Annotated in this window: 48 protein-coding genes, 1 tRNA gene, 1 other RNA gene and 1 pseudogene (1 of these 51 cut by a window edge); 29 read left to right on the top strand and 22 right to left on the bottom strand. The window is 63.4% G+C overall.

The genetic code is table 11. The features are described 5' to 3' along the window. Nucleotides 1–612, bottom strand: partial view of a transporter gene (locus ACZ0BA_RS14120; protein WP_463451878.1) — the 5' portion only. 180 nt of this gene lie to the left of the window's left edge; 612 of the gene's 792 nt are visible here — the first part of the coding sequence; its start codon is at nt 610–612; the stop codon falls past the left edge of the window. A gap of 230 nt (nt 613–842) precedes the next feature. On the opposite strand from ACZ0BA_RS14120, the gene ribBA reads away from it, so the two are divergent. The 4 genes from ribBA to ACZ0BA_RS14100 all read left to right on the top strand — a co-directional run bounded on the left by ribBA (nt 843) and on the right by ACZ0BA_RS14100 (nt 3,838). After that, on the top strand, nt 843–1,952 hold the full coding sequence (ribBA, locus tag ACZ0BA_RS14115; RefSeq protein ID WP_463451877.1) for a bifunctional 3,4-dihydroxy-2-butanone-4-phosphate synthase/GTP cyclohydrolase II: 1,110 nt from the start codon (nt 843–845) through the stop codon (nt 1,950–1,952). A gap of 25 nt (nt 1,953–1,977) precedes the next feature. Further along, nucleotides 1,978–2,466, top strand: coding sequence for a 6,7-dimethyl-8-ribityllumazine synthase (gene ribH, locus ACZ0BA_RS14110; protein ID WP_363505278.1), 489 nt, complete (start codon nt 1,978–1,980; stop codon nt 2,464–2,466). A 105-nt stretch (nt 2,467–2,571) separates the two neighbouring features. Continuing rightward, the gene (gene nusB, locus ACZ0BA_RS14105; RefSeq protein WP_090327247.1) at nt 2,572–3,042 is read left to right on the top strand and encodes a transcription antitermination factor NusB; all 471 of its coding nucleotides are present in this window, start codon (nt 2,572–2,574) and stop codon (nt 3,040–3,042) included. A 289-nt stretch (nt 3,043–3,331) separates the two neighbouring features. Next, entirely contained in the window at nt 3,332–3,838 is a 507-nt protein-coding gene (locus ACZ0BA_RS14100; RefSeq protein WP_463451876.1) for a hypothetical protein, read from the top strand. Nucleotides 3,839–3,909: 71 nt separating this feature from the next. On the opposite strand, the gene ACZ0BA_RS14095 is transcribed toward ACZ0BA_RS14100, so the two are convergent. Further along, entirely contained in the window at nt 3,910–4,842 is a 933-nt protein-coding gene (locus ACZ0BA_RS14095; protein WP_463451875.1) for a transglycosylase SLT domain-containing protein, read from the bottom strand. A gap of 483 nt (nt 4,843–5,325) precedes the next feature. Between ACZ0BA_RS14095 and ubiD the strand changes: the two genes are divergently transcribed. Both ubiD and ffs read left to right on the top strand, forming a co-directional pair. Further along, the gene (gene ubiD / locus ACZ0BA_RS14090; RefSeq protein ID WP_463451874.1) at nt 5,326–6,810 is read left to right on the top strand and encodes a 4-hydroxy-3-polyprenylbenzoate decarboxylase; all 1,485 of its coding nucleotides are present in this window, start codon (nt 5,326–5,328) and stop codon (nt 6,808–6,810) included. Between the two features lie 15 nt (nt 6,811–6,825). Then, nucleotides 6,826–6,924: signal recognition particle sRNA small type (ffs, locus tag ACZ0BA_RS14085), an RNA gene on the top strand. A 74-nt stretch (nt 6,925–6,998) separates the two neighbouring features. Here ffs and ACZ0BA_RS14080 read toward each other — a convergent pair. Further along, nucleotides 6,999–7,655, bottom strand: a complete 657-nt coding sequence (locus ACZ0BA_RS14080) for a hypothetical protein (protein WP_463451873.1) — start codon at nt 7,653–7,655, stop codon at nt 6,999–7,001. Between the two features lie 137 nt (nt 7,656–7,792). Between ACZ0BA_RS14080 and dnaX the strand changes: the two genes are divergently transcribed. From dnaX to ACZ0BA_RS14060, 4 genes are all read left to right on the top strand, one after another. Further along, a complete protein-coding gene (dnaX, locus tag ACZ0BA_RS14075) occupies nt 7,793–10,348 on the top strand; it encodes a DNA polymerase III subunit gamma/tau (protein WP_463451872.1) in 2,556 nt (851 codons plus the stop codon). 49 nt (nt 10,349–10,397) lie between these two features. Further along, nucleotides 10,398–10,724: a YbaB/EbfC family nucleoid-associated protein gene (locus ACZ0BA_RS14070; protein ID WP_209719930.1), complete on the top strand. Its 327-nt coding sequence runs from the start codon at nt 10,398–10,400 to the stop codon at nt 10,722–10,724. 21 nt (nt 10,725–10,745) lie between these two features. Next, complete coding sequence (gene recR, locus ACZ0BA_RS14065; protein WP_463451871.1) at nt 10,746–11,336, top strand: recombination mediator RecR; 591 nt, start codon at nt 10,746–10,748, stop codon at nt 11,334–11,336. A gap of 83 nt (nt 11,337–11,419) precedes the next feature. Beyond that, a complete protein-coding gene (locus ACZ0BA_RS14060; protein WP_463451870.1) occupies nt 11,420–12,637 on the top strand; it encodes a CaiB/BaiF CoA transferase family protein in 1,218 nt (405 codons plus the stop codon). 50 nt (nt 12,638–12,687) lie between these two features. Here the strand turns inward: ACZ0BA_RS14060 and ACZ0BA_RS14055 are convergent, their stop codons facing one another. Together ACZ0BA_RS14055 and ACZ0BA_RS14050 are read right to left on the bottom strand one after the other, a co-directional pair. Then, nucleotides 12,688–14,844, bottom strand: a complete 2,157-nt coding sequence (locus tag ACZ0BA_RS14055; RefSeq protein WP_463451869.1) for a putative bifunctional diguanylate cyclase/phosphodiesterase — start codon at nt 14,842–14,844, stop codon at nt 12,688–12,690. A 1-nt stretch (nt 14,845) separates the two neighbouring features. After that, the gene (locus ACZ0BA_RS14050) at nt 14,846–17,767 is read right to left on the bottom strand and encodes a response regulator (RefSeq protein WP_463454754.1); all 2,922 of its coding nucleotides are present in this window, start codon (nt 17,765–17,767) and stop codon (nt 14,846–14,848) included. Nucleotides 17,768–17,953: 186 nt separating this feature from the next. Between ACZ0BA_RS14050 and ACZ0BA_RS14045 the strand changes: the two genes are divergently transcribed. Beyond that, a complete protein-coding gene (locus tag ACZ0BA_RS14045; RefSeq protein WP_463451868.1) occupies nt 17,954–19,168 on the top strand; it encodes a glycosyltransferase in 1,215 nt (404 codons plus the stop codon). 75 nt (nt 19,169–19,243) lie between these two features. Here ACZ0BA_RS14045 and ACZ0BA_RS14040 read toward each other — a convergent pair whose 3' ends face one another. From ACZ0BA_RS14040 to ACZ0BA_RS14015, 6 genes are all read right to left on the bottom strand, one after another. Continuing rightward, on the bottom strand, nt 19,244–20,197 hold the full coding sequence (locus ACZ0BA_RS14040) for a PEP-CTERM sorting domain-containing protein (protein WP_463451867.1): 954 nt from the start codon (nt 20,195–20,197) through the stop codon (nt 19,244–19,246). Nucleotides 20,198–20,425: 228 nt separating this feature from the next. Beyond that, the gene (locus ACZ0BA_RS14035) at nt 20,426–21,367 is read right to left on the bottom strand and encodes a PEP-CTERM sorting domain-containing protein (protein ID WP_463451866.1); all 942 of its coding nucleotides are present in this window, start codon (nt 21,365–21,367) and stop codon (nt 20,426–20,428) included. 160 nt (nt 21,368–21,527) lie between these two features. Next, nucleotides 21,528–22,217, bottom strand: a complete 690-nt coding sequence (locus ACZ0BA_RS14030) for an acyltransferase (protein WP_463451865.1) — start codon at nt 22,215–22,217, stop codon at nt 21,528–21,530. Next, complete coding sequence (locus ACZ0BA_RS14025) at nt 22,217–23,320, bottom strand: nitroreductase family protein (RefSeq protein WP_463451864.1); 1,104 nt, start codon at nt 23,318–23,320, stop codon at nt 22,217–22,219. The genes ACZ0BA_RS14030 and ACZ0BA_RS14025 overlap by 1 nt, the downstream gene beginning before the upstream one ends. A gap of 211 nt (nt 23,321–23,531) precedes the next feature. Further along, a complete protein-coding gene (locus ACZ0BA_RS14020) occupies nt 23,532–23,732 on the bottom strand; it encodes a YbdD/YjiX family protein (RefSeq protein WP_209720512.1) in 201 nt (66 codons plus the stop codon). Then, entirely contained in the window at nt 23,732–25,816 is a 2,085-nt protein-coding gene (locus ACZ0BA_RS14015; protein ID WP_463451863.1) for a carbon starvation CstA family protein, read from the bottom strand. The genes ACZ0BA_RS14020 and ACZ0BA_RS14015 overlap by 1 nt, the downstream gene beginning before the upstream one ends. Nucleotides 25,817–26,036: 220 nt before the next feature. Here ACZ0BA_RS14015 and ACZ0BA_RS14010 point away from each other — a divergent pair, with 220 nt between their 5' ends. The 5 genes from ACZ0BA_RS14010 to ACZ0BA_RS13990 all read left to right on the top strand — a co-directional run bounded on the left by ACZ0BA_RS14010 (nt 26,037) and on the right by ACZ0BA_RS13990 (nt 31,830). After that, nucleotides 26,037–27,398: a cache domain-containing protein gene (locus ACZ0BA_RS14010; protein WP_463451862.1), complete on the top strand. Its 1,362-nt coding sequence runs from the start codon at nt 26,037–26,039 to the stop codon at nt 27,396–27,398. A 67-nt stretch (nt 27,399–27,465) separates the two neighbouring features. Continuing rightward, entirely contained in the window at nt 27,466–28,083 is a 618-nt protein-coding gene (locus ACZ0BA_RS14005) for a response regulator (protein WP_463451861.1), read from the top strand. Nucleotides 28,084–28,358: 275 nt separating this feature from the next. Next, the gene (locus ACZ0BA_RS14000; RefSeq protein ID WP_463451860.1) at nt 28,359–29,525 is read left to right on the top strand and encodes an EAL and HDOD domain-containing protein; all 1,167 of its coding nucleotides are present in this window, start codon (nt 28,359–28,361) and stop codon (nt 29,523–29,525) included. Between the two features lie 3 nt (nt 29,526–29,528). Further along, nucleotides 29,529–31,613, top strand: a complete 2,085-nt coding sequence (locus tag ACZ0BA_RS13995) for a putative bifunctional diguanylate cyclase/phosphodiesterase (protein ID WP_463451859.1) — start codon at nt 29,529–29,531, stop codon at nt 31,611–31,613. 127 nt (nt 31,614–31,740) lie between these two features. Continuing rightward, a tRNA-Ser gene (locus ACZ0BA_RS13990) sits at nt 31,741–31,830 on the top strand. Between the two features lie 407 nt (nt 31,831–32,237). On the opposite strand, the gene ACZ0BA_RS13985 is transcribed toward ACZ0BA_RS13990, so the two are convergent. After that, nucleotides 32,238–32,543, bottom strand: coding sequence for a hypothetical protein (locus tag ACZ0BA_RS13985; protein WP_463451858.1), 306 nt, complete (start codon nt 32,541–32,543; stop codon nt 32,238–32,240). A gap of 123 nt (nt 32,544–32,666) precedes the next feature. Between ACZ0BA_RS13985 and ACZ0BA_RS13980 the strand changes: the two genes are divergently transcribed. Continuing rightward, entirely contained in the window at nt 32,667–33,089 is a 423-nt protein-coding gene (locus ACZ0BA_RS13980; RefSeq protein ID WP_463451857.1) for a CCDC90 family protein, read from the top strand. A gap of 161 nt (nt 33,090–33,250) precedes the next feature. Further along, nucleotides 33,251–33,721, top strand: a complete 471-nt coding sequence (locus ACZ0BA_RS13975; RefSeq protein ID WP_463451856.1) for a DUF4844 domain-containing protein — start codon at nt 33,251–33,253, stop codon at nt 33,719–33,721. Nucleotides 33,722–33,951: 230 nt separating this feature from the next. Here the strand turns inward: ACZ0BA_RS13975 and ACZ0BA_RS13970 are convergent. Both ACZ0BA_RS13970 and ACZ0BA_RS13965 read right to left on the bottom strand, forming a co-directional pair. Continuing rightward, a pseudogene (locus ACZ0BA_RS13970) lies at nt 33,952–34,050 on the bottom strand (DUF1272 domain-containing protein); the annotation flags it as partial. A gap of 80 nt (nt 34,051–34,130) precedes the next feature. Further along, complete coding sequence (locus ACZ0BA_RS13965; protein WP_463451855.1) at nt 34,131–34,532, bottom strand: GFA family protein; 402 nt, start codon at nt 34,530–34,532, stop codon at nt 34,131–34,133. 171 nt (nt 34,533–34,703) lie between these two features. Here ACZ0BA_RS13965 and ACZ0BA_RS13960 point away from each other — a divergent pair, with 171 nt between their 5' ends. Then, nucleotides 34,704–34,919: a hypothetical protein gene (locus ACZ0BA_RS13960; protein ID WP_463451854.1), complete on the top strand. Its 216-nt coding sequence runs from the start codon at nt 34,704–34,706 to the stop codon at nt 34,917–34,919. Nucleotides 34,920–34,942: 23 nt separating this feature from the next. Here the strand turns inward: ACZ0BA_RS13960 and ACZ0BA_RS13955 are convergent, their stop codons facing one another. Next, nucleotides 34,943–36,094 carry a pyridoxal phosphate-dependent aminotransferase gene (locus tag ACZ0BA_RS13955; protein ID WP_463451853.1) on the bottom strand — a complete coding sequence of 384 codons (1,152 nt, stop codon included), beginning with the start codon at nt 36,092–36,094 and terminating at the stop codon, nt 34,943–34,945. A gap of 235 nt (nt 36,095–36,329) precedes the next feature. On the opposite strand from ACZ0BA_RS13955, the gene ACZ0BA_RS13950 reads away from it, so the two are divergent. The 4 genes from ACZ0BA_RS13950 to ACZ0BA_RS13935 all read left to right on the top strand — a co-directional run bounded on the left by ACZ0BA_RS13950 (nt 36,330) and on the right by ACZ0BA_RS13935 (nt 42,586). After that, nucleotides 36,330–39,782 carry a DUF748 domain-containing protein gene (locus ACZ0BA_RS13950; RefSeq protein WP_463451852.1) on the top strand — a complete coding sequence of 1,151 codons (3,453 nt, stop codon included), beginning with the start codon at nt 36,330–36,332 and terminating at the stop codon, nt 39,780–39,782. Then, nucleotides 39,783–40,637: an EamA family transporter gene (locus tag ACZ0BA_RS13945; RefSeq protein ID WP_463451851.1), complete on the top strand. Its 855-nt coding sequence runs from the start codon at nt 39,783–39,785 to the stop codon at nt 40,635–40,637. It abuts the gene before it with no gap. A 128-nt stretch (nt 40,638–40,765) separates the two neighbouring features. Further along, nucleotides 40,766–41,965: an alanine transaminase gene (gene alaC, locus ACZ0BA_RS13940; RefSeq protein WP_463451850.1), complete on the top strand. Its 1,200-nt coding sequence runs from the start codon at nt 40,766–40,768 to the stop codon at nt 41,963–41,965. A gap of 84 nt (nt 41,966–42,049) precedes the next feature. Further along, a complete protein-coding gene (locus ACZ0BA_RS13935; protein WP_463451849.1) occupies nt 42,050–42,586 on the top strand; it encodes a hypothetical protein in 537 nt (178 codons plus the stop codon). On the opposite strand, the gene ACZ0BA_RS13930 is transcribed toward ACZ0BA_RS13935, so the two are convergent. Continuing rightward, nucleotides 42,583–43,596: a zinc-binding alcohol dehydrogenase family protein gene (locus ACZ0BA_RS13930; protein WP_463451848.1), complete on the bottom strand. Its 1,014-nt coding sequence runs from the start codon at nt 43,594–43,596 to the stop codon at nt 42,583–42,585. The two genes, ACZ0BA_RS13935 and ACZ0BA_RS13930, sit on opposite strands and share 4 nt — an antisense overlap. Before the next feature lie 119 nt (nt 43,597–43,715). Here ACZ0BA_RS13930 and ACZ0BA_RS13925 point away from each other — a divergent pair, with 119 nt between their 5' ends. Next, on the top strand, nt 43,716–44,615 hold the full coding sequence (locus tag ACZ0BA_RS13925; protein ID WP_463451847.1) for a LysR family transcriptional regulator: 900 nt from the start codon (nt 43,716–43,718) through the stop codon (nt 44,613–44,615). A gap of 373 nt (nt 44,616–44,988) precedes the next feature. Here the strand turns inward: ACZ0BA_RS13925 and ACZ0BA_RS13920 are convergent, their stop codons facing one another. Next, nucleotides 44,989–45,213 carry a hypothetical protein gene (locus ACZ0BA_RS13920; protein ID WP_209719781.1) on the bottom strand — a complete coding sequence of 75 codons (225 nt, stop codon included), beginning with the start codon at nt 45,211–45,213 and terminating at the stop codon, nt 44,989–44,991. Between the two features lie 165 nt (nt 45,214–45,378). Between ACZ0BA_RS13920 and ACZ0BA_RS13915 the strand changes: the two genes are divergently transcribed. The 3 genes from ACZ0BA_RS13915 to ACZ0BA_RS13905 are packed head-to-tail and all read left to right on the top strand — an operon-like array spanning nt 45,379 to nt 47,813. Continuing rightward, complete coding sequence (locus ACZ0BA_RS13915) at nt 45,379–46,089, top strand: phosphatase PAP2 family protein (RefSeq protein WP_463451846.1); 711 nt, start codon at nt 45,379–45,381, stop codon at nt 46,087–46,089. Beyond that, nucleotides 45,999–46,985, top strand: coding sequence for a diacylglycerol/lipid kinase family protein (locus tag ACZ0BA_RS13910; protein WP_463451845.1), 987 nt, complete (start codon nt 45,999–46,001; stop codon nt 46,983–46,985). The genes ACZ0BA_RS13915 and ACZ0BA_RS13910 overlap by 91 nt, the downstream gene beginning before the upstream one ends. Nucleotides 46,986–46,994: 9 nt before the next feature. Continuing rightward, nucleotides 46,995–47,813 carry a metallophosphoesterase family protein gene (locus ACZ0BA_RS13905; protein WP_463451844.1) on the top strand — a complete coding sequence of 273 codons (819 nt, stop codon included), beginning with the start codon at nt 46,995–46,997 and terminating at the stop codon, nt 47,811–47,813. 106 nt (nt 47,814–47,919) lie between these two features. Here ACZ0BA_RS13905 and cls read toward each other — a convergent pair whose 3' ends face one another. The 3 genes from cls to ACZ0BA_RS13890 form a co-directional block, all read right to left on the bottom strand. After that, nucleotides 47,920–49,314 (bottom strand): cardiolipin synthase, encoded by a 1,395-nt coding sequence (gene cls, locus ACZ0BA_RS13900; RefSeq protein WP_463451843.1) that lies wholly within the window; start codon nt 49,312–49,314, stop codon nt 47,920–47,922. Further along, nucleotides 49,311–51,461, bottom strand: a complete 2,151-nt coding sequence (locus tag ACZ0BA_RS13895) for a site-specific recombinase (protein WP_463451842.1) — start codon at nt 51,459–51,461, stop codon at nt 49,311–49,313. The genes cls and ACZ0BA_RS13895 overlap by 4 nt, the downstream gene beginning before the upstream one ends. Nucleotides 51,462–51,572: 111 nt before the next feature. After that, nucleotides 51,573–52,862 (bottom strand): acetyl-CoA hydrolase/transferase family protein, encoded by a 1,290-nt coding sequence (locus ACZ0BA_RS13890; RefSeq protein ID WP_463451841.1) that lies wholly within the window; start codon nt 52,860–52,862, stop codon nt 51,573–51,575. A gap of 140 nt (nt 52,863–53,002) precedes the next feature. Here ACZ0BA_RS13890 and ACZ0BA_RS13885 point away from each other — a divergent pair, with 140 nt between their 5' ends. Both ACZ0BA_RS13885 and ACZ0BA_RS13880 read left to right on the top strand, forming a co-directional pair. Beyond that, the gene (locus tag ACZ0BA_RS13885) at nt 53,003–54,088 is read left to right on the top strand and encodes a porin (RefSeq protein WP_463451840.1); all 1,086 of its coding nucleotides are present in this window, start codon (nt 53,003–53,005) and stop codon (nt 54,086–54,088) included. Between the two features lie 78 nt (nt 54,089–54,166). Continuing rightward, on the top strand, nt 54,167–55,003 hold the full coding sequence (locus ACZ0BA_RS13880; RefSeq protein ID WP_463451839.1) for a branched-chain amino acid aminotransferase: 837 nt from the start codon (nt 54,167–54,169) through the stop codon (nt 55,001–55,003). A gap of 27 nt (nt 55,004–55,030) precedes the next feature. Here ACZ0BA_RS13880 and ACZ0BA_RS13875 read toward each other — a convergent pair whose 3' ends face one another. Both ACZ0BA_RS13875 and ACZ0BA_RS13870 read right to left on the bottom strand, forming a co-directional pair. Beyond that, entirely contained in the window at nt 55,031–55,570 is a 540-nt protein-coding gene (locus ACZ0BA_RS13875) for a DUF3617 domain-containing protein (protein WP_463451838.1), read from the bottom strand. Nucleotides 55,571–55,662: 92 nt separating this feature from the next. Beyond that, the gene (locus tag ACZ0BA_RS13870) at nt 55,663–55,809 is read right to left on the bottom strand and encodes a lmo0937 family membrane protein (protein ID WP_019921959.1); all 147 of its coding nucleotides are present in this window, start codon (nt 55,807–55,809) and stop codon (nt 55,663–55,665) included. Nucleotides 55,810–55,950 lie beyond the last annotated feature (141 nt).

The raw sequence follows: 55,950 nt of genomic DNA, 5'->3' as shown, positions 1-55,950 counted from the left end.
CGTCGTTGCGCCCCATTTTTCCGAGACTGGCGCGGAGAATGAGGCCGACCAGCCTTTCTGAATCCGTCCGCTGCCTGGCTCGTAAGCTCCCAGGCGCGTCGCGTTCAGATTGGCATCCATGTGGACGCTGCCCAGGTCCTGGCTGTAGATGCCGTTGAGGATGTAATCGCTGCGGCCGCTGCCGATGCTGTCTTTGGCGGTCGGCAATTTCACGCCCAGTTCCAGGCCGAAGGCGGTGCTGTCGTCGACCAGGAAAGCCCGCTTGAGTTCCAGGGTCGTATCGCCAATGCCGCGCTGGCGCGGGTCGCCGTCGCTGCGTGAGGAGACGTAGGCTTCGCCGCCGAGCACCACGCCCCATTGTTCGTTGAATCCCAGCTTTAAGGTGTACGGCAAACTCCCGCGCCGCTCGTCGTCCGATTTTGTGCTCAGGCCGCCAAGTTCGAATTCCAGCTGGCCCGGCGCAGGCAATTGCGCGGGACTCGATACCGATGGCCGATACGGCGTGATGGGCGGACCGTCTTGCGCATGGAGCGGGACGGCGAGGGCGCCCAAGCCGCCCAGGGCAAGCCCAAATAGCAGTTTCAGCGCCCGCGCCGGATTTCGTTGCATCATTTGGCCCATCCCAAGTCTCCAGATTGTCGTTTTGGTTCGACTGCGATTGTACCCGCCAGGTTCCCCGCCAAGCGGGCCGCGTGCCTTACCAGTAGGTAATGTTTGCAATATGCAAAGCTCCAGGAGCGCAAACGCCGTCTTTTGCCGGATAAAAGCGGCTGTTTACGGTGGGGAAGTCGTAAATCCTTTAAAATAGCGGCCTGTTCTCGCATAGTTCCCAAGGATTAAAAATGTCAATTTCCAGCACCGAAGAAATCGTCGCCGAATTGCGCGCTGGCCGCATGGTGATCCTGGTCGATGAAGAAGACCGGGAAAACGAAGGTGACCTGGTGCTCGCGGCGGATTTCGTCACGCCGGAAGCCATCAATTTCATGGTCAAGCACGCGCGCGGCCTGGTCTGCCTGACGCTGACCGAGGAGCGCTGCGACCAGTTGCACCTGTCGATGATGTCGACCCGTAACGGCACCGCCTTCGGCACCAATTTCACCGTCTCGATCGAAGCGGCCGAAGGCGTGACCACCGGTATCTCGGCCGCCGACCGCGCCAAGACCATCCAGGTGGCCGTTGCCAAGGATACGCAGCCGACCGACATCGTCCAGCCGGGCCACATCTTCCCGCTGAAGGCGCAAAAGGGCGGCGTCCTGATGCGCGCCGGCCATACCGAAGCCGGCTGCGACCTGACCGCGATGGCGGGCCTGACGCCTGCCTCGGTGATCTGCGAGATCATGAAGGACGACGGCACCATGGCGCGCCTGCCGGACCTGCTGGAATTTGCCAAGGAACACAATCTGAAGATCGGCACCATTGCCGACCTGATCCACTATCGCAGCCGCAACGAGTCGCTGGTTGAGGAGATCGGCGAGCGCCAGCTGAAGACGGCGCAGGGCGAGTTCCGCATGATCGCCTACCGCGACAAGCCGAGCGGCTCGGCCCACCTGGCGCTGATCCACGGCCAGATTGAAAAGAACAAGGAAACCCTGGTGCGCGTGCACCAGCCGGTATCGATCCTCGACATCCTCGAATCCGAGGCGACCACCCACTCGTGGAACCTGTCGTCGTCGCTGGCGGCGGTCAAGGCCGCCGACAGCGGCGTGATCGTGCTGCTCAACTGCGAGGAGACGGCCGAACAGTTCTTCTCGCAATTCCAGGCGCTCGACAAGCCGGAGACGAAACCGAAGGGCCGCGCGGCCAGCATGGACCTGCGCAGCTACGGTATTGGCGCGCAAATCTTGAAGGAAGTCGGCGTCTGCAAGATGCAGCTGCTGGCCAGCCCGCGCAAGATGCCGTCGATGACAGGCTTCGATCTGGAAGTGACCGGCTACCTGGCCAAACCGAACTAACAACACACATATAAAGAGGTCCATCATGACGGTAGGAAGCTACGAAACCAATTTGTCCGGCGACGGTTTGCGCGTCGGCATCGTTCAGGCGCGTTTTAACGAGGACGTCTGCCACGGCTTGCTGTCGGCGTGTCTGGCTGAACTGAAACACCTGGGCGTTGCCGACGAGGACGTGCTGCACGTGGCCGTTCCCGGCGCGCTGGAAGTGCCGCTGGTACTGCAGAAGATGGCCGAATCGCAGCAGTTCGACGCGCTGATCGCGCTGGGCGCTGTCATTCGCGGCGAGACGTACCACTTCGAGCTGGTGTCGAACGAATCGGGCGCGGGCATCACCCGTATCGGCCTCGACTATGGTATTCCGATCGCCAACGCGATTCTGACCACCGAAAACGACGAGCAAGCGGAAGCGCGCATGGCCGTCAAAGGCGCCGACGCCGCCCGCGTGGCGGTCGAGATGGCCAACCTGACCATCGCGCTTGAAGAGCTGAGCCAGGACCAGGGCGACGACGAGTAATATCGGTAAGACGGCCCGATGTGCCGGTATGCGCCGGCACATCAGGCCGGGTTTTCAGCAGTGTAGTGAGTAATTAAAAGTACGTAATTAGAAACGGGTACAACCATGACAGATAAAATTTTGCACGCCAACCCCAGCAAGAGTCGCACGCCGCGTCACCGCGCACGCGAGTTCGCGTTGCAGGGTTTATATCAGTGGCTGCTGAACAATGAAGACGCCGCCACCGTGGTGAACAACATCCGTGGCGCGCACGGCTTCGACAAGGCCGACGGCGACCATTTCACCGTGCTGCTGTACGGCGCGATCAAGGATTCGGTGGCGTTGCGGGAGACGTTCGCGCCGCTGGTCGACCGTGGCATCTCCGAATTGTCCCCGATCGAGCACGCGGTCCTGCTGATCGGCGCGTTCGAATTGAAGAACAACCTGGAAATCCCTTACCGCGTCGTTATCAATGAAGCGGTGGAATTGACCAAGTCGTTTGGCGGTATCGACGGCCACAAATATGTCAATGGCGTGCTGGACAAGCTGGCCGCGCGCCTGCGTCCGGACGAAGTAGCTGCCGACAAGAAGCGCTAAGCCGTTTCCGGTATCGCCAAAAGCCACCCAAGGTATCTTGCGGTGGCTTTTTTTATATCGTTGTTGACCTGGCTCAACCTCCAACGCAGAATTGGTTGGTATTTGGCTAATTCTGAGGCGCATTATCGAACTCTATTCCGCACAAGGCCCCCAGGCGTGGCGACGACGCGGCTGGCTGGCGCTGATCGGCGCTGCACACCTGCTGGGCTTTGTCGCATGGCAGACGCCTGAGCGGCCTCTGGCGGCGTCCATAACGCCCCCATCCGCTATCACATACATCCTCGCGCCGATGAAACGGCTTCAGCCGGTTGCGCCGACACCGCCCAAGGCGGCCGCACGTCCGCTATCCAGGCCTTCCGCCATCAGGCTGGACACGCCGGCGCCGGTTGTGGCGGCGCCAGTTGCTCCTGCGCAGCCGCAAGCGATCACCCAGCCCGCGCCAGCGCCGGACCCGTTTGCCGAGCAGCCCGCCAAGCCAACCGAGGACTTGCGGCAGCGCTTGCTGAAAAGCGCCGCCCTGGCCGACAAACAGTTGCGCAAGGAAGCATGGAATCCGCGCGACAAGAAGATCGCCAATGATACGACTGTGTTGGCTGCAAAGATAGGCGGCGCCTACGTGGGTAACGACAGTGGCACGACCATGGAGGAGGTGAGCACGCCGGACGGCAGGTTGATGACCAAGGTGCGCACGCCCGGCGGCGGCACTTACTGCGCGTACAAGGAATCCAATGCACTCACCGGCGGCAGGGATCCCTTCCGCGACGGCATCAAGACCAAGGTCACCAGCTGTCCGTGAGCGATCGACAATGCAAAAGGCCGTTCAGTCTGCACTGAACGGCCTTTTTTTCGACGCCCTCTCTATATATATTAGAGGCCGGCGATTTGCGTTTCCTGGTTCGCGCTCGCGGTTGCCGCGATCGGCGCGGTTTGCTGCTGAGGCTGCTGCTGCGGTTGTGGCTTGGCCGCCGCCAGCATTGGCGTGATCGTCGGCACTTTCTTGCCTGCCGAAACCTGCTTCAGACGATTGTATTCAGCTAACACTTTCGAGCCGTAGCCGTCGTCATGTTCGAATGCTGCCGCGCCGACGTAGATTTTCAGCCCGGCTTCCACCGAACCGCCGCGCTGGACGTAATCCTTCAGGATCAGCGAGCCGACGCGAATGTTGGCGACCGGATTGAGCGCCGCTTGCAGGCCGCCCATTTCCTGGAACTTGTCGTGGTGGATCTTCGACATGACCTGCATCAGGCCTTGCGCGCCGACCGGGCTTTCCGCGAACGGATTGAGGCCGGATTCGATGGCCATCACAGCCAGGATCAACAGCGGATCAAGTTTGATTTCGCGGGCAGTCAGGTAGGCGGTGGAAACCAGCATGTTGGCGGCGTCGCCAGCCACGCGGTAGCGCTTGGACAGCCACGACGTCACCCATTGTTGCTGCTTCTGGGTACCCATCAGGGCTTTTTCGTCGGCGCTCAGCGGGGCTTCCTTGGCGTTGGCCATGGTGCCTGCGGGCGCTGCGGCGGAAGTTTGCATCAGAGCCGACAGCGGCGGCGCCACAACGGCGGCGACGGCTGGGACTTCTGGCGCCGGGTTCAGGCTGTCGCTCAAGGCTTTGGCCAGATCCGGACGAACAAAAAATACTGCCATGACAACTAAAGCGGTCACACCAAGAATGGTCAAAGTGTGCTGGGCGGTGGTCAACACACCCTTTGCCGATACGCGAGCCGTCAAAAACGACGTCGCTGGCTGGCCGGCCAGGTAAGTGCGGGCAGCAGCCGACGCACTAGTAAAGCGATTAATCATAGAGTTCCCCTGAAATGCCGTAAAAGCGGGTCCCTGCCAGCGTTGAACGCAGCTAACGGGGTGCTAATGCCATGCATCAGAAATATCATCGTCCGTCGCCGCTATGGGTGCGCGCGTTGGACGCCGTCATTGCTTGCCTGAGCTGATCTTTCCCAGTGGTATTCGATCAGTCGCAATACAACTTCTTTCGGGGGTAAGGCAGACGCCTTTTGAAAACACTCCTTAAAATGTCATGTGGAGCCCCGACTCCGTGAATGAATGAGCAACATCAACATGTGCTTCCATGTGGTCCTGAGACCGTGTCCTCTTCAAGTAGGGCAAATTGTAGAAGCCGTTTTATATCAAGTCAATACTAACGCAATTGAAAGCTATTACTTTTAAATCTTACTTTTTTGCTTGCGTTGACGGGAAAACCAATAAAATCAACTACTTGACCTGTATTTTTAAACAGTACGCTTCACTGCAAGAAAAAATTAAAAAACGATGAAATATTCAGATTTGCGAGATTTTATTTCTCAACTGCAACGAATGGACGAACTTAGGCCTATTTTATTGCCCGTTTCGCCGCATTTAGAGATGACCGAGGTATCCGACCGCACATTGCGGGCCGGCGGACCGGCATTGCTGTTCAAAAATCCGACCGGCCACACGATCCCGGTGCTGACCAATCTGTTCGGTACGCCGCGCAGGGTCGCGCTTGGCATGGGCGCCGAAGACGTCGGCGAGCTGCGCAAGATCGGCCACGTGCTGGCGCGCTTGAAGGAGCCGGAACCGCCGAAGGATTTCAAGGACTTGCTGGGCCTGGGCTCGCTGGTCAAGGCGGTCTGGGACATGGCGCCGAAGGAATTGCGCGGCGCGCCGTGCCACGACATCGTGTGGGAGGGCGCCGATGTCGACCTGGCAAAACTGCCGATTCAGCATTGCTGGCCGGGCGATATCGCGCCGCTGATCACCTGGGGCCTCGTCATCACCAAGGGACCTAATAAGAAGCGCCAGAACCTGGGCATCTACCGCCAGCAGGTGCTGGGTCCTAACAAGGTCATCATGCGCTGGCTGGCGCATCGCGGCGGCGCGCTCGATTTCCGCGAGCACGCCATACAGAACAAGGGCAAGCCTTATCCGATCTGCGTCGCGCTGGGCGCCGATCCCGCTACTATATTAGGCGCGGTCACGCCGGTACCCGACAGCTTGTCGGAATACCAGTTCGCCGGCCTGCTGCGCGGCAGCCGTACCGAGCTGGTCAAAGCCATAGGCAGCGAGCTGCGGGTGCCGGCGTCGGCCGAGATCGTGCTCGAAGGTCATATCTATCCCGACGAGAACCACCCGTCCGGCTACGAGCACGCGCTGGAGGGGCCGTATGGCGACCACACCGGCTACTATAATGAGCAGGATTCCTTCCCGGTGTTCACGATCGACCGCATCACGATGCGCCGCGATCCGATCTACCACTCTACTTATACAGGCAAGCCGCCGGACGAGCCGGCCGTGCTGGGCTTGGCGCTGAACGAGGTGTTCATTCCGCTGCTGCAAAAGCAGTTCACCGAGATCACCGATTTCTATTTGCCGCCCGAAGGTTGCAGCTACCGCATGGCGGTGGTGCAGATCAAGAAGCAGTACGCCGGCCATGCCAAACGCGTGATGTTCGGCGTGTGGAGCTTCCTGCGCCAGTTCATGTATACCAAGTTCATCGTGGTAGTGGACGAGGATGTGAACGTGCGCGACTGGAAAGAGGTGATTTGGGCGATCACCACCCGCGTCGATCCGACCCGCGACACCACCCTGGTCGACAACACGCCGATCGATTACCTGGACTTCGCCTCGCCGGTCAGTGGCCTGGGCAGCAAGATGGGCATCGACGCGACCAATAAGTGGCCCGGTGAAACCACCCGCGAGTGGGGCACGACGATCACCATGACACCCGAGGTGAAAACGCGTGTGGATCAGATTTGGCAGGAGTTGGGCCTGTAGGGTATAATTGACCCCGGCGGGCCCCTGCGCATTGTGGCATGGCTAACCTGGTCAGGTCGGGAACGAAGCAGCCACGGCTATTAACCATAAGTGCCGCAGATCAGGCTCGCCTCCTTCGGGAATCCTTCGGGAATATTAAAAAGCTGCCATCAGGCAGCTTTTTTTATGTCCGCAACGCTGGCGCCGACTTACTCGCCGCGCAGTTCCGCCTCGAACGGACGTGCCGACGCCACAATTGTCGGGTTAGCCTTCATCAAGTCCGATTCCGGTTTCAGCGCGATCTCGTGCTTGGCGTTGGTGTTGTACACCTTGGTGCCGACCGTCAGCTGCGCCGGCTTGTCGAACTTGAACAGCACCACATCCACGCTTGGGGCGAACAGGCTCATCGCGCCGGCCATCTTCTTGATCGCCTTGTTCATTTGGCCGACGCTGCCCATCACGGTCGCGTACGACCATTGCAGGCCTTCCGGCAGCGGCGTCACGGCTTCGTAATTGACGGCCGTCTTGTCTTCCTTCGGCAGGCTGGTCATGATCTTGACCTCGTCCCTCATCCATTTTGGATTGGGCGCGCCGATCGCCAGCCGGAAGTCCGGCGTCAGCGCGGGCAGCGGCGTGCGTTCGTTGCCATCGACGACGGTCAGTATAACGTCGGACGGTTTGTAGGCTTTGTTGACCGGTTGTACCTTCAGGAACAGGTTCACGCGGTCGCGCTCGGCGACCGGCAGCGCGTAGAATCGGTCCAGGCGCAAGCCCTCGACCAGTTTTTTATAGGGCGTCCACTCACGCTCGGCGGCGTGCAGGTTCAGGGACAACATCAGCAGGGAGAGCAGGGCGATTTTTTTCATTTTTCACGGATCGAAGCAAAAACAAATTGTAGGGCAGAATTCTTGCCGTACCTATTATCCCGCCGAGTTGTTACAATTGCCGCTTTGGCGTGCCCAACGCAGCCCCTTTGCTCTTGCTATCTACGGTAAAATCCAGCATGTCCTATCAAGTCCTCGCCCGTAAATACCGTCCCAAGAACTTCGAAACGCTCGTCGGCCAGGAGCACGTCGTGCGCGCGCTCACGCATGCGCTGCACAGCGGACGGCTGCACCATGCCTATTTGTTCACCGGCACGCGGGGCGTCGGCAAGACCACTTTGTCGCGCATCCTGGCCAAGTCGCTCAATTGCATCGGTCCGGACGGCAACGGCGGCATCACGCCGACCCCGTGCGGCGTGTGCGAGGCGTGCACCGCGATCGACGCCGGCAGGTTTGTCGATTACATCGAGATGGACGCGGCGTCGAACCGGGGCGTGGACGAAATGGCGCAGCTGCTGGAGCAGGCGGTGTACGCACCGAGCAATGCGCGCTTCAAGGTCTATATGATCGATGAGGTGCACATGCTGACCAACCACGCCTTCAACTCGATGCTGAAGACGCTGGAGGAGCCGCCCGAGCACGTCAAGTTCATCCTGGCGACGACCGATCCGCAAAAGATTCCCGTGACGGTGCTGTCGCGCTGTCTGCAATTTAACTTGAAGCAGATGCCGCCGGGCCACATCATCGGCCATCTGGAAAATATCCTGGGGCAGGAGGGCATTGCCTTCGAGCAGCCGGCCTTGCGTCTGCTGGCCGCCGGCGCCCATGGTTCGATGCGCGACGCGCTGTCGCTGACCGACCAGGCCATCGCTTACGCCGCCGGCGAGGTGACGCTCGACGCGGTGCAGGGCATGCTTGGCGCGCTGGACCAGTCTTATCTGATCCGCCTGCTCGACGCGCTGGCCGCGCAGGATGGCGCCGACCTGTTGGCCGTGGCCGACGAGATGGCTACGCGCAGCCTTTCCTATAACGGCGCGCTGCAGGATCTGGGCACGTTGTTGCACCGGATCGCGCTGGCGCAGACGGTGCCGGCCGCGTTGCCGGAGGATTTGCCCGAGTACGCCGATGTGGTGCGCCTGGCCGCCGCGTTCGACGCCGAAGAAGTGCAACTGTATTACCAGATCGCCGTGCATGGCCGCAATGAACTGGGCCTGGCGCCGGACGAGTACGCCGGCTTCTCGATGACCTTGCTGCGCATGCTGGCCTTTCGCCCCGGCGTAGGCGGGGCCGATGGACAACCGGCGGGGGCGCCGGCGATGTCGCGACCGGCAGCCGTGGCTGCCGCGCGCGCCGCCGCCGCGCCGCCAGCGCGCGCGGCTTCGCATGTGCAGGCCAATCATGCCAGCATGACGCCGCCTGCGGTGGTGGCCGGCGCCGCCGCCGCGATGGCGCGCGGCGAGATGCAACCGCCCGCGTCTGCTTTTGCGTCGGCGCCTGCTTCCGCACCTGCGCCTGCGCCGGCTATGGCTGCCGCACCTGCCGCGCCGGCGATGGCCGCCGTCAGCGTCGCGCCGACCCCGGCGGTGGCGCCACCGGCGCCTATGCCTGCACCGGCGCCAGTCGCCGCGCCGGCGCCGCAGGCCGCAGCGCCAGCCGCACCCTCGGGACCGGTCAGCCCCGCGCGCGCCGCCCTGAACGCAGCACTGGAAGCGGCCCGCGCCGGTTCCAAGCCTGGAGCGCGCGCCTACGGTGGCGGACCCGCCGCGTCGGCGCCAGCGCCAGCCGCTGCCGAGCCGTCCGCAGCACCTCCGCCGCCACAGGCGCCGAGCGCCGCCCATACGCCGCCTGGAGCCTCCGCAAATTTTAATGCCGCGCAGGCCGCCGCACCGTCGCGTCCTGCGCCATGGGAAGATTTGCCGCCGACCGCCGCCTCCGGTGGCGACGCCGCCGTACTGGAAGCGCCCGTGCGCCAGGCCGTGCAGCCGGTGCAGCAGCCGGCCCCTGCCGCCGCGCCGCAATACGCCGCCCCCGCCGCGCAGCCTGCCCAACAGCAAGCCGACGACGAAGACGATTTGCCGCCATGGGTCACCGAATTTTCCGACGACAGCGCGATAGCGCAATCGTCCCCGGCGCCGCAAGGCTACGCGCCGGCCGCGCCGGGCCAGTCTTACGCCCCGGCGCATAGCCCTTCACCTGCGCCAACGGCCCCAGCGGCCAGCGCCAGCGCCGGCGACGGCGTGCAGGCCTTCGTGGCGCCGGCCCGCGCCGCGCCGGCCCCGGCCAAGGCGCCTTACGCCTATGTGATCACCCCGGTGCCCGAGTTGGGCTGGGATGGCAACTGGCCTGCCGTGGCCGCCGCGCTGCCGTTGCGCGGCGTGGCCCAGCAACTGGCCATGCAGGCCGAGCTGATCGAGTGCGGTTTCGACGGCAACGCCGTTGTCTTCAAGGTCCGGGTGCCGATTGAAACCTGGCGCACGCAGGGCAACGTGGAAAAGCTGACCGTGGCGCTGACCGAGCGCTTCGGCCGCGCCGTGCGCGTCGACACCGAACTGGGCGCCGTCTGGTACACCGCCAGCGCCGAGGCGCAGGCGCACCGCGCGGCCTGCCAGCGCGCCGCCGAAGAGACCATCGCCAACGATCCCTTTGTGAACAGCATGATCCGCGAATTCGATGCCTGGGTAGTACCGGGCTCGATCGTGCCGCCGGCGGCCGCCCTGGCCGCCGCACCGAGTTGATCACAACGTCAATCACATCCTTACCATTTAAAACACGGAGAACTCCATCATGATGAAGAACCAACTGGCAGGCTTGATGAAGCAAGCGCAAGCAATGCAGGACAACATGAAGAAGGCGCAGGAAGCGCTGGCCCTGATCGAAGTCGAAGGCCAGTCCGGCGCCGGCCTGGTCAAGGTCGTCATGAGCTGCAAGAACGACGTCAAGCGCGTGTCGATCGATCCGTCGCTGTTGGCCGACGACAAGGACATGCTCGAAGACCTGGTCGCCGCAGCCTTCAACGACGCCGTGCGCAAGGCCGAGGCCACCTCCGCCGAGAAAATGGGCGGCTTGACCTCCGGCATGAATCTGCCGGCCGGTTTCAAGATGCCGTTCTAAGCAAGGGCGCGGTCCGGGCATATGTCCAAATCGCTGGAATTTCTGACGGAAGCGTTGCGCCGTCTGCCTGGCGTCGGCCCCAAGTCGGCGCAACGGATGGCGTTTCACTTGCTGCAGCATGACCGCGAAGGCGCGGACATGCTGTCGCGCGCGTTGCATCAGGCCGTCAGCGCCGTGCATCACTGTGCGCTGTGCAATACCTTTACCGAAGAAGACGTCTGCGACATGTGCACCGACGAGCAGCGCGACCGACGTTTGCTATGCGTGGTGGAGACGCCTGCCGATCAATTGATGATCGAGCAGACGCTGACCTACAAGGGCCTGTACTTTGTGCTGATGGGGCGGCTCTCGCCGCTTGACGGCATCGGCCCGAAAGATATTCACCTGGAAAAGCTGGTGGCGCGCGCCGCCGACGGCCTGGTCGCTGAAGTGGTGCTGGCCACCAATTTCACCAACGAGGGCGAGGCCACCGCGCACTACATCAGCGAGCTGCTGAAGGCGCGCGGGCTCAACGTCAGCCGCCTGGCGCGCGGCGTGCCGGTCGGCGGCGAGCTCGAATACGTCGACGCCGGCACCATCGCCCGCGCGATGCTGGACCGCAGGTCGACATGACCGATCCCAAATCTTCCGGCCCCGTTAGCCCTGTAGGGCGGGAGTCTTCCGCTGCAGGGGAACACCGCACGCAGGCAGGCGGCATGCCGCCTGAAACCGCTGCTTTGCCCCTGGCCGGCATCAAGGTGCTGGAGTTGGGCACGCTCATCGCCGGGCCTTTCTGCGCGCGCATGCTGGCCGAGTTCGGCGCCGAGGTGATCAAGATCGAATCGCCCGAGGGTGGCGACCCGATCCGTAAATGGCGGGTGCTGAAGGATGGCACGTCGCTGTGGTGGTCGGTACAGTCGCGCAACAAGAAATCGCTGACGCTCAATATGAAGAGCGAGCGTGGCCGCGCCATCGTCCGTCAACTGGCGCTGGAAGCCGACATCATCGTCGAAAACTACCGTCCCGGCGTGCTGGAAAAATGGGGCATCGGCTACGAGCAATTGAAGGCGCTCAATCCCGCCACCATCATGGTGCGGCTGTCCGGCTTCGGCCAGACCGGGCCGATGAAGGACTTGCCGGGCTTCGGCGCGATCGGCGAATCGATGGGCGGCTTGCGCTATGTGTCCGGTCACGCGGACCGGCCGCCGGTGCGCGTCGGCGTGTCGATCGGCGACTCGGTCGCCGCGCTGCACGGCGTGATCGGCGCGATGATGGCGCTGCGGCATCGCGACACCACCGGCGGCAGGCTCGAAGGCGAGGGCCAGATGGTCGATGTGGCGCTGTACGAGTCCGTCTTCAACCTGATGGAGTCGCTGGTGCCAGAGTTCGATCACGCCGGCGTGGTGCGCGAGCGTACCGGTGGCGCGCTGCCGGGGATCGTGCCGTCCAATACCTATACCACCAGCGATGGCGAGAACATTGTTATCGCCGGCAATGGCGACGCGATCTTCAAGCGGCTGATGCTGGCCATGGGCCGCTTCGATCTGGCCGGGGACGCGCAGCTGGAACGCAACGATGGCCGCGTGCAGCGCACGCAGGAAATCGATGACGCCATCCAGGCGTGGTGCGATACGCAGGATATCGACAGCGCGCTGACGGTGTTGAAGGCTGCGGATGTGCCGGCCGGTAAAATTTATTCGGTGCGCGATATGATGACCGATCCGCAGTTTTTGGCGCGCGAGATGTTCGAGCAGCACCAGTTTGCCGATGGCACGCCGGTCAAGCTGCCGGCGATTTCGCCCAAGCTGTCGGCCACGCCCGGGCGTACGCAGTGGATAGGGCCGGCGTTGGGACAGCATAACGGTGAGGTGTTGCGGTCGCTGGGATACAGCGACGACGAGATCGCCGCCATGAAGCGCGACGGCGTTCTCTGAGCCGTTGGGGCGGCACGTAGGGCCTCCTAGGTAATGCATGCCCGGGGGCGTTACAACGGCGCCGCCAGCGCCCACTGGTTGCTGAGCATGATGCTGATCGATTCCGGCGGCGACGGGTGGCCCAGGTAGTAACCCTGCACCATGTCGCAACCATATTCCTCCAGCAGCACCAACTGCGCGTCGGTTTCCACGCCCTCGGCCACCACCGCCATCTTGAGCCCGTGCGCCATGGCGATGATCGCGCGCGTGATGGCCGCGTTCTCGGAATCCTGCGGCAACCCGCTGATAAAACTCTTGTCGATCTTGAGCGCCCGCACGTCGAAGCGCTTGAGATAATTCATCGACGAGTACCCGGTGCCGAAATCGTCGATCGACAGGTACACGCCGATGGCACGCAACTGTTCCAGCGTGACCATGGTCGCGCGGGCGTCGTCCATCAGCGTGCCTTCGGTCAGCTCGAGTTCCAGCAAGTCGGCAGCCAGCCCGGTATCGTCCAGCGCCGACATGACGATCTGCGTCAGATTCTCATCCTTGAACTGCTTTGCCGACAGGTTGACCGCCACCCGCAACGGCCGCTTGCCGACCGTTTGCCACGCCATCGCTTGCTTGCAGGCCGTACGCAGCACCCATTCGCCGATCGGGACGATCAGGCCGGTCTCCTCGGCCAGCGGGATGAATTCGGTGGGCGAGATCACGCCGCGCTCCGGGTGGCGCCAGCGCACCAGCGCCTCGACGCCGACGATCTGCGCGCTGGCAACGTCGATCTGCGGCTGATACAGCAGATACAGCTCGTCGTTCTGCAAGGCCTTGCGCAGGCCGACCTCGAGTTTGACGTGGCTCATGATTTGCATCGTCAGCGATGAGCTGTACAGCTTGGCGTTGTTCTTGCCGCAGTTCTTGGCGTGGTACATCGCCGTGTCGGCGTATTTGAGCAGCGAGTTGCAATCCTCGCCGTCCTCGGGATACAAGGAAATGCCGATGCTGGCCGTGACGAAGATTTCGTGGGCGTCGATCAGGAACGGCCGCCGCATCGCTTCCTTGACCCGGTGCGCGACGTTGAGCGCGTTTTCCACCCGTTCCAGATCGGGAATCAGGATGGTGAACTCGTCGCCGCCGAGCCGCGCCAGATTGTTGCCGCCGACCTCGGTGCGCGAGACCAAGTCGCTGGGCCGCGTGGTTTCGCGCAGCCGTTCGGACACGGCCATCAGCAAATGGTCGCCGACGTCGTGGCCTAGCGTGTCGTTGATGCGCTTGAAGGCGTCCAGGTCCATGAACAGCACGGCGAATTTCTTGTTGCCCTTGCGCGAGCGGGTCAGCTCGGCTTCGAGCGTCTCCAGGAAGGCTTGGCGGTTCGGGATGCCGGTCAGGCTGTCGCAATAGGCCAGCCGGCGGATCTGTTCCTCGGTGCGCTTGCGTTCGCTGATGTCGCGCACCAGGCCGAGCACCTCGTCGGGACCGGTGGCCACCAGGCGCGCCTCGAAATGGCGCACCGGCGCGGGCACCGCGTGCTCGCCGTGGCGCACGCGCTGCACGGGGCCGGGGCCGGGAATCGGCAGTTCGTAGTCGAGCGAGCGGATATGCTGGGTGTCGAGCACCGTGCGCACCTCTTCGAGCATGTGCTGCGCGATGTCCTCCGGCAGCACCTGGTTCAGGTGGCGGCCGACGCAATTGTCGCTCGAGAACACGCTGCTTGCTTCATGGCCTTGCTCGTAGTCCAGATAGAAGCCGTCCTTGTTCATGCGGAAGAAGGTGTCCGGGATCGCCGCCAGCACGGCGCGGTGGTGGGCGTCGGCAATGCGCAGGCGGGTGATGGCGTCGCTGGCGCGCAGCACGTACAGCACGCGGTGGCCGAGGATGGGCCAGTTGATCGGCTTGGAGACGAAATCGGTGGCGCCGGCCTCGTAGGCCTTGGTGACCGATTCGAGCTCGTCGCCGCCGGTGACCATGATGATGGGCACCACCGAATGCGTTTCCAGACGGCGGATTTCGCGGCACACGGAAAAGCCGTCCATGCCGGGCATCTCGACGTCGAGCAGCACCAGGTCCGGCGCCGTGCTCTGGTAGCTGGCCAGCGCCTGCACGCCGTCCTCGGCTTCGATGGCGTCGAGGCCGACCTGGGCCAGCATTTCCAGCATCAGCAGACGCATGACCGGATCGTCGTCGGCAACCAGCACCAGACCGCGCTTGGGGGAGAAGGGCGTTGCCATGTCAGATTTCCTTTTCCAGGATAGCTCCCAATGCCTGCCGCACGGCCTGGAAAGATCGTTCCATATCGTCGAGCAGGGCGGCTGCGCCTGCGGTGGTATCGTTGCGGCCCAGCTGTTCCATTTCCTTGCAGCGCTGGGCCAGCGCGTCGGCGCCCACGTTGGCGCTGCTGGATTTGAGGCTGTGGGCGGCCTTGCGCATTTGCACCGTGCTGCGGCTGTCGATGGCCGATTTAATGGTGCGCAAATGGGTCGGGGTGTCGTCCAGGTAGGCCTGCAAGACGCGCTCGAGCAACGCGTTGCCATTGCTGGCGCTGAGCGCGCGGATGTTTTCCAGCGCCTGCCGGTTGATCAGCGATTCCTGCAGCGGCGCCAGGGCTGCCGCCACCACCGGCGCGATGGCGGTTTCCGGGGCGTCCTGCGGCGCCGGCGCCATGCGTGGCAGCGTGATCCAGCGACCGATGGTCTGACCCAGCGCTTGCTGCGTGAACGGCTTGCTCAGGTAATCGTCCATGCCGGCGGCCAGACAGGATTCGCGGTCGCCCTGCAGCGCGTTGGCGGTGATGGCGATGATCGGCAGGCTGCGCGAACGCCCGCGCAGTTGCTCGTGGCGGCGGATCTCGGTGGTGGCGGCGAAGCCGTCCATCACCGGCATTTGGCAGTCCATCAGGATCAGGTCGAAATCGCCGGCCTGCACCGAGCGCAACGCTTCCTGGCCGTTGCAGGCGCGGCTGACGTCCAGTCCCAGCCCCTCCAGCATCGCGCTGGCCACTTCGACGTTGACCGGATTGTCCTCGGCCAGCAATACCTTGCGGCCCTTGCGCGCGCGCTGCGCCGGCAACGCCGTGCTGGAGCTGAAGGTCGACAGCGGCGGGGCCGCCGGCGAGGCCGCGCCCGTGGGCGGCAGGCGGTTCGGCCGCTCGTCGCCGTGGGGCGGCGACGGCAGGGTGGCGGGGGCCGGCGGCGGCGCCGTGCGCGCCGGTTCGGCGCGCCGCGCCTGCGTCTGGCTGACGACGCAGTCGTACAGGTCGCACTCGCGCGGTGGCTTGATCAGTTGAAAGGCGACCCCGGCCTCGCGCTGCTGGACCCGGTCGGCGGCGTTGCGCTCGGTGCTCAGCAACAACAGCCGCGCGCCGGCGAGGCCGGCGTCGGCGTGGATCGCCGCAGCCAGGGCCAGGCCGCTGGTGCGCGGCAGCTCCATGTCGAGCAGCACGACGTCGAAAGGCTGGGCGGCCGACGCGGCGTGCCGCAGCTGTTGCAGCGCCTGGGTGGCCGAGGCGCTCGTGCTGAGCACGCGCCAGGCCGTCAGCCGGCGTTCCAGTTCGGCGCGGCTGGTGGGGTTTTCGTCGACAATCAAAGCGCGTATTCCCAGATTGGTGTTGGAGGGATCGTCAAAATCGACGCGAGGTTTATCGAAATTTACGGCAAACCAAAAGATCGACCCTTGAGTTAACGCATGGTCGACGCCTATCGTGCCTCCCATGAGCTCCACCAGTTGTTTTGAGATCGCCAGTCCGAGCCCGGTGCCGCCGTGTTTGCGCGTGGTCGAGCCGTCCGCTTGCGAGAAGGAATCGAAAATGCGCGAGCGCGCCTCGTTCGAGACGCCGATGCCGGTGTCGTGCACCTCGAAGCGCAGCCCGACCGTTTGCGTATCCTCCTGCACCACGGCGACCTTGACCGTGATCTTGCCGCTCTCGGTGAATTTGACGGCATTGCCCAGCAGATTGAAGATCACCTGGCGCAAGCGGTTCGGGTCGCCATGGATGGCCACCGGGATGTCGTTGGCGATGGCCAGCTCCAGCCGGATGCCCTTGGCCTGCGCCTGCGGCGAAAAGACGTTGTCTATGTCGTCGAGCAAATCGCGGAAGTTGAAGTGGATATATTCCACCGTCAGCTTGCCGGCCTCGATCTTCGAGAAGTCCAGGATGTCGTTGATGATCACCAGCAAATGCTCGCCGGAACGCTTGACCATGCTGGTGTAATGGCGTTGCTGTTCGCTCAGGCGCGTCGCCAGCAGCAACTCGGTCATCCCCAGCACGCCGTTCATCGGCGTGCGGATTTCATGGCTCATCGTGGCCAGGAAGGCGCTCTTGGCCTGGCTGGCCGCCTCGGCCGCATTCTTGGCCTTTTCCAGCTGCTCGGTGCGCACGCCGACCTGGCGCTCGAGCTGGTCGCGGTACTGCGCCAGCGCGCCGTCGCGTGCCTCGACCTGGGCCAGCATGTCGTTGAAGCTGTCGATCAACGCGCCGAGCTCGTCGCTGCGCTGGTGGCTGATGCGCTCGGTGGGCTGGCCGCGGCTGACCTGCTGCGCCGCCGCGATCAGCTTGCCCACGGGCTCGGCCACGGTGCCCTTGAAGCGCGCTGCCATCAGCAACGCCGTCATGAACGCCAGCACGGCCGCCACCGCCGACGCGCCCAGATTCTTCAAGATGTCGATCCACATGCGCGCCTGCGAGCGCTCGATGAGCACGGTGCCGGCCAGCGCGTCGCGCCCGCGCAGGTCGCGCTGCAGGCGCATGGCCGGCGCCCAGGGCGGGCCCGTGCGTTCGCTGCGCACCTCCGGCCCGGCCGGCGGGATGTCGAGCAGCGGCGGGGCCTGCTGGTCGGCCGGCAGATCGTCCGACGTGTAGCGCGCCAGCACCTTGCCGTCGCCGTCGTACAGCGCCGCCTGCAGGATGTCGTCCTCTTCGCCCAGGGTCGCCAACGTCTGCTCAGCTTGCTTGCGGTCGCCGCGCGATAGCGCGATCATGCTGTTGTTGCCGATTACGCCGGCCAGCGACGACAGTTGCTTGCGCTCATCGTCGGTGTGGCTGAGCACGGCGGTGACGGCAAAGGCGATGAATACCAGCATCAGGGCGCTGCCCGTCGACAGCACGGAAATGATGGTCAGTTTCTGGCTCAGGCCGGAACGTTCGAAATTGAACATCGCGTAGCGGTTCCCAACAATACAGTGGGCGCCGAAAGCGTCGACGCGGGCGGTGCGCGGCACGCGATTCTTGAGTGCCATTAGGAAAAATATAGGTTTGTGGCAAAGGCGATGTTGATCTAGGTCTAAAGCCGCACGTTTGCGCATTCTCAAAGCCTTTCCGATACCACACTTCAAGCTGGCGATATGGAACGTAAAAAGATCTTGTTTGTGTCCGAGGCGGTGACGTTGGCGCACGTGGGACGACCGCTGGCGCTGGCCGGCACGCTCAATCCCCGGCGCTACGAGGTCCACATCGCCTGCGCGCCCGGCTATGAAATGTTTTTTAAGGGCAGCAACGTGCGCAGCTGGAGCATCACCAGCATTTCCAGCGCGCGCTTCCTGGCCGCGCTGGCGGCGGGCAAGCCGGTGTACGACACGGCGACCTTGCACCGCTATGTCGAAGACGACCTGCGCGTGCTCAAGCAAGTGCGGCCGGACGTGGTGATCGGCGACTTCCGCCTGTCGCTGTCGGTCAGCGCGCGCCTGGCCGGGGTGCCTTACGTGAGTTTGATCAACGCCTATTGGAGTCCCCACGTGCGCCAGCATTACAGCGTGCCGGCGATCGGCCTGTCGCGGGTGCTGCCGATCGCTCTCGCCGACCGCCTGTTCAAGCTGGCGCGCCCGCTGGCGTTCGCCTTGCACAGCGTGCCGCTCAACCAGGTGCGCCGCACCTACGGCCTGGCGCCGCTGGGCCACGATTTGCGCCGGGTCTACACCGACGCCGACCACGTGCTGTACGCCGACATCCCCGAGATGTTTCCGCCGTTGAACTTGCCCTCCACCCATTGTTATCTGGGGCCGGTCACATGGTCGCCGCCGACCGCGCTGCCTGACTGGTGGGACGCGTTGCCGGCCGGCAGGCCGATCGTGTATGTGACCTTGGGCAGTTCCGGGCAGGGCGCGTTGCTGCCGCGCGTGTTGCAGGCGCTGGCGCCGTTGCCGGTCAGCGTGATCGCCGCGACCGCCGGCAACGTGGCCATGGAGGCGCTGGGGGCGGCGCCGCCCAATGCGCACGTGGCCGCCTATCTGCCGGGCATCGAGGCGGCGCGGCGCTCCAGCCTGGTCATCTGCAACGGCGGCAGTCCTACCAGCCAGCAGGCGTTGAGCGCCTGCGTACCGGTGTTGGGCATTGCCGGCAACCTCGACCAGTACCTCAACATGCACGGCGTGGTGGCCAGCGGCGCCGGCGCCTTGCTGCGCTCGGACCGTTTGGACCAGGACGCCTTGCGCCGCACCGCCGTCGACTTGCTCGAACAACCGGGCCCGAAGGCCTGCGCGCGCAAGGTGGCCGAGCAGTTCGTCCGCTACGACGCCGGCGTGCGGTTGTCGGGTCTGCTGCTCAAGCTGTTGCCGCTGTGACCGTAAAAAACGCGGACGAAAAAAAACGGACCGAGGTACGCCGCCAGGGTCCGCCAAGATTACACAGCCGCCGTGTCAGGATTTGCCCTCGGTGCTGACTTTCCGGCGGCTGCCCATTGCCAGGCCCGCGAAGCCCAGGCCCATGATGGCCAGGGTGCCCGGTTCCGGCACCGCCACCGCGCCGAAGCTTTGCGACGAGTCCACCTTCAGGAACGGCACCGTGGTCGGCGTGGTGCCGTCCCACATCATCGTCGGGCGGAAGAACGACGGCACGTTGGTGGTGCCGGTGACCATGTCCTGGAAGATCGAGCCGGTGACGATGTCGAGGTAGGCCGGATCGACGTAATCGATCATGAAGCGCGAATCGAACGAGCCGGTGCCGACCGTGCCGCTGGCGGTGAAGCTGGCGTCGTTGAACACCAGGTGGCCCGACAGGATGATGATGCCGTCGCCGTCGGTGTCGCCCGGCGAGGTGCCGCAGCCGGTCGAGGTCGAACCGGTGCCGTAGCAGCGCACGGTGGCGCCGCCGTTGCCGGGCACCGCGCGGCTGCTGCCGGGGCCGGCGGTGATGCGGTCGAAGTAGATGGCGATGTTTTGCACGCCGGCGCGCAGCGGATCGACGTCCATCGCCACCGACTGCGATGGCGGCATCGCGAAGTGGGCGGTGGTCGGCGTCTGGCTGTCGACCAGCTCCTGGAAGCGCACCACCTTGCTGATTTCAAATGTCGTGTTCAGGCCGCCAGGGGTGACGATGGCGGGCGTATTGCTGTTCGACATGGTGCCGATGACCATCTGCGAGCGCAGCTCGGTCAGGTAGGGCGCGCTGCCGCCGGGGCCGACCGTGATGCCGGGGATGAAGCCGGTGGCCAGCCCGGTGTCGGTGACGTTGGTCCACAGGTCGGCGTAGGTGCTGTAGGCGCCACTGCCGGTGACATCGAGGCCCACAGTGGGGCCGGCGCTGGCGGTGAGCGGGGCGGCCAGCGCGGTGGCGATGGCGGCGGCGGCCAGTGCGGGTTTGATGAGGTTCATGTGTGTGCTCCCTGGAGTTGACGGAGCCCGGAAATCGGGATCGTACCGGCTATACAGCAAAACCCTTGCCAAGCAAGGTGAACCGTAAGGAATCAAGCACTTGCGCCACGCCGCTACTTCACCCTTGCAACTAATGTAAAAAAATCCGTCAAGAAAAAAACGGACCGCGGGCATGGCACCGGGTCCGTTGAAAACCGCGGAAAAGGATGCCGTCGTTGCGACGGCAAATCAGCAGGCGGGGGTGGTTTTGCGGCGTTTGCTCAGCGCCAGCCCGGCCAGGCCCAGCCCGATGATGGCCACGGTGCCGGGCTCCGGCACGGCGGCGAACGATTGCGACGAGTCCACCTTCAGGAACGGCACGGTGGTTGGCGTGGTGCCGTCCCACATCGAGGTCGGTGTAAAGAATGACGGCACATTGGTGGTGCCGGTGAAGCGGTCCATGAACACCGAGCCGGTGACGATGTCCAGGTAGGCGGGATCGACATAGTCGATGATGAAGCGGGTGTCGAACGAACCGGTGCCGACGGCGCCGCTGGCGGTGAAGCTGGCGGTGTTGAAGATCAGATGGCCCGACAGCACCATGACGCCGTCGCCGTCCGCGTCGGCGCCGCCGCCGCAACCGTTGGCGCCGCCGCCGGTCACGCCGGTGCCGTAGCAGCGCACGGTATCGACGCCGTTGCCGGGCACGGCCTGGCTGGGGCCGCCCGGTGTGATGCGGTCGAGGAACACCGCGAAGTTCTGCACGCCGGCGCGGGTGGGGTCGATGTCCATCGCCGCCGACTGGCTGGGCGCCAGCCCGAAGGTCGCGGTGGTGGCGTTTTGCGACGTGACCAGTTCCTCGAAGCGCACCACCTTGGTCAGCTCGAAGCTGGTGTTCAGGCCGGCCGGCGTGACAACCGCGCCGACGTTGCTGTTGCTCATGGTGCCGATGACGGTCTGCGTGTGCAGCGTGGTCAGGTACGGCGCGATGCCGCCCGGACCGCCGACGGTGGCGCCGGGCACGAAGCCGGTGACCACGGCGGTGTCGGTGATGTTGGTCCACAGGTCGGCATACGTGGTATAGGTGCCGGTGCCGGTGGGATCGAGGCCGACGACCGGTGCGGACAACGCGGCGAATGGCGTGGCCAGCGCGGCGGCCAGGATGGCGGCGGCAGGTTTGTAATAGTTCATAGCTGTTCCCCAAGAAATAGAAGACCCTGGAAATCAAGGTCGCGCCATCACTTGAGCAAAAGCCCTGCCAGCGGTAGCGAAGCCTGTGTATTCAAGGGCTTGCGTCGCGATGTGTGTTGCAGGTCGAAAAGTGCGTAAAAAATTCCGGCACTTGCTTGCTCTAGCTCAGCTCGCTTGCTTTTACTGTCGAGGTCGCTTTGATTTTGCGCGCCGGAATCCCGCCCCAGATCTCGCCGGCGCCGATGCGGGTGTCCTTGATGACCACCGCGCCGGCCGAGACGATGGCGTTGTCGCCGATGTGCACGCCCGCCATCACCACCGCCTTGGCGCCGATGGTGACGGTGTCGCCGATGACGACCGCTTTGAGCTCGAGCCGGCTGCCTTCGATCACATGCGCGAAGATTGCCGCGTCGTGGCCGATGATGGTGTTGCTGCCGATGCGCGTAAGCGGCGGGTCGAGCAGGGCGCCGGCGCTGTAGGTGTTGGCGCCGAGCCTGGCGCCGAGCGCCAGGTAGATCAGCCGCACGATCGGCACCGGGATGAAGTGCGTGCGGATCAGCGAATTGAACAGCAGCAGGTAGAACAGGATATTGACGTTGGCGGCCAGTTCGTCGCGCGAGTGTTCCAGCACCTCGCCCTCGCGCAGCGGCATGAAGAACAGGAAACAGCGATAGACGGCAAAGGCCGCCAGATAGGTCAGCAGCACGGCCGCCAGCAGCAGCGCCACGCCGCGAAAATCGCCCAGCGGCAGGTCGCACAGCAGCAGCGCGGTGGCGCCGATGCCCAGCGCCAGTATCACCGTCAGCAAGCCCAGGAAGACGGCGATCTGCAACGGCTTGATGGCGCGCATCAGCGGCTCCCCGCCATCGGTCCGACCAGCAGTTGCCGCAGCGGCTTGCGAACCGAGCGCGCCGTCGCTGCCTCGCCGGCGCCGATGCGGCCCATGAACACGGCCGTCTCCCAAGCCTGCTTGCCCACCAGCAGCTCGCCCTGTTGCGCCAGACCGGCCGCGCGCTGCTGCATGCCCGGCGTGGCGGAAAACACGCGGCCCTCGCGTACGTAACGGGAAAAGATCAGCGGCGTCAGCTCCGGCTGCAATTGCAGGCCTTGCGCGGTGGCCGTCAGCCAGAAGCGCTGCATGGCCCGGCCCGCCGCGACGTAGTCGTCGATGCGCCGCGGGCGGCGCTGCGCGGTGAGCACGAAGTGGGCCGCGCAGGCCAGGCCGGGGATCAGGTCCATCTGCAGGCGCGGCGCCACCGTGCCGGCCAGCCAGGTGTTGAAGAACGCCACGCGGCGCCAGTCGCGCATGATCCAGCGCATCAACCTGGCCGTCATGGCGTCCACGCCCAGCGCCTGGTCGGGCATGCGGTCCTCGCTATAGCGGGCGTTCCATTCGATGACGGCCTGGTGCACCTGGTGCGCCTCCGGCATCGTCAGCCGCAGCTTGGCGTTGCGGTACATCAAACGCGCAGCCGCCAGGCGCCGGGGGCCTTCGAGCCAGGTCACGCCAAAGCCCGACGGCAGTGTGGCGGACAGCGCGGTCTTTTCGGCCGCCGTCAACGGGCGCCGGCTCAGCGGCCGGCGCTGCACGCTGCGCGACAGGATAACGTCCGCCAGCGGATCGGCTTCACGCGCGGGCGCCGGCACGAAGTCGACGATGAAGGTGGGGCGCGCCTCGGGGGCCTCCTGCCGCCGCGCCGCCTGCATCGCCAGCGCGAAGGTGCTGGCGGCGATGGCCATCGTTTCCAGCAGCGCGCCCAGCGAGATCTGGCTGGGGTGGCCGTCCAGGTCGTAGACGCAGTGGTCGCGCGTGTCGCGGCCGTGTACGATCAGGCGGCGGGTGTCGAGGATTTCGAAGCGCCACGGCTGGGTGTTGTCGCCGCTGGGCGCCCAGCGCGCCAGCTCGAGTATCTGTTCCAGCGTGGCGTCCAGATTCTGTTCCATTTTGCTCATTATTCGTCTCCGCGTCTCCGCGTCTCCGGGGCGGCGTCGCTTGGCCAGCATCATCGCCGGCATGGCAATCGACGTCGCACTGATAGCCGCGTCTGCCTACCGGCGGCTCAAGGAGTTTGGACAGATGAGTTAAATCAAAAGTTCCGCAAAAAGTTTGTGATAGGCGAAAAAAAAGCCGGTTCCTGGGAACCGGCCTTGGCCACTCAATCCATCAACAACAACCGCCGCGCTTGCCGGCGCCGCCGTAGCGCGCCTCCTGGCGCTCGCGGAAGAATTCCTCGTACGTCATCATCGGCTCATCGGGATGGGTGGCTTCCCGATGGCTGACATAGGTGTCGTAGTCCGGCAGGCCCATCATCAGGCGCATGCTTTGCCCGAGATAGCGGCCGGCCTTGGCGATGTCGCCCAACATCATTGCACCTTGGGCGCCAGCACCATCGGACTTTCCATGGCGGTGGGCTTGCTGCTGGCGCGCGCCAGCATCACGGTGCGGATGCCGAACACCAGCACGCTGAGCACGACGATGACAAAGAAACCGGCCAGCGACGCGTCGAGGTAATCGTTGAACACGATCTGGTGCATCTGCGCCACCGACTTGGCCGGCGCCAGCAGCTTGCCCTCGTCGAGCGCGGCCTGGTACTTCGACGCGTGCGCCAGGAAACCGATTTTCGGATTGGCGTCGAAGATTTTCTGCCAGCCGGCCGTCAACGTGCACAGCAGCAGCCAGATGGTCGGCACGATGGTGACCCAGGCGAACTTGCCGCGCTTCATCTTGAACAGCACGCAGGTGCCCAGCATCAGCGCGATCGCCGCCAGCATCTGGTTGGCGATGCCGAACAGCGGCCACAAGGTGTTAATGCCGCCCAGCGGATCGACCACGCCCTGGTACAGGAAGTAGCCCCAGGCCGCCACGCACAGCGCGGTCGCGGTCAGGTTGGCGAACACGTTCTCGGTCTTTTTCATCGACGGCACGAAGGCGCCCAGCAAATCCTGCAGCATGAAGCGGCCTGCGCGGGTGCCGGCGTCGACGGCGGTGAGGATGAACAGCGCCTCGAACAGAATCGCGAAGTGGTACCAGAAGGCCATCATGGCCTTGCCGCCGATGACGTTCGACAGGATGTGGGCCATGCCGACCGCCAGCGTGGGGGCGCCGCCGGCGCGCGAGATGATGCTGTGCTCGCCAACATCCTTGGCGGTTTGCGTCAGCATTTCCGGCGTGACGTAGAAGCCCCACTGCGAGATCGCCGCAGCGGCGGACTCGGCGGTGGTGCCGATCAGCGCGGCCGGGCTGTTCATGGCGAAGTAGATGCCCGGCTCGATGGTCGAGGCGGCCACCAGCGCCATGATGGCAACGAACGATTCCATCAGCATGGCGCCGTAGCCGATGAAGCGGGCGTGGCTTTCATTCTCGATCATCTTGGGCGTGGTGCCCGACGAGATCAGCGCGTGGAAGCCGGACACGGCGCCGCAGGCGATGGTGATGAACAGGAACGGGAACATCGAGCCCGACCAGACCGGGCCGCTGCCGTCGATGAATTGCGTGAACGCCGGCATTTTCAGGTAAGGCGCGACAAACAGGATGCCGACCGCCAGGCCGACGATGGTGCCGATCTTGAGGAAGGTCGACAGGTAGTCGCGCGGCGCCAGCAGCAGCCACACCGGCAACACCGAGGCGACGAAGCCGTAGCCGATCAGCATCCAGGTCAGCTCGGTGCCGGTGAAGTTGAACATCGGCGCCAGCGCCGGATTTTCCTGCACGTACTGGCCGCCGAAGATGGCCGCCATCAACAGCACAAAGCCGATGATCGACACCTCGCCGATGCGGCCGACACGGATGTAGCGCGAATACACGCCCATGAACAGCGCGATCGGAATCGTCATCATCACGGTGAAGCTGCCCCATGGCGAGCCGGTCAGGGCCTTGACCACGATCAGCGCCAGCACCGCCAGGATGATGACCATGATCATGAAGGTGCCCAGGAGCGCGATCATGCCGGGGATCTGTCCCAGTTCCGATTTGATCAGGTCGCCCAGCGAGCGGCCGTCGCGGCGCATCGAGATGAACAGCACGATGAAGTCCTGCACCGCGCCGGCGAACACCACGCCGGCCAGTATCCACAGCATGCCGGGCAGGTAGCCCATCTGCGCGGCCAGCACCGGGCCGACCAGCGGACCGGCGCCGGCGATGGCGGCGAAGTGGTGGCCGAACAACACGTATTTATTGGTCGGCACGTAGTCGAGGCCGTCGTTGAGCTTGGCGGCCGGCGTCATGCGCTTGTCGTCGAGCCCCAGCACCTTGTCGGCGATGTACAGGCTGTAGTAGCGGTAGGCGATCAGGTAGACGCACACGGCGGCGATGACGATCCAGATCGCGCTGACGGACTCGCCGCGCTTGAGCGCCACCACGCCCAGCGCGGCGGCGCCGCACAAGGCCAGCGCCGCCCAGCCGAGCTTGCTGGCCAGGGTCTGGGGTGTGGTTGTGGGTAATGATTTCATGCTTCCTCCAAGGTAATCCTGCACTTCGTCTGTGCCGCCCTGCTTGACCGGGTTGACCATTGTCAACTCGGCATCGTGGCAGCTTATACAGAGTATTCATGAAGCTGATAACGGGCGCAAGCGCAGCACTACGCAGGCGCGCTAGGTAGTACTACGTACGGCCGCGCGCGCGCGGAGGCGTAGAATCGCGCGGATCGGATTAACGGATGGGCGGTCTCTCATGAAGTTGCGGCAAAAAGTCATATTCCTGGCCATCACGCCGCTGATCCTGGCGCTGTGCGCGATCGCGCTGGCGGTGCGGCACCAGTCGGTGTTGCTGGCGCAGCAGCAGCGCGACACCATCCAGCAAGCGTATCTGAGCAGCAAGGAGGCCGAGCTCAAGCACTACGTCGCGCTGGCCTCGCATTCGATCTCGCACCTGTACAATTCCGGCCGCAACGACCCGGCGACGTTGGAGGAGGCCAAGCGCATCCTGTCGTCGCTGAGCTACGGCGACGACGGTTATTTCTTTTTGTACGATATGAGCGGCAACACCCTGATGCATCCACGCCAGCCGGAGCTGGTCGGCCGCAACCTGTTCGAACTGCGCGACGCGCTGGGCCGGCCGACCATCCAGAACCTGCTGCAGCGCGCCCGCGCCGGCGGCGGGCTGGAGCGCTACATGTGGATCAAGCCGTCGACCCGCAAGCCCGTGGCCAAGCTCGGCTACGTGGTGGCGATGCCGAACTGGGGCTGGATGATGGGCACCGGCATCTATCTCGACGACGTCGACCGCGCGCTGGCCAAGATCGACATCCAGCAATCGGGCAACATCCACAACACGATGCTGTGGATCGCCGCCATCGCCATCGCCGCCTCGGTGACGGTCGCCAGCAGCGGGCTCGCGCTGAACATCAGCGAATTCCGCGTCGCCGACGCCAAGCTTAAAGCGCTGGCGCAGCGGGTGGTCGAATCGCAGGAACAGGAGCGGGCGCGGCTCTCGCGCGACCTGCACGACGGCATCAGCCAGTGGCTGGTATCGATCAAGCTGCAGATCGAGGCGGGCATGATCCGCTTGTCGTCGGACAAGCCCGAGCAGCGGCAGGCCGCGCACGCGGTGTTCGAGCACGCGGCCGGGCAACTGAGCAACGTGATGGGCGAGGTGCGGCGCATCTCGCACAACCTGCGTCCGGCCATCCTCGACGACCTGGGCCTGGCGGCGGCATTGCACCACCTGGGGCAGGAGTACACGCTCAGCAGCGGCACGCCGGTGCGCTTCGAGGCCAGCGGCGTCACCGACGGCCTGGCCGATGTCGCCAACACGGTGCTGTTCCGCATCGCCCAGGAGGCGCTGACCAACATCGAGCGCCACGCCGGCGCCAGCGCCATCGAGATCGGCCTGACCGGTGACGGCAAGGGCGTGAACCTGCGCATCAGCGACGACGGCGTCGGCTTCGACGCCGAGGGCATCGCGCTGCATCCCAAGCACGGCATCGGCCTGCGCAATATGATGGAGCGGATCGACGCCATCGGCGGGCGCTTCGAGCTGGTGTCGTCGGCGGACGGCACGGTGCTGAGCGCCTACGCCGCCAACAATAGCTGAACAAAGCCGCCGCAACGGCTAATATGAATCAACCCTGCATTTTATTGAGTACCGGAAGAAGCAAGCGATGACCCCTACAATCAAAATCCTGCTGGTCGACGACCATCCCCTGGTGCGCGACGGCCTGCGCGCGCGGCTGGAAGCGATGCCGCAGTTCGAGGTGGTGGCCGAGGCCGGCGGCGCGGCCGAGGCGCTGGAGCAGGCCGCCCAGTGCGCGGTCGACCTGGTGCTGATGGATATCAATATGCGCGGCACCAACGGCATCGAGGCGACCGCCCAGTTCAAGCAGGCGTTCCCGCACATCGCCGTGCTGATCCTGTCGATGCACGACAAGCTGGAATACGTGTCGCAGGCGATCCAGGCCGGCGCGCGCGGTTACGTGCTCAAGGACGCGCCGGGCAAGGACATCGTCGTTGCCATCGAGACCGTCATGTCCGGCGGCATTTATTACAGCGCCGCGCTGGCGCGCCAGCTGGCGCAGCCGCAGAACCAGGACAACCAGCTGACCTCGCGCGAGCACGAAGTGTTGCGTCACATCGCCAACGGCGAATCGAACAAGCAGATCGCCCGCGCGCTCGACCTCAGCGTGCGCACCGTGGAAACGCACCGGCTCAACATCAAGCGCAAGCTCGGCATCGAAGGGCAGGCCGAATTGATCCGTTTTGCCGTCCAACACGCCCAATAACGTAACTTTCACCATGATTCTTTGTTTGCATGCAACAAAATCGAGCCGAAGCTCTAATACTGTTGAGCAATTTCTAATATTCCGTGTTTGTCCGGCAATATCTGATATATTCTAATTGCTTAGAAAATTGCAATTGTGTAAAAAGAAAAATGTTTTCGTGTGCAGTCAGTTGTTCCTATACTGGTCATATTGCAAATTACACTACTGCCCCATGGTATTGGTTTGCCCCGTCATAGTCGAACGATGCTGCTCGTACAACCCTCGATGAGAAATTGATGTCCGCGCCAGATACTAGCCCGTTTCCCCTGGTGGAATTCCAAGCGGTGTCCAACGCTCGCAACGAGTGGGTGGCGCTTGCTTTCGAATTATCCGCCGACGCGGGCGACGCCTTCCAGTCCACGCTGACGTTGTTCAGAACCCCCGACGTTTTCGCCGCGTTGGCGCCGCTCGACTGCATCGTGCCGGTGCCCGATCCGGCGACGCTGGAACTGTCGCAACTATCGAGCCTGCCGCCCGGACGCGTGATCCTGCGCGTGCCGGCCGAACCGTGCGCCGACGTGCCGGTGCAAAAGAAGCTCGCCACGATCGCCGAGGCCGGCTATCGCATCATGATCGAAGGCGTCACCGCCGGTTCGACCGCCACCTTGTGCGGCGCCACCTCGCTGATGGTGGACGCCTCGACCAGGCTGCCGCCTGTGATCGCGCTGATCGGCCAGCCCGGCCCTCACCTGGCCGCCGGCATGCACAGCGAGCTGCGCATCGCCGAATGCGCGCACGCCGGCTTCCACTGGTTCAGCGGCGACTACGCGCTGCATCCGTCGCAAGACAACGCCGGCGACGGCACCTCGCGCAAGCGGCTGCTGGCGCTGCTCGGCATGCTGGCGCGCGACGCCGACTCGCGCGAGCTCGAAGTGCTGCTCAAGCAAGACCCGGCGCTGTCCTACCACCTGTTAAAGCTGGTCAACTCGGCCGCCTTCGCGCTCAGTTCGCCGATCCACAGCTTCGGCCAGGCCATCAACGTGCTGGGGCGGCGCCAGCTGCAACGCTGGCTGCAGTTGCTGCTGTACGCGCGCCAGCAGGACGACGGCCTGGCCAACCCGCTGCTGCCGCTGGCGGCAGTGCGCGCGGCCCACATGGAAGCGCTCAGCAAATCGCTCGGCTGGGACCGCGACCAGCAGGACATGGCCTTCGTCGCCGGCGTGTTCTCGCTGCTGGATGTATTGCTGGGCATGTCGATGACGGAAATCGTCGCCGCGCTCAGCCTCGATCTGGATGTGGTCATGGCGTTGCTGGACCGTGGCGGCCCGCTGGGTGAATTGCTCAGCCTGGTCGAACACCACGACCGCGCCGGACTCGAGAAGGCGGGCGTCGACCCCGACACCTACTGGCAAGCGCAGCTGCAAGCCTACCACTGGGCCATCCAGGTTAGCAGGAATCTCTAAAACATGGCCGACCATCCCGTCTCCGACTTCCTCAACCACAGCGCCGCCGTCTGCGACGCCGTGTTGCGCCTGCGCGGCAGCGCCATGGCCGAGGAACTGGGACGCATCGTGCGCAGCGTTACCAACAGCCCGCTGGGCGAATACCTGCCGGCCGATGCCGTCTCGTTGCTGGTCGAGCCGCCGGTGGAGGAAATCCAGGCCGCCAACGACGCCGCCGTCCCTAGCCTGACGCAGGACATCTGGTTCGAGGACCGCTACTTCGGCCGCTTCATCGTCTCCGGCCGGCTCGGCTACAGCGACGCCGACCGCCAGCATCTGGCCAGCCTCGCCACCCTGGCCGCCAGCGTGCTGCAGGTGCATTCGCTGGCGCAGCGCAGCACGCACGCGTACGTGCAGGTCGAATCGCAGTTGCAGCACCAGGCGCAGATCCTCGACCACATCCACGAATCGGTGGTGACGATGGACATGAACGGCTTCATCCTCAGCTGGAACAAGGGCGCGGAGCGGCTGTTCGGCTACACGTCGGTCGAAGCGGTGGGGCGCAACATCCTGTTCCTGTACGACGAGGAAGACATCGACGCGCACGACCCGTTCCTCGAGCAGGGTGGACGGCTGATGGAAGTGCGGCGCAAGAAAAAATCGGGCGAAGTGTTCTGGGCCAGTTTGTCGCTCTCGCCGCTGTGCGACCTCAACAAGCGATCGATGGGGCTGATTGCCTATCTGACCGACATCACCGAGCGCAAGCTGGCCGAAGAGCGCATCCACCACCTCGCTTACTACGACGCGCTGACTAACCTGCCCAACCGCACCTTGCTGACCAAGCTGGTCGACCAGGCCTTGATGGTCGCGCAGCGCGGCAAGCTGCAAGGCTGCGTGCTGTTCATCGACCTCAACCGCTTCAAGATGATCAACGACACGCTCGGGCGCAAGATCGGCGACGCCTTGCTGTGCGAAGTGGCGCGGCGCTTCCGCACGGTGCTGCGCGATCAGGACCTGGTGGCGCGGCTGGGCGGCGACGAATTCGCCATCGGCCTGTTCGACCTCGGGCAACACTTCGAAGCCAGCATGGTCGCGCAAAAGCTGCTGGCCACGCTCAACAGCCCGATCGTCATCGACGGCCACGATCTGCGCGTCGGCGGCAGCATCGGCATCAGCGTCTACCCGCAGGACGGCGACGACGCCGAAACCTTGCTGCGCCTGGCCGACATCGCCATGTACCGCGCCAAGCAGGAGGGCGGCGCCAACGGCGACCACGTCGCCTTCTACAGCCAGGACATGAACCAGGGCATGCAGGAGCGCATGCGCATCGAAACCGGACTGCGCCACGCGCTCGGCAACGGCGAGCTGCTGCTGCACTACCAGCCCAAATTCTCCATCGACAACGGCAAGATCATCGGCGCCGAAGCGCTGGTGCGCTGGCGCCATCCCGAGCGCGGCCTGGTGCCGCCGGCCGAATTCATCCCGCTGGCCGAGGCGACCGGGCTGGTGGTGCAGGTGGGCGAGTGGGTGCTGGAGGCTGCCTGTTCGCAGGCCAAGCTGTGGAAGGACGCCGGCCTGCCGCCGATACGGTTGGCGGTCAATGTCTCCGCGCGCGAATTCACCGCATCGTTGCCGGGGCGGGTGATGGACACGCTCAACCGTTACGGGCTGGAGCCGTCGTGGCTGGAGCTGGAGATCACCGAAAGCACCTTGATGCACAACATCGACCGCGTGATCGGCATCATGGACCGGATCACCGCGCTGGGCGTGACGTTGTCGCTGGACGACTTCGGCACCGGGTATTCGAGCTTGTCGTATCTGAAGCGGTTCCCGATCGACACGTTGAAGATCGACCGCTCGTTCACGATCGGGATACCGAGCGACGCCAATGACTGCGCGATCGCCAACACCATCATCAGCATCGCACAACAGCTCAAGCATAAAGTGATCGCGGAAGGTGTGGAGACGGTCGAGCAGCTGGCGTTTCTGAAGAATTCCGGCTGCGACGAGGTGCAGGGTTATCTGTTCTCGCAGCCGCTGGAGGCGGCAGCCTTCGAGCTGGCGCTGCGCGAGAACTGGACGCCGGGGCAGGCCAGCAGAGCTGCTTGACGGATTTTCCCGTGGGGCGGATCAGGCGGAACGCCGTAATCCGCCATGAGTCGCCAACGCAGCATTTTTGTCCGGAGACGGCTGATTTCCCATGACGGGGTTGAATTCTGTATAATGCTGCGCCATAGGAAGCGTGGCCGAGTGGTTGAAGGCAGCAGTCTTGAAAACTGCCGACGGTGTGAGCCGTTCGTGAGTTCGAATCTCACCGCTTCCGCCAATGACGTAAAAGAGTACCAATCGCTACCCCGTCGTACCCCTCCGTATTCCTTGAAAATCAATGCTTTAGCTGATTTTAACCCATCCGAATCGCAGATTTCTAAGTATCCCAAATTATCTCGCCTCGGGCTGTAGGGTAGGCCCCTGCCATACTTTCTTTTCCGCACTGCGTTTCAATTGAATTTGACCACAGTCCTGCTAGGCTGAAAGCCCTAGGTTGCTTGGCGGGAGAAGAGTATGTTCGGAATGGGCGCTGGCGACCTGGTGCGCGTGGCTGGGACTAATCACGAGATGGTGATCATCGGTTGCGCCGATGATGAGCCGCAGGCACACGAGCTCGACGCGACTTGGTTTTGCGTGTGGGAAGCTGAGCATTTGCTCTTCGAAGAGGTTTTCGCCGGAAGAGATTTAATCTTGGTCCGGAAAGAGCGCCGACGCGTACCTCGAGGCGGCAATATTAACTTTCCCATTCGTCAAGAACACGGGGCGCCTGTCGGGTAGTTTGTACCTCAGCTCGATGGGCTGCCCCATCTCTGGCCCGTCGGCGCCGGTATTCAGCACGCGGCTCACCGGGAACCATTCGAACAGATCGACATTGAGCATCGCCGTGCGCGCCAGGTGCTCGGCTTCCTCGACGGTGAGTGCCGGGTCGAGCCAGCGGCGCGCGTCCTCCGCGCTGACCGCGACCCGGCGCCGGTCGCGTACGTCGACCATGCCGCTCCGGCAGTCGGCCTGACGAGCACGAAGCCACGGCTTAACGACTCACTCCTCATGCGCTGCATCAAAGCCCGGCCTAAGACGTTTGACAACGGCCGGGAACCGTTCGATCATGGACGTATGGACGCCATCAGCAAAGAAGTGCTCGACGCGAGACTCGAAACCATCGAAACCAGGATGGATGGTCGCATTGCGACCATCGAAGTCAAGATTGATGGCAAGTTCTCTCGGGTCGATGGCCAGTTTTCCGGGGTCGATGCAAAGTTCGCCGGGGTCGATGCAAAGTTCGCTGGGGTCGATGCAAAGTTCGCTGGGGTCGACGCCAAGTTCGCGGAACTGCGCACCGAGATGCAGAAAGGCTTCGCGGACATGACCAAGTGGATGTTAGGCACGGTGATCGGTGTTGCCGCAGTCACCATTACAATCATGACCTTCGTCCTCAACAACGCAGTTCCGAAGGCGTCACCAACTGCGCCAGCGCAACCGGCGCCCATCGTCGTTTATGCGCAGCCTGCGCCGGTTGCGCCTCAAGCCAAGCCCTAGCGCCCGCCTTCGGCGATTGCCGCATCGGCACATTGATGGTCAATTGGGCAGTGAGAATTCGCACATTTTCACGCTTAGCAAAATGGTATCCTTCCGGCCGCAGCGCGCGGCCTCCGCCGTCGCTCTGCTGATCATTATTGAACTAATACCCAGGAGCGCACGTGTTCATTAAATTATTCGCGGGTGCAATCGCATTTGTCGCGGCCATTGTATTTGCCGGGACTTCCGGTCTGACCTTCTATGTCTGGCCGACCGGCCTTGATGACGCGAAATTGACCGTAACGCCAGAAGTTGTGCAGCGCTTGCGTGTTCTGCATGCAGAACACAAGTTCGGACCTGATCGCCTTACGTTCTACCCAGGGGCCGCAAGTGAAGAGAAAAGGGCAGTCGCGCAGGCAGCGGTGGATGCGACGATTCAATCGCTGATTACTGACCTACCCGCGCGGCCGCAACGGTCGACCGTGCTCCGCGCATTAAAAGCCACGTTGACCAAGTTTGATAGCGCAGAATCCGAGGAACGCGACCAGCTGCTGTCGTACCTTTCGAAAGCGATGGATATTTGTGGCGTGGAGAGCTCCTCCGAACTATTCAATGTCTGGCGTTATGGATTTCCGTACGGCTGGTTCCTCTAACGGCAACGGCGGCAACTGGGAAAGTAAGCTGACGCTTCTGCTTGACCCACAGGCGGCATAGGTCATTCACCCGATACCGCCTTGCCAACATGCTCCGTACACTGGTTTCATTTATCCAACACACCAGCCGCGCAAGAAATGTTCAACCCGGACCGCCGCCACGCTGAAGGGGTTGACCCTCGGCTTGATCCACGCCGAATGATCAACCGCGTGCACGTTATCTCGCTTCCGGCGCAGAAGGTGCACTCGTAGCTGCAGATGCGCGCATCCAGCGCCTGCGGCGTCAGGGATTTATTGCAGTGTTCACAGGTCGGTCTAAGGTGAAGCATGGGGCGTTCCTTTGGTCGGCTGTGCTAGTCGCAAGTATGGCAATAAGCGCGGCACGGTTATCGGAATTTCACAGCGATACTCAGGCGGTGCCCGGTGGCGTCTTTCTGCTTTGCGGATAACGCGGCAGATCATCCGGCCATTGCAGCGCGTCGGCCACGAAGATGTGCGCTTGCGGCAGCGCTTTTTCCGGCGTGTCCAGGCTGCTTGTCGTGACGTCGATCTCGTCGGGACTATCGTCATCGGCGAAGGTGAGTTGGGTGCCGCAGTGCGGGCAGAACGTGCGCGTGGCGCGCGACGAGGAGCGGAAGCTCGACGGCTCGCCGGCGGTGTAGCGGAAGTCGGCGGCGTCCACGGTGAACCACGCCACGGCCGGGGCGCCGGTGGTGCGGCGGCAAATGGTGCAATGGCATACTGCCTGGTTGCGGGTATCCTCGGCGGCTTCGTAGCGGACGGCGCCGCAAAAACATTGTCCGGTGAGCATATGGCCTCCTGGTCGTCATCACTCAGGACTGACGATAGCCGAAATGCGCGCGCAACCCGGACACCTTACGCTGCGTCAATTGAGTGACCGGCCTGCTTCGATTGGCCTGTCGACATGACATGCCAAATCGCTTCGTGCTATGCTTTTGCTCACTTTCGTAAGGAGGACATCATGCCCGCTTCCCACGACACCTACACCCGTCAGCAAGGGTTGAAAAACACCTACGACGTCGAATACACGGCGCTGCGCTACAGGATATCCCTGGATGGCAGAACGCTGAAAGACATTCAACTCGATATCCACAACACGCCCGCGCTCGATCCGGACGCGGCCTGGTCGCGTGCCGTGTCCGATATCGAATTCCTGCGAGGAATGCCCGAAGCGTAGCGGCTACAGGCTTGCCGCCCTGATCACTGGCCGGCCACCATCGCACCGGCCTGGGCGGCGAACCATGGCTGCATGCGTCGGATCGCCTCGGCGATTTCCGGCGTCGACACCGCAAAGCTGAAGCGGATGAAACGCTTGCCTTCGACCGGATCGAAGTCGATACCCGGCGCCGTCGCCACGCCCGTGTCGTTGAGCAGGCGCTTGCAGAAGTCGAGGCTGTCGTCGGTCAGATGGGCGATGCTGGCGTAGATGTAGAAGGCGCCGTCCGGCGGGGCGATGGCGTTCAGGCCCAGTCCCGGCAACGCGTCCAGCAGCAGGCGGCGGTTTTCCGTGTACACGGTCAGGTGGCCTTCGAGCTCGTCGAGCGCGTCGAAGGCGGCCAGCGCCGCGTGCTGGCTCAGCGACGGCGCGGTCAGGAACATATTGCCGCAATAGGTCCACGTGCGGTCGATGTGTTCGGCCGGCACCAGCAGCCAGCCGAGCCGCCAGCCGGCCATGCTGAAGTATTTCGAGAAGCTGCTCACCACCAGCGCGTCCGGTTCATACGCGAGGATGGTTTGCGCCGGCTCTACGTAGCTCAGGCCGTGATAAATCTCGTCCGAGATGATGCGGATGCCGCGCTCGCGGCATACCTGGGCGATGGCCTCCAGCTCGTCGGCGGCGATGATGGTGCCGGTCGGGTTGGCCGGACTGGCGATGATCACGCCGGCCGGCGCCGGTTCGATCGCCGCCAGCGCGGCGGCGGTGAGCTGGTAGCGTACCTCGGCGCCGCAGGCGATTTCCACCGGTTCCATGTGCAGCGCCTTGAGCGTGTTGCGGTAGGCAACGTAGCCCGGCCGCGCCAGCGCGATCCGGTCGCCCGGCGAGAACAGCGAGTTCAACGCCAGCACCAGCGCCGGCGAGGCGCCGCAGGTCATGACGAAGCGGCTGGCGTCGACCTTGATGCCGTAGCGCTCGTCGTAGAAGCGCGCCAGGCGTTCCTTCAACGGCGTGCTTTCCCAATAGCCCATGTTGTCGGCGTCGAGCACCTGATGGGCTTTGTCGATGGCGGCCTGCGGCGCGCCAGTCGACGGCTGTCCGAATTCCATGTGGATGATGGAGCGGCCCTGCGCCTTCAAGGCATGGGCGAGGCGGCTGATGCCGACGGCGTGAAACGGGTCGAGTTGCGCTTGCATGGAAATCCGATGGTCAGGGAGGTCCGATAGTGTAAGGCAAAACGGCCCCCGTTGGCACGCTGCGGTTTGGCCGGTGACCTGCGCCTCCCGACCGTTGGACGCCTGAACGGGACGGGCGGTCATCTTGCGTTCATCTTGTAGCCATGGGACATTTTTTCGATGTCAGTAAGGACGCTTTGCACTTGCTATACTGTTACCGGTTGAATACAGATCACAGGGATTGGTTTTGCGGGCGATGACAATACGGTGGAAGCGGTGGGGCTTGGGCGTGGCCGGCGCGGTGGGGGTGTATGCGTTAGCGGGCGGCTGGGCGTTGCCTTGGCTGATCAAGAGTCAGGTTCCCAAGTTTGTCGAAACCGAGTTGGAACGCAAAGCCAGCATCGGCGACGTCAGTTTTAATCCGTTCACCTTGCGGCTGCAAGCGACGAATGTGCGGTTGACCGAGGCCAACGGCGCGCCACTGTTGGGCGTCGGCGCGCTGGCGGTCGAGCTGCAATGGCGCTCGCTGTTGCGCCGCGCCTGGAGCCTGGCCGAGATCCGCGTCACCGCGCCGTCGCTGCAGCTGGCCATTGCACCGGACGGCAAATTCAACATCGCGCAGCTGATGGAGACGCTCGACAAGCGCAAGAAGGACGACAGCGATAACGGCATGCCACGCCTGATCATCGAACATTTCGCGCTGGAGCAGGGCAAGGTCGAGATGCATGATCGCCATGCCGGCTATAACGATACCTTCACGCCCATCGCCTTCGAGCTGAACCATCTGAGCACGCTGCCCGACGAAAACGGCAACTACACCTTGAGCGCGGACGCTGGCCTTGGCGGCAAGTTGCGCTGGAAGGGCGCTGCCGCGCTCAATCCGATCGGCGGCAGCGGCGTTCTGTCGCTGGAGAACGTGGCGTTGCCGGGCGTTTCCACGTATCTGAAGTCGTTCCTGCGGGTGGTCGTCAGCGACGGCCGTCTGTCGGCAAAGTTGCCCTATCAATTCGCCTACAAGGACGGCAGGCTGGAAGCGGGCCTGACCGGCGCCAGCCTGGCGTTGAACGATCTGGCGATGCGCCATGCCGACGTGACGGCGCCGTTCGTCAAACTGAAGTCGCTGGATGTCGCCGGCGTTGGCGTCAATCTGGGCAAGCGCTCGGTCGATATTGGCGGGCTGAATTTGAACGGCGGCGCGCTGGCGGTGCGGCGCGACGCCCAAGGACGGATCGACCTGGCGAATTTGATGGTGCCGCCGTCGGCGCCAGCGCCCACTGCTGCGCCCAAGCCGGCGCCGAAGGAAGACGGCGGCTGGAAGGTGCGCTTCAAACAGATCGGTTTGAACGATATCGCTGTCGACGCGCTAGATGAAACCGTCAGCCCGGCGCTGAAGATCAGCGCCGACAAACTCAAGCTGAAGCTGCAACTGCAAATGGAAACCGCAGCCAGCGGGCTCAAGCTCAACATCGATGACGCCGCGTTCTCGCTGGATAATCTGGCGCTGGCCAGCGGCGCCATCGCGCCGTTGAAGCTGGGACAGCTGGGCTTTGAAGACGGCGCACTCGACCTGGCTGCGCGCCGCGTCAGCCTGGGCCGCCTTTATGCGGACGGTGGCGTACTAGACCTGTCACGCGACAAGGACGGCCGGTTCATGTTCCTCGATAGCTTGCCGGGATCGGGATCGGGTTCGGGCGCTGCCGCCGCGACGCCGGCCGCTTCGGCGCTTGCCAAATCCGATGAGGCAGCGTGGACCGCTTCAGTCAAAACAGTTGAGCTGAACAAATTCGGCGCGCGCTACGACGATGCCGGCAGCGGCATCAAAGCTAATCTGCAGGACTTCAACCTGAAGCTGGCCGACGTAGGCAGCGATATGAAAAAGCCGCTGGCGTTCGAAGGTGGCGTCGGCTTGCGCGAGGGCGGCCAGTTGACCGCGAAGGGCAAAGTGGTGCCCGCCACTGGCGCCGTCGATACCGAGCTGAAGCTGACCAAGCTGGCGCTGGCGCCGGTACAGCCATTGCTCAGCAAGTACGTCAAGCTCAAGCTGGCCGACGGCAGCGTATCCGGCGAGGGACGTCTGCGCACGGGCGCCGGCGGCAGCAAAGCCAGTCCGGCCGTGCGCTACGATGGCTCGTTTGAAGTGGCCCAGCTGGCGCTTGACGAGGAAGACGACGACCACTTCGCACGCTGGAAGTCGGTGCGGGCCGACAAGCTGGCGCTGAGCGTGTCCCCGAACGTGCTCGACGTGGCCGAGCTGCGCGTGGTCGAGCCGAACGCCATCTTGATTATCGAAAACGACCGCAGCTTGAATGCGCAGCGGCTGCTGGTGACAAAGCCCGAGCCTGCGTCTGCTCCGGCGCCCACGCCGACCGCGACGCCCGCCGCCAGCGAACCTTTCCCGATGCGCATCCGCCGCGTGCGCTTCCAGAACGCCAAGCTGGACTTCACCGATTTGAGTTTGCGCCCGCAATTCGGCGCCAAGATTTATGAGCTCAGCGGCCTGATCACCGGGCTGTCGTCGAAGGCCGACGCGCGCAGTCAGATCGAGCTCGACGGCCGCGTCGACGACTTCGGTCTGGCCCGCATACGCGGCCAGTTGAATCCCTTCGTCCCGGCCGACAACACCGATGTCAATGTCGTGTTCAAGAACGTCGACATGGTGTCCGCATCGCCGTACTCGATGAAGTTTGCCGGCTACAAAATCGCGCAGGGAAAGATTTCGCTCGACCTGCAATACAAGGTGCTCAAAGGTCAGCTCCAAGGCAACAACCAGATCGTGCTCGACAACCTGACCCTCGGCGAGCGCATCGACAGTCCGGACGCGATCAAGCTGCCGCTGGAGCTGGCGCTGGCCATCCTAAAGGACAGCAACGGCCGCATCGATCTGGGTGTGCCGGTGTCGGGCAATATGAACGATCCGCAGTTCAGCTACGGCTCCGTGGTGTGGAAGGCCATCGGCAACATTCTGGGCAAGGTCGCGCTGTCGCCGTTCCGCGCGCTGGGCAATTTGTTCGGCGTCAGCGGCGACAAGCTGGACGCCGTCGAGTTCGATGCCGGCAGCGATACCGTGCTGCCGCCGGAGCGCGAAAAGCTGAGCCAGGTTGCCAAGATCCTGGCAAGCAAACCGCAGCTGAAGCTGTCGGTGCCGGGGCAATACAACGAAGCGGCCGATGGCGCCGCGCTGCGGATGCAGGCCGTGCGCCGCCTGGTGGTGACGCGGGCCGAGATCAAGCTGGCGCCGGACGAACAGCCCGGTCCGCTTGATATCGGCCAGCGCAAGGTGCGCGGCGCCTTGCGCGATCTGTATGCCGAGCGCTTCGGCGCGGCCGAGCTGGAGAAGCAGAAGAAGGCGGCCGAGGGTGCGGCTGCCACCAAGCCGGCGGCGGAGTCCGACGAGGACGCCAAGCCCGCCGATCAAGTGGCGCAGAAAAAACTGCCGATGCTGCAACGCCTGGGCAAGATCGTGCAGGGCGAACCGCAGGTGGCCGACGCCAGCGCGTTCTACGGCAAGTTGCAGGAGCGCCTGGAGCAAAGCCAGCCGTTGCCCGAGGGTACCTTGCCGGCACTGGGCGCCAAGCGCGCCACGGCCATCGTGACGGCGTTGAAAGAGGCGGGCGTCAATATCGCCGCGATACAGACAGGCGCGCCGGAAAACACCGACGCCGCCATCGGCAAGCCGGTCGCGCTCAAGCTGGGACTGGCGGCAAAATAGATGACCGATGACAAATCACACGTCGGCCGCAGCGCGCTGCTGGCGGGATTCGCGCTGCTGTGCAGCCAGCTCTCGCTCAACGTCGGTGCGGCCGTCGCCAAGCATCTGTTCCCGCTGATCGGGGTTGAAGGCGTGACGGCTTACCGGGTCGGCTTCGCGGCGTTGCTGATGATGGCTGTGTTCCGGCCGTGGCGCACGCCGCTGACGTGGCCGCAGGCCTGCAATGTCGCTGTCTACGGCAGCGTGATCGGGCTGATGAACCTGATGATCTACCGTTCCTTCAATCTGATACCGCTCGGGATCGCCGTGGCGATCGAAGTGGCCGGGCCGTTGACGGTGGCGGTGCTGTCGTCGCGCCGTCCGCGCGACGTGGTGGCCATTGGGCTGGCGGTTGCCGGTCTGTATTTCCTGCTGCCGATCCATGGCCATGTCGATCAGCTCGATCCGGTCGGCGTTGCCTACGCGGCCGGGGCGGCGGTATGCTGGGCGCTGTACATTGTGTTCGGCAAGCGGGTCTCGGTGATGCATGGCGGGCAGTCGGTGGCATGGGGCATGACGGCCGCGTCGCTGTTCATCCTGCCGGTGGGCGCGTGGTACTCGGGCGCGGTGTTGCTGACGCCGTCGTACATGGCAATCGGGCTGGCGATCGCGGTCATGTCCAGCGCCTTGCCGTACACGTTGGAGATGCTGTCGATGCGCAACCTGTCGTCGCGCACGTTCAGCATGTTCAGCAGCGCCGCGCCGGCGCTGAGCGCGCTGGCTGGCATGCTGCTGCTTGGCGAGCATCTGACGTTGACGCAATGGCTGGCGATTGCCGCCATCGTGCTGGCGTCGGCGCTGACGACGTTGAGATAGCATGGCCCTACGAAAATCGCTCTCGCCGAAGGCCTTGCTAAAACGCGAATTGATGAGCTAGTATGGATGCCGATGCAACATTGCATCGACGTCGCTCGGACGGTTCCGGGCGCTTACGTGAGACATCCATGACTGACACCCAAACTCCGCGCAGATTTTCGCGCATCGATCGCCTGCCTCCCTACGTTTTCAATGTCACCGCCGAGCTCAAGCTGGCGGCGCGCCGTCGCGGCGAAGACATCATCGATATGTCGATGGGCAACCCGGACGGCGCCACGCCGTCGCACATCGTCGACAAACTGGTCGATACCGTGCGCCGGCCCGACACCCACGGTTACTCGGCCTCCAAGGGCATTCCCCGGCTGCGGCGCGCGATCACCAAGTGGTACAAGAACCGCTACGAGGTCGACTTCGATCCCGACTCGGAGGCGATCGTCACCATCGGCTCCAAGGAGGGCCTGGCGCACTTGATGTTGGCGACGCTCGACGCCGGCGACACCGTGCTCGTGCCCAATCCGAGCTATCCGATCCACATCTGGGGCGCGGTGATTGCCGGCGCCAATATCCGCTCGGTGCGCATGACGCCCGGCGTCGACTTCTTCGACGAGCTCGAGCGCGCGGTGCGCGAAAGCTATCCGAAGCCGAAGATGATGATACTTGGCTTCCCGTCGAACCCGACCGCGCAGTGCGTGGAGCTGGAGTTTTTCGAGCGCGTGGTGGCGCTGGCCAAGCAGCACGACATCCTGGTGGTGCACGACCTGGCCTATGCCGACATTACCTTCGACGGCTGGAAAGCGCCGTCGATCATGCAGGTGCCGGGCGCGCGCGACGTGGCAGTGGAGTTTTTCACCATGTCCAAGAGCTACAACATGGCCGGCTGGCGCATCGGATTCATGGTCGGCAACAAAGAGCTGGTGGCCGCGCTGGCGCGCATCAAGAGCTATCACGACTACGGCAGCTTCACGCCGGTGCAGGTGGCCGCGATCGCGGCGCTGGAAGGCGACCAAAGCAGCGTCAGCGAGATCTGCGCGATGTACCAGAGCCGCCGCGATGTCCTGCACAAAGGACTGTGCGAAGCGGGCTGGCCGGTCGAGAAGCCGAAGGCGTCGATGTACATCTGGGCCCGCATCCCCGAAGCATACCGTCATCTCGGTTCGCTGGAGTTTTCCAAACTGCTGCTGGCCGAGGCCAAGGTGTGCGTGTCGCCGGGAATCGGCTTCGGCGATTACGGCGACGAGTATGTTCGCTTCGCCTTGATCGAAAACGAGGCACGCATACGCCAAGGGTTGCGTGGTATCAAGGCAATGTTGCGTAAAGTGTTGGCATAAATCTGCGCGCAGTTTAAGCGGTATCAAATGCGAGGTGGCTAGCGGCGGCTAATGTAGCTCCTGAACTAACCCAGGAGCCCCATTATGCCCCCACTGCCTATCGGCGACAGCACACGTCGCCTGATCGCCGCCGTCAAAAAACTTGAAAACACCCTCAACACCGTCGGCCTGCCACGTTTCGTGGCGCGCCTGCCGGTGTGCTGGCTGTGCTGGCACTACTGTCGCACGCTCGATCAGAAAATCGTGCGCATGCGCCGCATCGCCGGCAAGTTTGAACAGTGGCTGCCGACGATACGCAATTTCGGCACGGAAGGGCCGGCGCAGCTGGAGCTGATCGATGTCGATCACAGCATGCGCGACGATATCGAGGTCACCAAAAAAACCATGTGGGAACTGCGCGGCTATTGCATAGACGTCGGGCGCATGTTCGAGCAGCTCGGCTACCAGTCGCAGGGGTTGAAGCGCCGCCAGGCGACTTTCCTGCAGGTGCTGGAGACGTCATGTATCTCGGCCAGCACCATGCAGGAAGCACTGGTCGCGCATGACAGCGCGGTACTGGCCGTGCTGCGGGCCCAGCAGACGCACGAGCGTGAGCGCGCGGCCGCTGCGTCCGCCTCTTAAAAGCCTTCCAGCACGATCTTGCCTTTCGCGCGTTTGCTCTCGAGCAGCGCGTGCGCCCGCTTGAGGTTGGTGGCGTTGATGGTGCCGAAATGTTCTGCCAGGGTCGTCTTGATGACGCCGGTATCGACCAGCACTGCCACGTCGTTCAGCAGTTCATGCTGCTTCTGAATGTCGGCCGTGGTGAACATCGAGCGCGCGAACATGAACTCCCAGTGCAGCGAGGCGCTCTTGCGCTTGAGCAGACGCACGTCGATCGCGGCCGGATCGTCGATCAGCGCGACCTTGCCCTGCGGCGCGATCAGTTCGGCGATGGCGCCCCAGTGGTCATCCGAGTGGGTCAGGCTGGCGATATAAGTCACCGGCGGCAGGCCCAGGCGGGCGAACTCTTCTGTCAGCGGTTTGCTGTGGTCGATCACGTGGTGGGCGCCCAGCTCTTTTACCCAAGCGGCCGTGTCGGGACGTGATGCTGTGCCGATGACGGTCAGATTGGTCAACTGTCGCGCCAGCTGTACCAAAATCGAACCGACCCCGCCGGCCGCGCCGGTCACCAGCAGCGATTGTCCCTGGACGCCCTTGTCGCGGCTCACTTCCAAACGTTCGAACAGCAACTCCCACGCGGTGATCGCCGTCAGCGGAAGTGCGGCTGCCTGCGCGAAGTCGATATTTTTCGGCTTGTGGCCGACGATGCGCTCGTCGACCAGATGCAGCTCGCTGTTGGTGCCGGGGCGGGTCAGGTCGCCGGCGTACCAGACTTCGTCGCCCGGCTTGAACAAGGTCACGTCCGGACCCACCGCTTTGACCACGCCCGCGGCATCCCAGCCGATGACTTTTGTGTCGCCTTCCGCCGGCGCCGCGTTGGCGCGAATCTTGACGTCGACAGGATTGACGGAAATGGCTTTGACTTCCACCAGCAGATCGCGGCCCTGGGCCTGCGGCGCGGGCAACTCGATGTCGATCAGGGAATCGGATTGGTCGATGGGAAGGGACTTGCGGTAGGCGACGGCTTTCATTAACTTCTCCTCGGGATGGGGTTGAGATTGGGTTGGGATGCTGATGGGAGTATCATCATTTATTTCGTGGCGCGGAAAAAGAGGCGCTTCAGCGAAACACTTTCAAAAAAACGAAGAAAATGCTGCGATTTGATGATTTGACTGTTTTTGTCCGCACCGCCGACCGTGGCAGCCTGTCGGCGGCGGCGCGGGAGCTTGAGATTTCCCCGGCGCTGGCTAGCGCGGGTGTCAAGCGGCTGGAGCGGGAGTTGGGCTTGCGGCTGTTCGCCCGCACCACGCGCTCGCTGCGGCTGACGGAGGAGGGCGAGCACTACCTGCGGCACGCGCGCGAGGCGCTGCGCCTCCTCAAGGATGGGCACGACGCGCTGATCCAGGGGCAGGAGAGCCTGGGCGGGACGCTGAAGATTTCGATGCCGTCCGATCTGGGGCGCAATAAGCTGGTCGGCTGGCTGGACGAGTTTCAGGCGCAGTATCCCAAGGTGAGTTTTCAGCTCAGCATCAGCGACCGGGTCTCGGACATGTACCGGCAGCCGGTCGATATCGCCATCCGTTACGGCAGGCAGGAGGATTCCAGTCTGATCGCGCTGCCGCTGGCGCCGGACAACCGCCGCGTGCTGGTCGCCTCGACGGATTACATCAAGCAGCACGGCCGGCTGACCGAGCTAAAGGATTTGGCGGGCCACAACTGTCTGCGCTTTATGCTGGAGGATGTGATCCATGACCGCTGGAGTTTTTATTCGGCGGCCGACAGCGAAGCGGTGGCGATACATGTCAACGGCAACCGCAGCGCCGACGACGCCGACGTGGTGCGGCGCTGGGCGGTGGCGGGATTGGGCGTGGCCTACAAATCGCGGCTTGATGTCAGCGACGATATCCGGGCTGACCGCTTGCATATCCTCATGCCGGACGTGCTGGGCGAGCCGACGCCGTTGAACATGCTGTGCATGCATCGCTCGCAGATCACGCCCACGGTGCTGCAACTACGGGATTTTCTTCGCGCGCAGTGCGAAAAAGCCTAGTGCGCTTGGCGGATTTCATGTCAGCTAAGTGGCGATCTGACCGACAAGGACTCAGTGCAGGCTCACTGCGGACAGGGCAGCCGGCAAGTGGCGCGGCTAAATTCACTTAAAAAGTCATTAAAGCAACAGCGCGCACACTTGCAGTGATGGCAAAACCCCTTAACATAGCTTCATGGCTTCATAGCTTAGCGTTGAACGCCATTGAACTGGGGCTCGACTGCTGGCTGGACGCGTTCGACAGCGGGGTTGCGGCACGAGGCATCATTTTGATGACGGCTCGCCAGCTGCCAGATCCAGGTGAGGAGCGCGAGCGAGGTCGCGGCATCGGCCGGCCTGTCTTGCGACTGGATGGGGCAGCTGGCACCGGCAACCATTAGTGCGCCTTCGACAGGATCAACAGCCAGCGGCGGCACAGCAGAACTTCCAGATGACCAGCTTGCACGCCGGTGTCGCATTCGATGACAGGGTTGACCGCGTAGTAGCGCTTGCGGAAATCACGGCAGACCAGCAATTCGCGTTTGCCCATGCGGACCAGGAACGAAGTAGGCATATATTCCAGGCCGAAGCGGGAGCTGAAGCTGTTATTAACTGTTGTCATGACATTTTCCTTTTGGGAGAAGCGTTTAACGAGGAGTTCAGAATAGCATAAGTACTGTATGAATACACAGGTACTGTGTAAATAAACAGTAAATTCGCCATTTCGTAGTTTTTAGGTCAACTTCAACGGCCATCTATCCGGGAGCACCAAATTTTCAGTAAATCAATGCGTTTCATCGAGGCAAGACTGTCTCCAGGCGGCGAATTCGGCCTGCATCTGACCATCGGGGTGCTGATGATGCTGCTCACCGTGTCCATTTTCGGCCACCTCGCGTCCGAAGTCACCGGGCAGGAAGAGATCACCGTGCTCGACCTGCACATCGCCAACTGGTTCAACGCCAACCATTTCGAACCCATGACCAGCATCATGATGACGATAACGACCGTGCACACGATGCCGGGCGTACTCCTGATGGGCTGTGCGTTTGGCTATTATTTGTGGCGGCGGGGCCGGGTCTACTGGATATGGGCGCTGCTGCTTGGCGTGCCGGGCGGTATGCTGATGAACGTGCTGCTCAAGTACACCTTCCAGCGCAGCCGCCCGGTGTTCGAGGAGCCGCTGGTGACGCTGGCGACCTATAGCTTCCCGAGCGGGCATGCGTCGGCAGCGACCCTGTTCTACGGCCTGTTGGCGAGCTATGTGATGATTGCCTGCAAGGGCTGGAGTGTGCGTTTGGGCACAGCGGCGTTCTGTGCGTTAATGATACTGTTGGTGTCGTTCAGCCGCGTCTATCTGGGCGCGCATTATCTGAGCGATGTCCTGGCCGGCATGGCGGGCAGCGCGGCGTGGCTGACGATTTGCATCACGGCGATTTCCACGCTGCGCCGCCGGCGCGAGGCGAAAAGCTTATCGAACGATTCCAGGGGAACGCTCTGAACAGTATTGTAGTCATAGTCAACGCCGGCGCCGGGCAGGGTTACTGCGGCGGCTGGTCCGCCGGATTGGCGGAAAAATTCCGCGCGCAAGGCGCCGAAGCCGATATCACGCTGGCCAAGAGCGGCGAGGAAATGATCGCCCGCGCGAAACGCGCCGTGGCCGATGGCGCTCCCCTCGTTGTGGCCGGTGGCGGCGATGGCACCATCAACGCGGTCGCCTCGGCGCTGGTGGGCAGCACGACCCGTTTAGGCGTGCTCCCGCTCGGCACCTTGAACCACTTCGCCAAGGATTTGAATATCCCGCTTGACCTGGACGAGGCCGTCGCCAACGTGGTGCATGGCCAGCCGGCCGACGTCGATGTTGGCGAGGTCAACGGCCGCATCTTCCTCAATAACTCCAGCCTGGGCATCTACCCGGACATCGTGCGCGACCGCGAAAAGCAGCAAAAGCATCTGGGACGCAGCAAATGGCACGCGTTCGCGCGCGCTGTCTTCGTCTCCGCGCGGCGTTTTCCGTTCATGAATGTGCGGCTCAAGATCAACGGCAGCGAGCATCTGCGCCGCACGCCGTTTGTCTTCATCGGCAACAACGAATACATGCAGGGCCTGACCATGGGCGAGCGCGAACGGCTCGACAGCGGCAAGATGTATTTGTATGTCGCGCAAAAGCCCACTCGGCTGGGGTTGCTGCGCTACGCCATCCACGCCTTGTTCGGCCGTTTGTCGGAGGCCAAGGATTTCGACGTGCTGTCGTCGTCCGACCTGGTGATCGACACGCGCCACCGGCAAATTCGTGTCGCCACGGACGGCGAAGTGACCGTGATGACGCCACCGTTGTGCTATCGTTCCAGGGCCAAGGCGCTGAGCGTGATAGTCCCTGTCTTGCCGGCCACGTAGGAGGGGAATATGCGAACCATCGTCCATTTATCGGACCTGCATTTCGGCAGGGTCGACCAGGCTTTGCTGGCGCCGCTGCAGCAACTCACCGCGCGGCTCGCGCCCGATGTCGTGGTCGTCTCCGGCGACCTGACGCAGCGCGCCAAGACCGAGGAGTTCAAGGCCGCGCGCGCCTTTCTCGACACTTTGCCGGGGCCGCAGATCGTGGTGCCGGGCAATCACGACATCCCCTTGTACAACGTCGCCACGCGCTTTTTAACGCCGCTGCGCAAGTACACGCGCTATGTCACGCTGGATCTGGCGCCGGAGTATATCGACGACGAGATCGCCATCCTGGGCATCAACACCGCGCGTTCGTTGACGTTCAAGGATGGGCGTATCAACGACGAGCAGCTGGCGCAGATGCGACAGCGCATGAGCGCGGTGAATCCCAACCTGACGCGCATCATCGTCACGCACCATCCGTTCGATTTGCCGGAGACGTTCGACAAGGACGATCTGGTCGATCGCGCGCCGATGGCGATGCGGGCGTTTTCCGAGTGCGGCGTCGATTTGCTGCTGGCGGGGCATTTGCATGCCAGCCACGCGGGCAATAGCGAGAAGCGTTACAAGCTTGCCGGATACGCGGCGCTGGTGGTGCAGGCCGGCACGGCTACGTCCACGCGCGGGCGCGGGGAATCGAATTCGTTCAATGTGATTCGGGTGGATCCGGACCAGATCGAGGTGGACCGCTATAGCTGGGTCGACGGCACCGGTAGCTTTGAGCGGGTGATGACGGAGTGCTTCCGCCGCATCGGCGATGCCTGGCATACGGCCGCGAAGGCTTGAGTCCGATAGGGATTTTAGGCCGCTGACGGCCTTGCATGGCGGATTACGCTTCGCTATCCGCCCTACATGTTTTAGAGGTGACCATGTTCCGTGGTCACCTCTGACATTACAGCCAATAGTTCATTATCCGCGCTGCCCATTCCTTCATGCGGTCCGTGACAGGGCGGTTGCGCCAATCCTCTAGCGTGATCTGTTTCGAGTCGCGCATGTCTTCCTGGAACGCTCGCTCCATCTCGGTGCCAAACGCCGCGCCCAACACCACCACATTCAACTCGCTGTTATGCAGGAAACTGCGCGTGTCGATGTTGGTCGAACCGACCGTCGACCAGGTGCCGTCGATGACGGCCGTTTTGGCGTGCAGTACGGCCAGCTTGAGGTGGTAGATCTTGATGCCGTTCGACAGTAACTCGTCGTACAGCGCGTGGCTGGCATGGAACACCAGTCCGCTGTCCGACACGCCCGGCAGCACGATCTTGACGTCCACGCCGCGTTTGGCGGCGGCGATCAGCGCGTCGATGGTCTGACGGTCCGGCACAAAATACGCCGACGTCAGATGGATGCTCTTTTTCGCTTCCTGGATGGCCAGGCTGTAGGCCTTGAAGATTTCAAACTGTCCGCCCGGATCGCTCGCCAGCACGCGCACCACCTTGTCGCCGGCGATCACCTGTTGCGGGAAATACTCCGCTTCCGGCAGGTCGGTACGGTCCTGCGTGGCCCATTGGCGCACGAACAGATATTGGAACGCATGCACCGCCGGTCCTTCCAGCTTGACGTGGGTGTCGCGCCAGCCGACGTCTTCCTTCTGCTTGGTCTGCTTGCCGCTGGAGCGGAACAATGAACCCTTGGTGTAGTCGGCGCTGATGTTGATGCCGCCGGTGAAGGCGGTTTTGCCGTCGACGATCAAGACCTTGCGGTGGTCGCGGCTGTTGACTTTCCAGTCGTCGCCCTTGACCTTGGCCGGGTTGACGGGGTTGAACTCGAGCAGGTTGACGCCGGCCTTGCGCATGCGGTCGAAGAATTCGGCCGGCACGCCGATGGTGCCGACGCTGTCGTACAGGATGTTGACGATCACGCCCGATTGCCGCTTGGCGATCAGCGCGTCGGCAAACTGCATGCCCAATTCATCCTGGTCGAAGATGTAGGTTTCCAGATTGATGTTGTTGCGCGCGCCGTTGATGGCCTTGAGCATTTCGCCCATCGTCTGCGGGCCGTCGAACAGCAAGGTGACCTTGTTGCCATCGATCAGGGGCACGCCGGTGGCCGCTTCCTCCAGCACCGCCTGCTGCTTCAGGTCGATCGAGCCCTTGGGCCAGCGCTTGGCCAGCAGCGCCTTGGTGCGTGCCGCGCCGAGGTCGCCGTTCTTGCCCTTGACACTCGGCGTGGCCGCCGGTTCGAGCTTGTCGCTCATGGCGGCCACATCGGGCAGCGAGGCGCATGCGCCCAACAAGCCCCAGCACATCAGAAACATGGGCACCCAGATACGCATGGTGGAGGATTTCATCGGTTTGCCTTTAGGAGTGACTTCGATTCATCGGACAACGCCAGCGGCGCGGCCTCTTCTGCGGAAGAGCCGAAAAAGAACGAGATCGGCCCTTGTAAAAATCTGCGGCCCAGCACCTTCAACAGCTGCAAACCGTGCTTGAAACGTACCTGGCGCGAGCGCAGTGCCACCCACAACGCCAGTCCGAAACTGACCAGCAAATTGACCGTGCCGATCAGCACGAAACCAGCCACCGACGTCACCACCAGCTGCCAGCTGACGTTGTAGTCGAGGCCGACCATGGCGGTGGCGAAGTTGGCCGACGAGAACGTCACGTGGCGAATGTCGAGCGGCATGCCGAACAAAAATCCCAGCAGCGGCATGACGCCAAGCAGGATGCCGAAGAAGAAGTTCCCCATCAGGCCGCCAAGATTGTTTTCCATGTAGACGCCGAAACGGTTCAGCCGCTCCTGGCCCAGCAGCCAGCGCAGGCCGCGCAGTTGCGCAATGCGCTGCGCCCAGCGCGTGTACAGTGCCTTGTTGTCGTAGTAGCCCGAAATGAGCCCGGCGACAAACAGGCAGACACCGGCAATCGCGGCGTAGACCAGCGCCGGTCCGTGGATCGGGTCGATGTCGGCCAGCAGGTGCATGGCCTTGTCCGGCGTCACCAGATGGTGACCGGTCAGATGCGGCCAGGCGATGGCGATCAACCACGCGGTGGGGATTGCGGTGGCCAGGTTTCCCAACACGGCCATGTTCTGCGTGCGGATCACCTTGTTGCACAGCTCGGCCATGCTTTCGAGGTCGATGTTGCGGCCGTCGCGGCTGTGCAGCCCGGCGGCGATGCGCGAGGCCGTCATCGCCGGCTGTTTGGTGGCGACCGTGAAGTGCAGCACGTGGATGAACATGAAGCCGAGCGAATAGTTCATGCTGAACAAGAAGGTCTCGACCAGCGGCGCGGCGCGCAGGTAGGACATCAAAATCTTGAACAGCGCCATGAAGCCGATGATGACGCCGGCGCCGGCCGACGACAGGAACATGCCGGCCAGCTCCTTGCGGTGGTCGGCCACGTAATGCTCGCCGGTGTGGCTGGCGTTCTCGGTGACGTTGCGCGCCAACAGGTCGACGTTGTCGCGCAGCAGATCGCTGACGGCGTATTTGTTGTTGTGCGCGGTGACCAGTTCCAGCGCCAGTCCGACGGCGGCGGCGCGGCGCGGGCTCGGCGGACCTTGCTGGCCGGCCGGTTGCGGATGCTGCGCCTGCAGCTCCGCCGACGCGATCAGCAGCGCCGCCGGGGCGGTGGCCTCGGCGTTGAGCTCGCCGCTGACATCGACCAGGAACAGCAGCTTGCGCAGCCGGGCGATGCTTTGCGTGAGCGCCACCAGCAGGTAGGTCAGCGCGATGCTGGTGCCCTGGTGCAGCGCTTTCTTGCGGATCTTGCCGACCACCACGTCGCATTGGTCCAGCATCACCAGCAGATGGCGCGCGTCCTCGACCTCGACATCTTCGCCGGCCAGGTTGCGCTGGTAGTTGTCCAGATAGGCGTTGACCTCGACATTCTGTCCCATGAAGGGCGACTCGTAGGTCTCCATCTCGGTGTGGAAATTGGTCAGCTTCGGTTCCAGGCCGATCGCGCAGATGCGGTAGGACAGCGTCCGTATCGCTTCGAGCAGGCCGGGCAGCATCAAATTGGGCGTGCAGCGGGTGGTGGCGTCGTTGCGGCTGGCTTCGCGGCGGTCGGGTGGATTGCAGATCACGTCGATCAGCATCAGCCATTCGGCGGCCGGCACCGCGCTGATCCAGATGCGGTCGGTGCGTTTGTAGATGATCTGGTCGAGCGCCTCGCTCAGGTAATCGTTGCCCAGCGCCGGCGGCAGGATGCGGAAGGCGATGCGGCGTTTGAGTTCGGTGAAAAACCCGTCGTTCGACAGCACGCCGATTTCCGTGTACAGGCTGGAATGGCGACGGCTGGACAGCAAACTGCAGGCGTAGCCGCGCAATGCGAGCGCGTGCGCGGGGTTGCCTTTTAATAATTGGACAAGGGTGCGCACGTTGGCGGTGGCGCGAAGGCCATCGTTGGCGCGCTGGGGACGCAGTGTATCGAACAGTTCGACCATCAGGCCGATGTCCGTGCTTTCAGCGTCTATACGTTGTAATATTTCGAGCATGCAAAGGACGGAATTACCGCAGTTTTGACTAAAAAACGGAGTATATCCAGTCAGCATTACCCGGTATGTACGCTGCCGTACATATTTCTATCTGTCAGGAAATTCCACTGCTCAGCAAAGCAAGATTCGTTTAGCCGCCTCGCGCAGCTCGCTCCGGAAGTCCGGATGGGCGATGGCGATCAGCGCCTCGGCCCGCTGGCGCGCCGATTTGCCGCGCAGCTGGGCAACGCCGTATTCGGTGACCACGTAGTTGACATCGTTCTTGCCGGTGGTGACATGGGTGCCGGGTGTGAGGGTGGGCACGATGCGCGAGATGGCGCCATCCTTGGCCGTGGACGGCAGCACGATGAAGGCTTTGCCGCCGTTCGAGCGGTTGGCCGCGCGGACGAAATCGACCTGGCCGCCGGTGCCGGAATAGGGCAGGTGGGCCAGGCTCTCGGAGCCGCATTGCCCCAGCAAATCGACCTGCAGGCTGGCATTGATGGCGACCAGCTTGTCGTTCTGGCCGGCCAGGTAGGGATCGTTGGTGAAGCTGACCGGATGCATTTCCAGCATCGGATTGCGGTGCATGAAGTCGTACAGCCGGCGAGAGCCGAGCGCAAAGGTGGCTACCATCTTGCCGGGCATGAAAGTCTTGCGGCTGTTGTTGACCGCGCCGCATTCGACCAGCTTCAGAATGCCGTCGCCGATCATTTCAGTGTGCACGCCCAGGTCGCGCTTGGCGGTCAGCTGCTGGACGACGGCGTCCGGAATGCCGCCGTAGCCGATCTGCAAGGTCGAGCCGTCCTCGATCATATCGGCCACATGCTTGCCGATCGCCTGCTGCACGGCGCCGATGGCGGGCAGCCCGACCTCGATCACCGGCTCGTCGCTTTCGACGATGGCCGTGACCTGCGACAGGTGGACGATGCATTCGCCGTGGGACACCGGCACGTTCGGGTTCACTTCCAATACCACCACGCGGGCCTTGCGGATCGCCGCCATCGTGTAGTCGGCCGCCAGGCTGAGCGCGAAATTGCCATGTTCGTCCATCGGCGAGGCCATCGAGAACACCACATCGGCCGGGATCAGGTCGCGCTGGATCAGGCCCGGCAGTTCGGAAAAGTAGGCCGGGATGAAATCGGCCCAGCCGGCCTGTCCCGCCGAGCGCGAGGCGCCGCCGAAGAACAGCGCCACATGGCGCACGTGGTTGACGGTGTCGCAGTCGAAATAGGCATATTTGCGCATGGCAAGGATCTGCGCCACCCGGACGTCGTGGAAACTGGTGCGCTTTGCCGACAGCGCGTGCAGCAGCGACGGCGGCTCGCCGGCGCCGGTCGGCACGATGACGGTGTCGCCGTTCCTCAACAATTCCAAAGCCTGATCGGGGGAGCATCGTTTGCTGGCGTATTCAACATGCATGGCGGCGGCCTTTCACATAATGAAATCCCACTATAAACCAAGTCGCGAGGAATTTGACGGAAACGTGTTGAGCCGCACAGAGCAGTAACGTAGTACGACATATTATGAACCTAACAATTCACTCAAGTACGTCGCTTACCATGAAACCGAACCTTCTCGTTACCGCGCTGTCCCTGATTGCGCCACTGGTTGCAGGAGCGCAAGAGTCGTCCTCCACCGAAGTCTACGGGTTGCTGGACGCCGGTGTTGTTGTGGAAAAAGGCTGCAAAACCGATTGCGCGCGGACCAAGGTCGACAGCGGCATGGCCTCCGGCTCGCGCATCGGCGTGCGCGGCCGCGAACAGCTGGGTGGAGGCACCTCTGCCGTCTACACGCTGGAAGCAGGCGTGTTGAACGACACCGGCGCCTCGGAGCAACCCGGCAAGCTGTTCAATCGTCAAGCCTATGTGGGCATCGACGGGCCGATGGGGCTGGTGACTTTGGGCCGTCAGTACAACCTGGTCTACGAGACGCTGACCGACGTCGCCGATCCGTTCCAGGGCGGCATGGCGGGCGCCGCGTCCAATCTGGTCGGCTACACCACCAAGCGCTACGACAACGCCATCAAATACAAAACCAAGCGTGCCCGCAGCGGCCTGATCGGCGCGGTGCAGTACAGCTTTGGCGAATCGCCTTACAACAGCAAGGTCAACCGCGCCTACGCGGGATCGTTGGGCTACGACAAGGGACCGTTCAAGATCGGCATCACGCACCAGCGCAAGGACAACCTGCTCGACGCCACCGGCACTACGCCTGCGGTCGACCAGTCCGCCCGCAACACGCTGGTGGCCGCCAATATCGACTTTGGCCGTTTCATCGGCTACGCCGCCTTCGGTCAGAGCCGGGGCGAGGGCAGCTCGCACTGGGACATGTCCAACCCGTACGGCGCGGTGGCCCAGGCCCTGCCGACCGACAAGAGCCGCGATGCGCTGTTCGGCGTGGCCGTGCCGATGGGCGCGACCACCTTGCTCGCCTCGTTCATCCGCAAGGACGACCGTACCCAGCTCGACCGTGACGCCGACCAGATCGCCATCGGCGCCAGCTATGCGATGTCCAAGCGCACCGATTTCTACGCCTCGCTGGCCAGGATCAAGAACCGCAACGGTGGCGCCTACACCGTCGGCAACGCCACCAGCCAGGGACGCGGCGACAAGGCGCTCAACGTCGGCATGCGGCATTCGTTCTGACCCGCACGGCGTCAGCCGCTTTTGGAGATGCCCGCTAAAACGTGATAGATTGCATGTTTTTCTGAATTCGGAACAAGCATGCATCTGACTTACTTCAACGGCGAATGGGCCGAGGGCAACGCCCCACTGTTTGGCGCGATGGACCACAGCGTCTGGCTCGGTTCCTCCGTGTTCGATGGCGCCCGCGCGATACGCGGCCATTTGCCCGACTTGCGCCTGCACCTCGAGCGCGTCATTACCTCCGCCGACCGCGTGGGGCTGGCCTGTCCGCTGAACGTCGACGAGATGGAAAAGCTGGTGCGCGAGGGCGTGGCGAAGTTCCCGGCCGACGCCGAGTTGTACGTCCGTCCGCTGGTGTTCGGCACCGACGGCTTCCTGGTCCCCATTCCCGAGAAGAGCGCTTTCGCGCTGACCTTGTTCGACGCGCCAATGCCGGCGTTCACCGGCTTTTCGGCTTGCCTGTCGGCGCAGCTGCGTCCGGACGCGCTGATGGCGCCGACCGACGCCAAGGCATCGTCGCTGTACGTCAACACCGCCAAGGCCATCCGCGAAGCGCAAAAGCGCGGCTTCGACAACGCCGTCGTCTGCGACAGCGCCGGCAGGGTGGCGGAGTTCGCGTCGGCCAACCTGTTCTTCGTCACGGCGGACGCCAGGGTGGTGACGCCGGCCGCCAACGGCACCTTCCTGTCCGGCATCACCCGCGCGCGCGTGATCGCGTTGTTGGCGGAAGAGGGCATCATGGTCGAGCAGCGCGCGGTGGCGCCGGAGGAGTTGGAGAGCGCGGTGGAGATCTTCAACACCGGCAACTACGGCAAGGTCATGCCGTGCATCCGCTACGAAACGCGCGAGCTGGCGGTCGGTCCGATCGCCACGCTGGCGCGCGAGCGCTACATGGCGTTTTCGGACAGCCAGTAACCAGCAAAAAGGTCAATCAGCGATCGGTCAGCCCTTGGGCTTGGCCGGGCAGCTGGCGCCGACCCAACGTCCGGCCGAATTGACTTTGAGCTTCTGCGGCGTGCCGGTCGCCTCGGTGTTGACATCCATAATCATCGTGTAATGGCTGTCGTCGCTGAAGCGTATCTGGCCTTGCCCGCTGGAGGTCGGATTGGTGCAGCTGAACGACACGTCCAGCCCGCCCGCAGTCGGCACCGTTTTCGAGGTGCAATTCCCCTTTTGATTCAGCGGCAGTTCCTTCTTGGCGGCCATCTCCGGCGTCACACACGCGCTCACCGTCATGGTGCCGTCGCCGCCGACCTTGGGCACGGACACGCCGTTCTGCGCCAGCATCGCCTCCATCTGCGCGCGCTGCGCCGGCGGCATGTTGGCCAGCTGCTGCATCGCCATCTGGATCGCGGCGTCGGTTTGTATATCGCCGGTCTTGACGGTGTTATTCAATTCCCACAAGCCGGGCTTGATGGTCTGCGCCTGCACTGACGCCGTGCTGATGCCCAGCACGGCCAGCGCGATCAAAAAACGTTTCATAGTCACTCCCTAAAAAGCCAGCGCACAGCATAAACGAAAAAACGGCGCACCACCGCGAGGGTGGGGCGCCGCTTTGATCAGCTCGCGGTGTGCTACACGCCGCGTCCACTAATCAAGCGCAGCAGCACCATGATGATCGCAACGACCAGCAGTACGTGGATGAAGCCGCCGATGGTGTACGAAGTGACCAGGCCCAGGAGCCACAGGATAAGCAGAACTACAGCGATGGTATAGAGCATGATTCTCTCCTCAAGTTGTTGTTGCGACGTCCACTGTGGGCATCGAAGGCGATGTCGAACTGTTGTTCGTATCTTGGAATCTATTATCTTTAAAATCAGCTTAAGCTTCTGTACGGTGCCGTACGTAAGCCGCATTTCAGC

This window comes from Duganella sp. AC917 (assembly GCF_979258245.1).
Note: the sequence above shows the minus strand (reverse complement) of the source record. Positions and strands in the feature narration are given on the sequence as shown.

What these genes read in the sequence shown, in the direction of transcription:
- ribBA (WP_463451877.1), top strand. Translation starts at nt 843, where the DNA reads ATGTCAATTTCCAGCACCGAAGAAATCGTCGCCGAATTGCGCGCTGGC.
- ribH (WP_363505278.1), top strand. Translation starts at nt 1,978, where the DNA reads ATGACGGTAGGAAGCTACGAAACCAATTTGTCCGGCGACGGTTTGCGC.
- nusB (WP_090327247.1), top strand. Translation starts at nt 2,572, where the DNA reads ATGACAGATAAAATTTTGCACGCCAACCCCAGCAAGAGTCGCACGCCG.
- ACZ0BA_RS14100 (WP_463451876.1), top strand. Translation starts at nt 3,332, where the DNA reads ATGAAACGGCTTCAGCCGGTTGCGCCGACACCGCCCAAGGCGGCCGCA.
- ACZ0BA_RS14095 (WP_463451875.1), bottom strand. Translation starts at nt 4,842, where the DNA reads ATGATTAATCGCTTTACTAGTGCGTCGGCTGCTGCCCGCACTTACCTG.
- ubiD (WP_463451874.1), top strand. Translation starts at nt 5,326, where the DNA reads ATGAAATATTCAGATTTGCGAGATTTTATTTCTCAACTGCAACGAATG.
- ACZ0BA_RS14080 (WP_463451873.1), bottom strand. Translation starts at nt 7,655, where the DNA reads ATGAAAAAAATCGCCCTGCTCTCCCTGCTGATGTTGTCCCTGAACCTG.
- dnaX (WP_463451872.1), top strand. Translation starts at nt 7,793, where the DNA reads ATGTCCTATCAAGTCCTCGCCCGTAAATACCGTCCCAAGAACTTCGAA.
- ACZ0BA_RS14070 (WP_209719930.1), top strand. Translation starts at nt 10,398, where the DNA reads ATGATGAAGAACCAACTGGCAGGCTTGATGAAGCAAGCGCAAGCAATG.
- recR (WP_463451871.1), top strand. Translation starts at nt 10,746, where the DNA reads ATGTCCAAATCGCTGGAATTTCTGACGGAAGCGTTGCGCCGTCTGCCT.
- ACZ0BA_RS14060 (WP_463451870.1), top strand. Translation starts at nt 11,420, where the DNA reads ATGCCGCCTGAAACCGCTGCTTTGCCCCTGGCCGGCATCAAGGTGCTG.
- ACZ0BA_RS14055 (WP_463451869.1), bottom strand. Translation starts at nt 14,844, where the DNA reads ATGGCAACGCCCTTCTCCCCCAAGCGCGGTCTGGTGCTGGTTGCCGAC.
- ACZ0BA_RS14050 (WP_463454754.1), bottom strand. Translation starts at nt 17,767, where the DNA reads ATGTTCAATTTCGAACGTTCCGGCCTGAGCCAGAAACTGACCATCATT.
- ACZ0BA_RS14045 (WP_463451868.1), top strand. Translation starts at nt 17,954, where the DNA reads ATGGAACGTAAAAAGATCTTGTTTGTGTCCGAGGCGGTGACGTTGGCG.
- ACZ0BA_RS14040 (WP_463451867.1), bottom strand. Translation starts at nt 20,197, where the DNA reads ATGAACCTCATCAAACCCGCACTGGCCGCCGCCGCCATCGCCACCGCG.
- ACZ0BA_RS14035 (WP_463451866.1), bottom strand. Translation starts at nt 21,367, where the DNA reads ATGAACTATTACAAACCTGCCGCCGCCATCCTGGCCGCCGCGCTGGCC.
- ACZ0BA_RS14030 (WP_463451865.1), bottom strand. Translation starts at nt 22,217, where the DNA reads ATGCGCGCCATCAAGCCGTTGCAGATCGCCGTCTTCCTGGGCTTGCTG.
- ACZ0BA_RS14025 (WP_463451864.1), bottom strand. Translation starts at nt 23,320, where the DNA reads ATGAGCAAAATGGAACAGAATCTGGACGCCACGCTGGAACAGATACTC.
- ACZ0BA_RS14020 (WP_209720512.1), bottom strand. Translation starts at nt 23,732, where the DNA reads ATGTTGGGCGACATCGCCAAGGCCGGCCGCTATCTCGGGCAAAGCATG.
- ACZ0BA_RS14015 (WP_463451863.1), bottom strand. Translation starts at nt 25,816, where the DNA reads ATGAAATCATTACCCACAACCACACCCCAGACCCTGGCCAGCAAGCTC.
- ACZ0BA_RS14010 (WP_463451862.1), top strand. Translation starts at nt 26,037, where the DNA reads ATGAAGTTGCGGCAAAAAGTCATATTCCTGGCCATCACGCCGCTGATC.
- ACZ0BA_RS14005 (WP_463451861.1), top strand. Translation starts at nt 27,466, where the DNA reads ATGACCCCTACAATCAAAATCCTGCTGGTCGACGACCATCCCCTGGTG.
- ACZ0BA_RS14000 (WP_463451860.1), top strand. Translation starts at nt 28,359, where the DNA reads ATGTCCGCGCCAGATACTAGCCCGTTTCCCCTGGTGGAATTCCAAGCG.
- ACZ0BA_RS13995 (WP_463451859.1), top strand. Translation starts at nt 29,529, where the DNA reads ATGGCCGACCATCCCGTCTCCGACTTCCTCAACCACAGCGCCGCCGTC.
- ACZ0BA_RS13985 (WP_463451858.1), bottom strand. Translation starts at nt 32,543, where the DNA reads ATGGTCGACGTACGCGACCGGCGCCGGGTCGCGGTCAGCGCGGAGGAC.
- ACZ0BA_RS13980 (WP_463451857.1), top strand. Translation starts at nt 32,667, where the DNA reads ATGGACGCCATCAGCAAAGAAGTGCTCGACGCGAGACTCGAAACCATC.
- ACZ0BA_RS13965 (WP_463451855.1), bottom strand. Translation starts at nt 34,532, where the DNA reads ATGCTCACCGGACAATGTTTTTGCGGCGCCGTCCGCTACGAAGCCGCC.
- ACZ0BA_RS13960 (WP_463451854.1), top strand. Translation starts at nt 34,704, where the DNA reads ATGCCCGCTTCCCACGACACCTACACCCGTCAGCAAGGGTTGAAAAAC.
- ACZ0BA_RS13955 (WP_463451853.1), bottom strand. Translation starts at nt 36,094, where the DNA reads ATGCAAGCGCAACTCGACCCGTTTCACGCCGTCGGCATCAGCCGCCTC.
- ACZ0BA_RS13950 (WP_463451852.1), top strand. Translation starts at nt 36,330, where the DNA reads ATGACAATACGGTGGAAGCGGTGGGGCTTGGGCGTGGCCGGCGCGGTG.
- ACZ0BA_RS13945 (WP_463451851.1), top strand. Translation starts at nt 39,783, where the DNA reads ATGACCGATGACAAATCACACGTCGGCCGCAGCGCGCTGCTGGCGGGA.
- alaC (WP_463451850.1), top strand. Translation starts at nt 40,766, where the DNA reads ATGACTGACACCCAAACTCCGCGCAGATTTTCGCGCATCGATCGCCTG.
- ACZ0BA_RS13935 (WP_463451849.1), top strand. Translation starts at nt 42,050, where the DNA reads ATGCCCCCACTGCCTATCGGCGACAGCACACGTCGCCTGATCGCCGCC.
- ACZ0BA_RS13930 (WP_463451848.1), bottom strand. Translation starts at nt 43,596, where the DNA reads ATGAAAGCCGTCGCCTACCGCAAGTCCCTTCCCATCGACCAATCCGAT.
- ACZ0BA_RS13925 (WP_463451847.1), top strand. Translation starts at nt 43,716, where the DNA reads ATGCTGCGATTTGATGATTTGACTGTTTTTGTCCGCACCGCCGACCGT.
- ACZ0BA_RS13920 (WP_209719781.1), bottom strand. Translation starts at nt 45,213, where the DNA reads ATGACAACAGTTAATAACAGCTTCAGCTCCCGCTTCGGCCTGGAATAT.
- ACZ0BA_RS13915 (WP_463451846.1), top strand. Translation starts at nt 45,379, where the DNA reads ATGCGTTTCATCGAGGCAAGACTGTCTCCAGGCGGCGAATTCGGCCTG.
- ACZ0BA_RS13905 (WP_463451844.1), top strand. Translation starts at nt 46,995, where the DNA reads ATGCGAACCATCGTCCATTTATCGGACCTGCATTTCGGCAGGGTCGAC.
- cls (WP_463451843.1), bottom strand. Translation starts at nt 49,314, where the DNA reads ATGAAATCCTCCACCATGCGTATCTGGGTGCCCATGTTTCTGATGTGC.
- ACZ0BA_RS13895 (WP_463451842.1), bottom strand. Translation starts at nt 51,461, where the DNA reads ATGCTCGAAATATTACAACGTATAGACGCTGAAAGCACGGACATCGGC.
- ACZ0BA_RS13890 (WP_463451841.1), bottom strand. Translation starts at nt 52,862, where the DNA reads ATGCATGTTGAATACGCCAGCAAACGATGCTCCCCCGATCAGGCTTTG.
- ACZ0BA_RS13885 (WP_463451840.1), top strand. Translation starts at nt 53,003, where the DNA reads ATGAAACCGAACCTTCTCGTTACCGCGCTGTCCCTGATTGCGCCACTG.
- ACZ0BA_RS13880 (WP_463451839.1), top strand. Translation starts at nt 54,167, where the DNA reads ATGCATCTGACTTACTTCAACGGCGAATGGGCCGAGGGCAACGCCCCA.
- ACZ0BA_RS13875 (WP_463451838.1), bottom strand. Translation starts at nt 55,570, where the DNA reads ATGAAACGTTTTTTGATCGCGCTGGCCGTGCTGGGCATCAGCACGGCG.
- ACZ0BA_RS13870 (WP_019921959.1), bottom strand. Translation starts at nt 55,809, where the DNA reads ATGCTCTATACCATCGCTGTAGTTCTGCTTATCCTGTGGCTCCTGGGC.